Source organism: Siminovitchia terrae (assembly GCF_003605405.2).
In the GTDB taxonomy this organism is placed as follows: Bacteria; Bacillota; Bacilli; order Bacillales; family Bacillaceae_C; genus Siminovitchia; species Siminovitchia terrae.
Genome location: NZ_QYTW02000016.1, coordinates 57,672 through 112,307, shown reverse-complemented (window position 1 = coordinate 112,307; position 54,636 = coordinate 57,672). Strand labels below are relative to the sequence as shown.

The following is a 54,636-nucleotide window of genomic DNA, read 5'->3' as shown; positions in this document are numbered from 1 at the left end:
TGAAAATCTGTGGCATCCGCCGGAGGCTTTAACTTTATTCAGCCGGGGTTTGAACTCCCACTGAATGGGAATACCAATATGCATTCATCTCACCACTTACAGACGTGGGAGACTTCTGCTGAATGAAGTTAAACACACTAAAAGGCCAGTGACCCAATGGGCCTAACACAGGCGATCGGTATGGCTATGAATCGTTATTTTACAGAGATGTTCAAACTTTTGCCATAAACAGTTAAATATTGAAGACAATCCCTGAAAATAGGAGAAAGAGTGAGATAGAAGGAGAAAATGAGCCGTGACGTTCGCTTTCATTATCATTGTTTTCGTTTTCATTAAAGTATTCTGACTTTGTTTATTATAAGTGAAAAGTTGATAATAAAATTACAATGATGATGAAAGAGGGTAGGTTAAATGAAGACTTTCATTAATAGCCTAGTCAACAAGTACGAAGGTTTCGTACGCGTCAGAACAGCTCGAGTCTTAAACAAACGTAACTAAGGATTTAGCGATTAAGCACCTAGATACTACACATAGATATTCATGGAGTCAAGCCCTCTTAGGCTTGGCTTTTTTATATGGAATTAACTGTTCTCACCAGAAGCATTCTCAAATATGCTTTCTCCTTTTAAAGAATAATGTGTCTGAGCTATTACCGATGGCATGAACAAAACAATCAGTCAATAAAGTAATGTGAATGAGCAGGCTCTCCTTATTATAGCGGCTGGCATGGACATAATCGGGCTTTCAGAAGCACGAGTAATGAGCAATTAGCATGTGGTCTTCCATATTTTTCGGTATAAAAAAAGAAGGATTTATTGTCCTTCTTTTTAATCATCCTGCTAACAGTTTATCTAAGCCTTGATTGCCGCCTCGTTCAAATGCTCTGCAGATGACGCAACGCTTGAAATGGACTGTTCAATTTCATTCACCACATGAATCAACTTATTCATTTGTTCCTGAACTTTCGACACAGTTGCTCCATTCTGTTGAATGGACTGAACAATCAACTGAAAAGACTCCCGGGTATGTGTTGAGCTTGAAATACTGGACTGGACAGCATCCTTCACCTGCTGCAATGACTCCTCGACCCGTTGCTTGTATGTATTAGAAGTAGAAATTAGGTTATGGATTTGATCTATGGAGCTTTTGGTTTGTTCTGAGAGTTTTCGGACCTCCTCCGCCAAAACCGCAAATCCCCTGCCGTGTACACCGACCCGCGCAGCCTCAATCGCGGAATTCAAAGCCAATATGTTCGTCTGCTCCGCAATGTCCTGAACAAGATGGATGACGTTGGAAATCTGATTGGATGATTCACCTAATTGATGTATATTTTCTATCATTTTCTGAGAAAGTGTCTCCATAAAGTTGTTCTTTTGGAGTAGTTCATCCAATTTTTGCTGGCCTTCATTTGCATGTTTATTTGCCACTATCGCCTGTTCGTTGCTTTCCGAAGTAGTCAGACTCACTTCATGTATATTTGAGCTTAACTCTTCAACAGAGACTTCTGTCTGCTCGGACAAAACCAGCAGCTCCTCACTTACTGCAGTCATTTTACTTTTTAGAAAAGCCTTTCCTTCTTCGAACTGAGATTCCAACCTCTTCATGTCATATGCTTCAAGCACAATTTGCTGTTCAAGGCTGAAGAGTTTGTTAACTGCAGCCAATATGGGGGCGTAACTTTTTCGATCTTTAATGTTATCCAGAATGAGGGAAATCACGGACTTCTGTACATTCTGAAACGCCCCCATATACCAAGTGGACTCGAGTCCAATTCGAAAATGAGCTTCAGCAATCCGAAATCGTTTTTCCAAAAACACCTGGTCAATCTCTCCATTAAACAGCTCAATAATATAGATCTTCAATGTTTGTTTGAGCCGCTCAACAGTGCTGTGCTGCTCTATGATCTTTTTCAAGTGATCAACCCGCAAAATGGATGTATAAAAATCTTCAACCAGATGGTTAATATTTTCTTCCACCAACGGCTGGATATCCTTTACAAGTTTTAGGTCCTCTACAGTACATCCCATCATATCCATTTTTTTCTGTAAAGAAGCTTCTTTCACAAATAACCCCGTACTCATTCCTTGCGGGCCAGTCGTCCTACTCCCCTTTTTAGCCCTGGCAATTCCTAATAAACTTAACACTGTCCCTGCCTCCTTCTTTAGTCTCCTCTCTCATGGTGCAATATTATCCAGAAAATTTTCTATTGTTATAAAAAACATTATATATGACATAGTTCATTTTTACTATAAAAATATGTAAACATTCTGTATGTTTAGCATGAAAAATTTGATTTTATTCTAGTCTACTTATACACTCTTGGCTAAAAGCATCAAATGCGCCTTGGCGTATTTGCGCCTAGATTTTATCGAGCTCCGCTTGATAAATTTCCTCTAAAAATCTGTGGCATCCGCCGGAGGCTTTAACTTTATTCAGCCTGGGTTTGAGCCCCCACTGAATGGAATACCAATAGGCATTCATCTCACCACTCACAGAAGTGGGAGATTTCCGCTGAATAAAGTTAAAAAAATCTTGGGAAAAAGAGTAAATGTAAGATAGATGGAGAAAAACATCGATGACATTCGCTTTCATTGTTATTGTTTTCGTTTTCATTTAAGTATTCTGAATTTGTTTATTATAAGTGAAAAATTGATAATGAAATTACAATGATGATGAAAGAAGGTAGGTTAAATGAAGACTTTCATTAATAGCCTAGTCAACAAATACGAGGGTTTCGTACGAGTCAAAACAGAACGCGTCTTAAACAAACGTAGCTAAGGATTAAGCACCTAGATACTGCATATAGATATTCATGGAGTCAGGCCTTTTTAGGCTTGGCTTTTTTAACTGTATGCGAGGAATGGTAGAGCCAAAGAAGAGGATTGGAATATGTCCGTCCAATCCTCTTTCTGATTTTGAGATTAACTTAACAATTGTCTCCTTGTACACAATCATTGCTTGTGCAGCATTTTGGAGCTAATTTATATTGTTCTACTGTAAATATTATATTAGAATGGCACTTACGCATTTTTGGGGAATAATACCAAATTAGAACATACTATTTTAGAATAGTTACTATTGATAGAGGAATCGATTTCATAGTAACTGAAATCCAGCCCTCCCCATCATTCGTCTGATGTCTACCGTAGTATGTATTACCATCCGATTTAGATAGATCATCTCCACGATCAGAATCCACCTATCTCACTTTTTAAGGACTATACCCATAAAATGAAAAGGTGCCCCCTCCCCAAAAGTGCGTAAGAACCACTGGAATTAGTAGTTTTCCATAAATAGCATTCAATAAGTATGAACCTATCTTTTTCTTTTACCGAACCACTTTATAATAAATATTGAGAAAGAGTGTATTTTTATAGGTCACGAACCCGAGAACCTTCCAGCAAACAATATTGTATCTTTAGTCATTTTAAAAATGTTTACAACTTCAGCATTCTTTTCAAGTCTTCCCTATATTGATTTCTTTTGGGATTTTCAAAAGTTTGAATAATAGCGTCAGCAGCTCTTTTACTAGATAACCCATCTTTAAAAGCAAATAAATCACCTAATAAACTCTCAATATCAGGATTTTTTGAGGGACTTTCATTAAGTATATTTTGTACATTTTCATGAATATTGCATTCTTTTTCCCATGAAGGAACAACTTTCCTAAGCAGTTTAGCCTCGTTATTTAAATCCCTATATCGATTTGATTTATTTGTATTTAAGATAACTATCTTTTTTTCAGCTAAAAGTGCATCATAAATTAATCCGCTTGTGTCAGAAATCACAAGGTCTGAAACCTTAAATAGCTCTAATGTATTTGTTTTATCGTCCCTAACAATATTAAAATTAGATAGGATTTTGTCTTTTCTAATGGATTCTGAAGATAAATGAGCAGTACCATGATGTAGTTTAACAATTATATTATATTCCTTATTAATTTGAATCAATTGCTCCTTCCATTCATCAATTGATGAATGTACTCCATATGTAGGTGCATATAATATAGTTTTTTTGGAAGGGTCAATTTTTAATTCATCTTTTATTGATTTTACATCAAACTCATTGTTAAACCACTTATCAAATTTTGGATTTCCCACTATAACTCCAGAATTGAAGATATTGGTTCTTTCATAGTCATATTTACCATAATTTAAAATTGTGTCGTAAAATGTATTCCAATAGCTAAAATTAAAAGATTCTTTTTCTAAACCGTAGCCGGCTCCATAAACCATCCTTATATTATAAACGCTTATTGTTGAAAGCTGATCAAAATAATATGGACTAACAAGACATACATACCTAATTTTATTCATTACCAGTAATGAACACGGATATGCTTCTATATCTTCCCTATTAATGCCCTCAATAAATTCTACATTAGAATCATACATATTTTTCCATTCAGGGTCATATAATAAATAATCGTTTATGATTAAGTCACATTCGTATCCTTTTTCTAAAAGTTTATTTATTGTATTTTCATATAAATAGTAATGAAATGGGGAATTGATAAAGAAACCTATTTTGTTAATAATTTGCTCCAAGTGACACACATCCACCCAATAATATATTTTCTTCAACACTCAATATTCACTTTAATAATAAATTGTAGCCCTTTAAATTAAAGAGTGTTTAATCAAATGCGCCTTGGCGTATTTGCGCCCAGATTTTATCGAGCTCCGCTCGATAAATTTCCTCTAAAAATCTGTGGCATCCGCCGGAGGCTTTAACTTTATTCAGCCAGGGTTTGAACCCATGCTGAATGGAATATCAATATGCATTCACCTCACCAGTTACTGAAGTGGGAGACTTCTGCTGAATGAAGTTAAAAGGATTTACTCTACCAGATGTTTTGAAATATAAACATCTGAGAGAAGCGAAACAAAAAATTGCTGCCACTCTTTATTGATTTGCATAAGAGTCAGAGTAAATTCCTCCGCCAAATCATATTGATTTTGCTCCGAAAAGGTCTTAATAATAAACTTTAAAGTGTACGCATCAAATATGTCTTCTAGTTTTAATTCATTTTCCACTGCAAGAATTTCTAAGGCGACTTGAAAGGCTAAATCATACTCTCCAATATCTAAATATAAACCTGATAGTAATCCAAGAAGTTTAGGCTGATATTTTTCCGGGACTATTTGACTGTCTGCTAGCTTAATAGCTTCATATATGTTACCTGAAGCCTTTAATAAATATATTTCAAGGAAAATTTCGAAGTCCTCTTCCTTTAATAATGAATTAACATATGGCTGTAATATTTTTTTATCATTATTTTCTATATACATGTTCAATAATTTTTTACTCATGTCGATACATCCCGAGCAAAAATGTGCCAAAGCTAACTTTTCATAGTCCAAATGTTGTTGTATCTCTAAAGTTTCATCATTAAAGTCATAAAGTGAGCATGACAAGTTGTATAGACCTAAATAATTATACATACCAAGTAATTCATTCTTTATTAAAAAACTTTGTTTATAATTTTTATAGGATCGAATGGTATTTTTAATAACATTCTCGTTATTTTCAACTTGATAGCTATCCCTTTTAATCATATTATTGATTGGTTCTAGTAAATCTGGCCAATTATAGAGCTCCACTGACTTTTTTGCCATTTTGGTTTCTACGGTATATTTTTCATTATTCATAGAAATAAATTCATCTATGTACTCAACAAATTCATTATAAGTAGTTGCTGCTCTTGTTCCAGGCAACTCTAATATATCGGGCATTATCGTTGTGACAACAGGTGTTGATGAGGCTAAATATTCATAAATTTTTAGCGGGGTAACAGCAGCTGTCAAATTATTTACTTTAAATGGTATTATGCATACCTTAGAAACAGCTAAATAATGTGGAAGTTCTTCATATTTTTTGCTTCCTAAAAAATAGATATTCGATCGTTTCGGTAAATCACACCTAAGATTGCCAACAAACACAAAAGAATACTCGGGCCTTAACTCTGCTATAAATTGAATCAAATCGAGATCCACCCACTTTGCAATGGCTCCCATGAAAAATACGATAGGTTTGTTAATTGACTTTAAATCTATAGGGACTTGCGGAAGAAGCTCTTGTTGAGTAAAATCCACATTCCAAACCCCATTGGGCAAATAATAAATATTATTATTATAATAAGACATTTTTACATAAAGCCTTTTAGCGGAGGTTATAACTAAGTCGGCTATACTCGCGATTTTTCGTTCACAATTAATGATCTCTTCCGAATACCCCATATCAGGATCCTTCGTAAATTCTTCCCAATCATCTAAACAGTCATATATTAACTTTGAATTTTTAGAGAGAGCTTGAAGATGTGTTATCCACTGAGGGAAAGCCGCAATAAATATAAGGTTTTTTTCATTATAAATTCTATTAATTTTATTTATTAACAAAGTCAAAGAACTGTCATTAATATTTTCTGAGTGTATGCTGCTTTTAATTACAAAAACATCATCCGCGTTTCTCGAAAAAAAGGAATCTATAAAAGAATCCCTATCCCTGATATTTCCTAGATGGACAGGATCAATTTTATTATAATCAGTGATACAAATATAAAGTACTTCATAACCTTTTCGGGCGAAATATGTAGCAAAGTGTTGAGGCCTATGCTTTAGATATTCATAAGGGATACCAGATAGCATTACAATGGTTCTCATAGCATATTTTCCTTTCAAAATGACCTAAAGAGTAATCCTATATACGGATTACTCTTTAGGTTTAAAAAATTAACGAAGTAATTGAAGAACTCCTTGCGGCTGTTGGTTTGCTTGAGCCAGCATTGCTTGAGCAGCTTGAGAAAGAATGTTGTTCTTAGTGAACTCCATCATTTCTTTTGCCATGTCAACATCACGGATACGTGATTCAGCAGCCGTTAAGTTTTCAGAAGATGTACCAAGGTTGTTAATTGTATGTTCTAAGCGGTTTTGCATAGCACCGAGATTTGAACGTTCAGTAGCAACCGTTTTGATAGCTTCATTTAGCGTTTCAATAGCAGTATTCGCCGCATCCTGAGTGCTAACGTCGATACCAGTACCAGTTTTGCTATCTCCTGTACCTACTCCAAGTGTTTGAGAATCCAGTTTTGAGATGTTCAACGTAACGTTTTGGTCTTTATTTGCTCCAATGTGGAATGTTAATGCTGCACCGCCAGAAGCAGAAGCAAAAGTCCCATCAAGAAGAGTTTTTCCGTTGAATTCAGTCGTCTCAGAGATACGAGTAATTTCACGTGCAAGCTGATTAATTTCATCTTGGATTGCTGCGCGGTCTGTATCGCTGTCGTTTGTATCATTTGATGCTTGAACAGCTAATTCACGCATACGTTGAAGGATTGCATGTGTTTCATTTAATGCACCTTCAGCAGTTTGGATTAAAGAGATTCCATCTTGAGCGTTTTTCGCAGCCATGTCCAAACCTTTGATTTGAGCACGCATTTTTTCGGAAATCGCTAGGCCCGCAGCATCATCTCCTGCACGGTTGATACGAAGACCTGAAGATAATTTCTCCATGTTTTTTGTTGCAGCGTTTGTTCCGGCATTTAGTTGACGGTGTGTGTTAAGAGCCGCAATGTTGTGGTTGATTCTCATTTAATTTTCCTCCTTGAATATGCCGCTCACATCCTTGTGAACGGTATCGCTACATATTGTTGACAAAATATCCGGTCGGCCGCCCGGCACCTTGCCTTCAATAGTTATATCGGCAGAAGAAAAAATTGTTTAATAGGGTATTCACTCTTTTTTTGCGTTTTCCAGTAGATTAGAAAGATCAGATATTCCGTTCAATGCAGCTCTATTTTCATTTTGTATTTCCACCCATACTTCTCTCCGGTAAACTTCAACGTTTTTAGGAGCATTGATCCCGATTTTGACTTGATCTCCTTGGATTGCCGTAATGGAGATCTCGATATCAGGCCCAATTTGGATGGCTTCACCCTTTTTTCTTGATAGTATGAGCATCTCGTCACCCCTTTGCTTTCTTCCCAAACAATGGGTGTTTTGTTTTGTGATTTCCTTCATTCAAAATGACCTGTTTAGCCATATTGTTTTTCGAGTTAATGACAATTGGAGCCTGCAAGTTAGCGGTGGTTCTCTCGAATGGATCCTGTACAGTTAAGATAGTAAATACAGCAGCATCTTCCGCTTTTTCTAATTCCAACTGACCCACCACCGACTCGCTCAAGTGAAAATCGTATTCTGGAAAAAATGAAAAAGGATCTACTACAACAAAACCTATTTCGGGTGTGCTGATTGACTGCAAAACGGTCAATATACTTTCATCCAACGGCAGCAATAGAAACTCCCTTTGATCCGGAAATCCCGGGATACCACTGTCAAATTTCAAGATGTCTCCCGAACTGATTTCCTGCATGCCATGATATTTCGTCTCAATCTCCATATTCATCTTCCCGCTCCTTTCATGCTTCTATATTGATAAAGTCGATTTTCAATGAAGGCTCACGTTCCACGAAAATATCCACTTTCCCTGATTCATAATCGATGACAGGCTTCTGCGGCTGCACTTGGATTATCGGTTCATGACGTGTCCACTGAATCGCTAAAATAGCAGGTTCATAATTAAACTTCACGCTGAAAGGCGAAGGGATAAATCCAATATTGAACGAAGCTTCTGGTCTTTCTGAGTTCCGCTTAGCAATAACCGGCATCGGATTTCCGCCATTTTCAATTCGCATAAGCTCATCTCCCTCTTCCGCTCTGCGGGCGGTTCCCTTCATTGCCTTAGAGCGCCCTTCCTGGGCAAATTCTTCCATGACCTTTGGCAAGGACTTTAAATTCATGTCTTCCCACGCCTTCGTCTGGTCAATCGTTAACTTCGACGTTGTTCTCTCAATCTGCATTTCAGCCGGAGGCTGCTGAATCTCTACAACTACTTTAGGCTGTTCAATCCTCTGCTGTGCCGGAAGTGTTCTAATACCTATTTGTCCCTTTACGGATTCCGTCTGGATTTGCGGCATCAATCTCATGCTTCTTCAACTCCTCTTAAGAAACAAAAAAGCTATCCCGCAGAATAGCTTTTATCTCAGAAAATCTACCAGTGTCGGCTGGATGATCCGGGAACTGACGCTCAATGATGCACGAAGCAGACTCTCTTCCATGATTAATTCCGTGATCACTTGTTCATATTCCACATCTTCATTATCAGACATCATTTTTTTGGAAATTTCCTCCTGTTGGTCCACCCGCTGTTCCATTGCATCAATCCGGTTAGACTTTGCACCAAGTGAGGAACGTTCCTTCAACAATTCATCAACCCGTTTGTCCAGAATAGATAAATGGCTGTTGATATCTCCCTCAGACTCAATATCGTTGATCAAATTTTGAATAGATGTAAAAAACTCTTCTGAAAAAATAGTATCTGGCTTTACGTTTACAGGGATAAAAATGCCCTTACCAAGTTCAATTTTCACATCATCCGTACTTACAGGATAGATCGGAGGGTTGGCCGACAGGTCAACTGGCCGTTCATTTGTCTTTGTTCCATTAAAAATATATTTCCCGCCAACCTCCGTATTCGCAATATTCTCCAACTGCTGCATAATTTCATTGATCTCTTTGGTTATAGCATCTAACTGTCCTTCATCATATGTCCCGTTAGCCGCCTGTATCGTCAAGTCCCGTATGCGGTGCATCGCCTTTGTCGCTTGGTCTAAAGCAGCATCAGAATTATCAATCCAGTTATGAGCTTCTGCAAAATTCCTTTTGAATTGCTCCGTTTGGAGGACATTGTTCCGATAAGCGATTCCCTTCATAGCCGCAACAGGGTCATCAGATGGACGTGTAATCTTTTTCCCCGTATTCATCTGTTCCTGTAGCTGTCCAAGCCTTCCATACGTATTGCTCAAATGTCTAAGTGAATTATTCGCAATCATTGACTGCGTGACGCGCATGTCCCATCCCCCTATCTTCCGATAATGCCCATTCCATTAATGATTTTATCGAGCATTTCATCAACTACTGTAATGTTTCTTGCAGCCGCATTATAAGCATGCTGGAATTTGATCATATTCATTATTTCTTCATCCAATGAAACAGTACTCACAGACAGACGTTTATCATCAACGGATGCCAGTAGTGTTGCCGCATTGGCCTTTTGACGATTGGCATATTGTGCTTCCACCCCAAGTTTCCCGATGATTTTTTGATAATCTGTCATTACGTCTTTAAACGAATCAGCCATCGCTAGAGCTTGCTCGCTTTCACCAACAGCACCAGATTTTGAAGCAGCCAAATCATCCGTATGCGTTAGCTCCATTTTTATTCCCTTAGCACCAGCACCTTCTGTAAAAAAGACGCCTCCATCACTTCCATCTTTTGTTTTACCTTCTTTATGAACTTCGTTGATGCTCTTTGCAAATTGGTTCGCCAGATCGTCCAGTTGATTCATGATTTTTAAATAAGAATCATGCTCATCGCTGCCATAGCCATAGTTTTCAATCAAGCTCTTCAATTTGCCTTGAGGTAAAAGATCAATCGGCACTTCGTTTCCATCAAATGAAAGACCAGTGACAATTTCTGGATCCCCACCCATGGTAATATCCAGTTCTTTATAACCTGATCGGTTCACTACCTCAACGTCTCCAACCATGATTTTATAAATACCTTCCATTGCCCCTGTGGAATTTGTATAGCTGTCTTCTTTGATGACCTGGATATCCATATATTTGGAAAGCTCGTCTACGAGCAAGTCACGTTCATCATACAAATTATTTGGAATAAAGCCGAGCGGTTCCATTTCCGCAATTCTTTTATTCAAAGCATCAATATTTTTCAAAATGGAGTTAATCGCTTCTTGGTCAGTTTCAATCTGAAGTCCCAGATCTTCTCTGTATGTCTGGATGCTCTGATATATGTAGTTGAATGTGTCCGCCACCGCATGTCCACGTTGCAAAACGACTTCTCGGGCACCGTCATTTTCAGGATGAACACTTAAATCTTGAAGAGACTGCCAAAATTCGCCAAGCACCTTGGAAATGCCGACGCTGTCTTTTCCTGTTTCGTTTAAAATATCCTCGAGTCTGGATAAGGCCTCAGAGCTTGTTCCATAGTAGCCCAGCTTGGCACTCTCCTTCCGAAATTGTCCGTCTAAAAAAAATTCACGGACCCGATGTACCTCTCCCGCTGTAACTCCTGTCCCGATCTGCCCAGGAATTTGCGGCCTGTTCATCGAAGCTGGCGGATACGCCTCGGTTGCCCTCATATTGATCCGCTGGCGCGTGTATCCCGGTGTATTCGCATTCGCTACGTTATTCCCGGTCGTATAGAGTCCGGACTGCTGAGTATTCAACGCCCGCTTTGCCGTTTCAAGACCATGAAAAGTAGATGTCATGTTTGTTCCTCCGTTAATCCTGAATCATTTTATATAGAATCAAGCCTTTGAATCGAAAAAAGACTTTCCAGGTTTGGCTTGTTGTTTTTTTACATCTGGCCTGCCGTAGGCTGCCGCTTCTTTTCCAGGCTGCAATACATCAAGATTGATGTTGACGAATTGCAGCGTTTGGTAAATAATCTGTTGGTTCAGATCATTTTGCTCCTGTAGTTTGGCAATTACCGAAACCAATTGTTCCTGGAGTGCCCTCAATGTTTCTGCCGCTTCAGGAGCTGCAGCTGTTATACAGTCCGCAATCGTGATTTGGCTCTCCGCGTTTTTCTTTAAAAATGACTGAGCAGTTGTTTGTCGCTCATTTTCCATCATAGTAATAGCCGCTATCAATTTCTGCTCTTCACGCATAACCTCCTGAAGGCTGTCCACATCCCCCTTTTTCAGTACCTCCGTTTTCTTGAGCGCGTTTCTTAACAAGCTCTCATGCAGTTGATACTGCTTGGTTAGATTAGCAATCAAAGTCTCTGCAGACATGGAGCAGCCTCCTTCCGATTTATTGGTTGAAGTAGTATTTTGCTATGCTGTACGCAACCTTTTTAGGGTCGACCTTATATTCACCTTGCTGGATTTGATTTTTTAATTGCTCGATACGGGCTTTCCGTTCTGCATCATATCGGGATGATTGCTGCAGTTCTTTGGCCTGTTTGGAAATTTCTATTTGATCCGCCTCAATACGCTCCGTGCGGGGTTTCTGTTCCATATGATTGATCTGCTTTGAATACGGATTCGTTTCTGGTCTGTTGAAAGAATTGATTTTCATCAAATAACCTCCTTGCTTTCAACGTTTCGTACCTATTATATCGGTTTATCTGAATAAATGTTTAGTTCATCTTCACCTAAAAATTCAACCTCTCGCCAGTGTCAATGAAGCTACACTTTTAGCCCCGGCTTCCTTTAAAGCATATGCTGCATGATGAAGTGTCGAACCTGTTGTATATATGTCATCTATCAATAAAATGTTTTTTTCGAAAACAGGTTTATTCACTTTAAAAACTTGCTTGAAATAAATTCTGTCTTCGCGGGATTTTTTTGATTGTTTTTCACCGTGGATTCTATGAAGAGCATCAAATGTTTCAAGTCCAGCTTCTCTTGCCAAAGCTGCTGCCTGATTGAACCCCCGTTCCAGAAGACGCTCCCTGCTCAGCGGAATTGGCACAAGCAAATCGGATGATGTTTCTGAAAAAGCTTTTCGGATTTCTTGTGAAAATACCTTCGCCAACACGTAATCGCCACGATATTTATAGCGTGCCAGCAGTTCTTTTAAAAAGTCATTATATTGATATATGGAAACATTGCGTTCAAGGATACCCGCCCATTTTGAATCTTCCTCCCAACGAAAACAGTCATGGCAAATGTCGGCATGTATGTATTCGCTCACCAACCCGGCAAGCGGCCGCGAACATTTCCGGCAAATAGCTTCTTTTATTACCGCCAATTGCCCTCTACAGGTCTTGCACAGGCGTTCCTCTGGCGATCCAAACAAGAGCTTTATCCACGACATCTCCTCCTGAATGACAGTATCGCAGTACAAACAATGATTATTCATCGAACTGCCCTGCCTCCCTTGCTTCCTTGTTCATCCCGTCAATATGAAGTAAAGCCTGAATCATCGCTTTTGTTCGTCCGTAATGAAAAAAGGTCACATCACCTGCTGGGTAAACTGAGCTTCTGCCGACCCTGCCAGCGATTTGAACAAGGGCGGCCTCTGTAAAAATATCATCTTCCGCACCAAGCACTGCCACGTCTATGTTTGGAAATGTGACGCCCCTTTCTAAAATGGTTGTTGTAAGAAGAATCGGCGTCTTACCCGCTCTCATTCTTTCTACTTTCTCTCTTCTTAACGAGTCTTCCGCATGGACTGCTTCAATCGCTGGGTGCAGCTTTTTAAAAATAGGAAGTGATCTTTTCATGAATTCGATATGCGGCAGAAAGATAAGTGCCTGTTTTCCTTGCTTTACCCGCTTTTCCGCCCAATGCAAAACATTGTAAGGAAGCCGGCTCTTTTCTATACGCTTTTGCCAATTTCCGCACCAAACAAACTTTGGAAGAGGGAGCGGCTTCCGATGGAAGCGGACAGGAATCTTTATAAACTCTCGCTTTCCGAACCGGCACTCATTCTGCCATTTCTTACTGGGTGTTGCAGTCAAATAGATTCGTGCCGCTTTTGGTTTTGCCGCTTTTTTTACTGCCCATTGAAGGCTTTCATCAAAAGTATATGGAAAAGCATCGACTTCATCGACAATGATCGTGTCAAATGCATGTTGAAAACGAAGGAGTTGATGGGTAGTGGAAATTGTTAAGGGAGAAGGTTGATGGCGATCATCACTGCCTCCGTAAAGCGCCGTAACTAGAATTGAGGGAAATACTTTTTTTATTCGGGGCACAAGCTCCAACACAACATCCGTCCGTGGAGTCGCAATACAGATCCGCTGGCCAAGTTTCAATGCCTCACTAATTCCTGAAAATAATACCTCAGTCTTTCCGGCGCCGCAAACAGCCCAAACGAGAAGTTCTTTCTTGTCCCGGACAGCGGCAACTACCGCTTCTGAAGCCACTTCCTGTCCCGCGGACAACTGGCCTTCCCACTGCAAGCAGCTGTCAGTATTCCATTTCAAAGGAGGGCCGATCCACCGATAAAAACTCGTGCATTCAGACACTCTTCCCATCATGAGGCATTTTCTGCAATAGACACAGTTCCGCCCGCATGAAACACATGGAAATCTTTTATAAAACCGACTGATCCGATTATCGCAGCGATGGCACAGCCATCCTCCGCTACCACGACTCAATCCAGGTGTTTCTTCAATCCATTCATTTTTGATATGTAAGTCAATTTCTTCTTTGGAAAACGGGATTTCATTCAAGAGGAGCATTCTTCCGAGTAAAAACTGCTGGAGTTCTGGAGAGAAATTTCGTTGAGGACTAGATGCCTGAGGAAATGTTGTTTTCAATTGATCACCTCTAGAAAATAGTGATTAAAAACCATTCGCACAAATCAAATGCGCCTTGGCGTATTTGCGCCCAGATTTTATCGAGCTTCGCTCGATAAATTTCCTCCGAAAATCTGTGGCATCCGCTGGAGGCTTTAACTTTATTCAGCTGGGGTTTGAAGCCCCACTGAATGGAATACTATATGCATTCATCCCACCACTTACAGAAGTGGGAGATTTCTGCTGGATGAAGTTAAACGCTGTTTTCGCATGATAAATTCAAATCTCGCACGATTTTTCAGGATATTGCACCATCAGGTCTATTCGGGCCACGTCGAAACACTTGCAGTCATCCGCGCTAAGTCCCAAATGACAGACCGCACAAGGCCGAAATGCCTCACAGCATTCCGGCCTTCAACATTATCGCACTTCGACCCATCCATTCTTTATAGCAGTGATCACTGCCTGAGTACGATCGTTGACATTCATTTTTTGTAAAATGTTACTCACATGGTTTTTGACTGTTTTTTCACTAATATAAAGGGCTTCGCCGATAGCGCGGTTGCTTTTTCCATCAGCAAGAAGCTGTAGGACTTCACATTCACGGCTTGTCAACAAATGAAGCGGCACTCTCACTTCCGGCTGTTGGTAGCCCGTTCCTTTATTTTGCTGGTTAGCTAGGCGTCTGTATTCTCTCACCAGTTTATGAGTGACCTTCGGATGAATATATGAACCCCCTTCAGCCACAACTTTGATTGCACCTATCAGCTCGTCTGAATCCATTTCTTTTAACATGTAGCCCGCTGCACCGGTTTTCATGGCATGTGTGACATATGCTTCTTCGTCATGTATGGAGAGAATAATCGCTTTTGAATCTGGGTACGTCTCCAGTAGCTGCCTTGTTGCCTCTATTCCGTTTGTATTCTTCATATTGATATCAAGCAAGACTACATCCGGGGAATACTCCTCAACAATCCCAACTGCATCACAGCCGTCTGCGCCCTCTGCCACGACAGAGAATGTCTTTTCGAATTCCAGGATTCTCTTTACACCTTCGCGAAACAATTCGTGATCATCAATAATGGCTATTTTTGTTTGCATTCGTTATTCCCCCTTAATTGTTTTTTTAAATACTGCTCAGACTAGGTAGAGCGACGGGTATCTTTATTGAAATAACCGTTCCTGCTCCCTGCTTGGAATGAATGGAGAGTAGGCCGTCCAATATTTCGACGCGCTCCCTCATTCCCATCATGCCGTAGCTTCCGCTCTTCTTCACGTTTACATCAAAACCGATACCGTCATCTTTCACAATAACATAAACATGCTCAGACTGTATTTCCACCTTTACCTGGATAGTTCTTGACTGAGCATGCTTCAACGCATTATGTACAGCTTCTTGGATGAGACGAAAAAGAGCCACTTCATATTTTTGGGGGAGCCTCGTGTCCTTCCCAAAGTAAACAAACTCGATGTTCGTCGTTTTATGATACTCTTCGACTGTTGCCAAATATTTTGTCAAGGTCGGAATCAAACCGAGATCATCAAGAGCCATAGGCCGCAAATCATAAATGATACGCCTAACCTCATACAGAGTGGTTCGAATCATTTCCTTCAGGCTGCGAATCTCTTCAAGGGATCGCTCCGGCCCTTCTTCTTTATGCATCTTTTCCGCCAAGTCGGAACGGATCAGAACGCTCGCAAGTAATTGTGCTGGCCCATCATGGATCTCTCGGGACAGTCGCTTTCTTTCCTCTTCCTGTGCCTCGATAATGCGCAAACCGAAGTCCTGCTTCATTTTTGCATCTTCAAGGGCCTCGCCCATTTCTTTAATATCACTGACCAAATAATTGGACACAATTGAAATTTGCGACACAAGCGTTTCCGCACGTTCAATCGTTTGCTGCAGAATAAGCAGGCGTCTCTCCAGATCATCTCTTCGTTCTCTAAGCTGTTTTTCCAGTTGGCGGCATATCATTAATTTCGATTGGAGATCGTGGGCTTGTTCGTATGCGGTTCGTACCTGCTCTTCGCTGTATTCTTTAAAATGCAGACTTATGGTAGACAGGCGCTGCCTGGAAATCCTGGATTGCACTTCCAGTAGATCACCTTCATCAATGACTTTATTGACTTCAGCCTTGATTTTTTCCAGTTCTTTTAATATATTGTCATGGTCATGGCGGCATTGTTCGCCAATCTGGAAAATCTCGTGCTTGCTTCGATCCACAGTATTGATCATCTGTTCCACAATATTATCCAGTGCTTTTATATTCACTTTCTTAAGTGCCATTTTCCTCGAGGGAGCCCCCTTCCGGATCGGTATACTGGAAATAGGCGTTAAGACATACCTACCATTCTACTAAAGTATTATATCATGTATAATTTTATTAAAACACACTATTTTAGTTGGGAAAATAATAGAGCATTTTGAAAGGAGTAGAGTCGTGCTTCCACAATATTTGACTGTAAAAGCAGATGGGACCCATGAAATCAACATTCAAAAATCAAGATTCATTGCACATATAAAAAGGGCCGAAACTGAGGAAGAAGCGCAGGCTTTTATACAAGAAATCAAAAAGGAACACTGGAATGCCACCCACAATTGTTCGGCCTACATGATTGGTGAAAACGACCAGATTCAAAAAGCGAATGATGACGGCGAGCCTAGCGGGACTGCTGGAGTTCCTATGCTTGAAGTGCTGAAGAAAAGAAAGTTGAAAGATACAGTTGTTGTCGTAACAAGGTATTTCGGGGGCATTAAGTTAGGGGCCGGAGGGCTCATCCGGGCCTACGGCAGAGCAGTTTCTGAAGGGATTGATGCCGTTGGTACCGTAGAACGGACTCTCATGACTGTCATGCATGTGAAAGCCGATTACACATGGCTCGGAAAACTTGAAAATGAAATCCGTTCATCTGATTATCAACTGAAAGACATCCATTATTCAGAGCTTGTTGAGATTGAGGTTTATGTAAAAAAAGACAAAATGAACGAGTTTCAAGAGTGGATAACAGAGCTGACAAATGGGCAGTCAGACATGTCAGAGGGAGAGCAGTTATATATGGAAACAGACGTAAAATAACCGCCTTTTTTGTAAAGATAGGAGTATCGACTCCTATCTTCTCTATTAGGGAAAATTTCTTTTTCCAATCAGTTAGTCAGATTTCCAACATTAATTTCTTTCGCCAACATCAGGGCACCCAATATCCCTGAATCGTCGCCAAGTCCTGGTGCTACAATATAGATTTCCGACGGCGGCAATGTGAGAAAGCCCTTGGATAAACGCTTCACTTCACTATGGATGCTTGGAAATAAATGCGATTGCTTCATCACTCCGCCGCCCATAATGATTTTCTCGGGAGAAAGAATCAAAATATATTGCAGGAGAGCTTGAGCCAAATAATGGATTTCCAATTCCCAAGCTGGATGATCTTCCAGCAAGTCTTCCCCCTTTATGCCCCAACGTTTTTTGATTGAGGGTCCTGAAGCCAAGCCTTCTAGACAATCCTTGTGATAGGGGCAAAACCCTTCAAATTTGTCTTTGGGGTGGCGACGTAAAAAAATATGCCCCATTTCTGGATGGGAAAGACCGTGAAGACGCTTACCGCCAATAACAGCTCCGGCGCCAATTCCTGTTCCTACGGTAATATACAGACAGTTAAACCCTTTTCCTGCACCAAACAGAAACTCACCCCAAACAGCCGCATTGACATCCGTATCGAATGCGACTGGCACATTTAAAGCCTTTTTCATCGTTTCAACAAACGGGAAGTTTCCCCACCCTGGCTTCGGCGTTGATGTGATGTATCCATATGTATCGCTTTTTTCATTCAAATCCAGCGGACCGAAGGATCCTATTCCAAGAGCCCTGACTTTATAGTTTTTAAAAAATTCAATTACCATCGGGATCGTCTTTTCAGGAATCTCAGTCGGAATCTGTATGCGTTCCAGCATTTGTCCATCTTCGTTCCCAACAGCGCAGACAAACTTTGTCCCTCCGGCTTCAATCGCTCCAAGCATGAAAATTTCACTTCTTTCCTGGCAGTCATTCATCTTTCATTCTATCATCATATTTCCTTGATAAATACATAAATCTAGATATAAGAAAAGCAAAAGGAGCGCTGCCTTAGACGACAAGCACAAGACGTATTGCAAGAAGGCAGCTTTTCAACCACCACCATGAGAAAATGATTTAATCCTTGCAGAGCTTGGCGCTAGCTGCCTCAAAACACCGTCTCCTGTGGCTTCGATAGGCGCAGGACACGACATCAATGTCGCTTTACCTGCACTAGTACTTCCTTTTACATCGGTGGCATCAGCATATTTTGTGTGTCTAGCTGGACAGGATAAAGTCTATATGGAGGGACGTCTTCTATGGAAATCCAAGTACGGTCAGGTGATACACTTTGGCATTACAGCCAGTTATTTCATATTCCGTTCGTTTTAATCCTCGATTCCAACGCGAACCTTGCCAATCCAAACGCCCTTCAAGTCGGGCAGGTCATTCAAATTCCCGGATTCCTAAAGGGCGTCTATACGATTAAAGCTGGCGACACCTTTTGGAAAATTGCCCAAAGCCGAAATATGAACGTTGATGCCCTTCTGATTTTAAATCAGAATATCAATTCGAATCAATTGACCATCGGGCAGCAAATCAATATTCCGGAAAGAGTCGTGTCAAGAATAATCAACGGTAATGAACCGTATGATTTTCAAAAGATGAACCGCGATATGAACAAGCTACTCTCGATTTATCCATTTATAAAAAGGCGGGAAGCTGGAAAAAGCGTGCTCGAAAATCCTCTGCATGAGCTCCAGATCGGAACATCGGGAAGAAAAGTACAGATCAATGCCTCCTTTCATGCAAATGAATGGATCACCACACCGATTTTCATGCGCTTTCTAAATGATTACATGCTTGCCCTCACCAATAGCTTGATGATTAAAGGCATATCAGCATTAACGATCTATACAGGGAGCAGGCTGTTTGGCATACCGATGGTGAATCCGGACGGCGTCAATCTCGTCCTGAACGGCCCCCCTCCCGAAAGAGAAACCGAGCTTATCCGGCTGAATAGGGGCAGCCGTGACTTCTCAGGCTGGAAAGCGAATATTCGCGGAGTGGATTTAAATAAGCAATTCCCGGCCAATTGGGAGTTCGAAAAAGAAAGGAAGCCCAAAGAGCCGGGGCCCCGTGACTTTCCAGGCTACTCACCGCTTTCTGAACCGGAAACTAAAACGATGGCGGAGCTGGCCAGAATGGAAAACTATGACCGGCTGCTTGCCCTTCATACGCAAGGGCAGGAAATCTATTGGGGGTATGAAGGACTGGAGCCGCCAGAATCCCAGGTACTTGCAAGGGATTCTGCCATCCTTAGTGGGTACGAAGCCATCCGCTATGTCGATAGTTATGCCGGCTATAAGGACTGGTTCATCCAGGATTTCAGAAACCCAGGTTTCACCATTGAATTGGGCAAAGGTCAAAATCCACTGCCGCTCTCTCAATTTGAAGAAATCTACGCCCATATGCTAGGACTGTTTGTAAGATCGTTGATTTAACATTTTGATCAAACCAAGAGCAATTAGTGCACCCAATGAATCCAATCCTACATCCCAGATGGAAGCAGTTCTGTCCGGAACGAATGATTGATGCAACTCATCCGTTGCCGCATACAAGGTTGTAATCATCCATGCCAATAGAAACTTTCTTTTCTCAAAGCTGTTGAAAAGGAGGACTGCCAGAAGTCCAAATGCTCCCAAGTGTACGAGCTTGCGGAAGACAACATTTATAAGAGCTGCTTCCTCTGAAGAGAGCCCCAGCAGCTTCTTTATTAAAAATTGTGTGTTTCCGCCTGTCGAAGAAGGTGAATGCGTGGCGATAAAAATGGCCACAGCCCACGCAATGGCTGCAACCAGCCAGATTTGACGCTTTTTCATGATTGAATACCTCTTTTTGACAAATAGTAAAGGCGGGACACCTTATATGCATTCCCGCCTTTTTTATGTTTATATATTTAAATGCTCTTTCAACACACCCTGGACCCTTTCCCTTTCCTCTTGGGGAACAAGGTAATACCAAATACCGTCTATCTTGGACCCCTGACCTTCAATCTGGTACTGATCAATTTTATGGCGCGCCTCTTTATAATTCTTTTGAATATCCTTCATTTCGCTGAAAGAGAGGTTTGTTTCAACATTTTTTCCTAATGCATCAAGAACATCATCATACTTCCAGATTGCCGAGATGTTAGCCCCTTTGTTGATTACCCCTTGGATAACTTGGCGTTGGCGCATCTGGCGTCCGAAATCTCCCCGAGGATCATCATAACGCATCCGGGCGTATGCCAAAGCTTCGTCACCGTTGAGAGAGATCTGCCCTTTAGAAAATTGTTTTTTACCGACAGAAAAATCGATATCGTTGTTTACATCGACACCGCCGACAGCATCTACAATTTCTTTAAACCCCTCCATATTCATCTTAATATAGTAATCAATCGGAATATCAAGGAATTTTTCAACCGTATTCATTGACATTTCAACGCCGCCAAAAGCATACGCATGGTTAATTTTGTCATCCACGCCTTTGCCCACTATTTCAACTCTCGTATCCCTAGGAATGCTGAGCATATCTATCGATTCCGTCTTCGGGTTGACCGTCATTACGATAATGGAATCGGAACGGCCTCGGTCGCCTGGGCGTTCATCCACCCCTAGCATCAGCACTGAAAAAGGCTCTTTTTTATTAAGTGACAAGTTTGCCTCTCTGGCCACTTCTGGAGTACGATCAAGCGGATTGTGCATATTTTTGGCAGTTTTATTAATATTATGATAGATTGAGAAACCAAATCCAACTACAGCAATGACCAACAGCAACATAACAATCAGCACGATTTTTAAAGCTTTTGATTTCTTTTTCGGTTTATGTCTCGACATGAATTTTCCCCTTCTAATTTTGGTTTTTATCGGTCCTTTATTCCACTCTTAATTATAAATGACAATTCCCACAAATCAATAATACTTCAAGCAGGTTGATTCACTTTGTCATCTCTATATGCTACTATAGCATGTACATTAGAAGCAATAGGGAGACGTACGTATGGTTAAAGTATTATTTGTCTGCTTGGGGAATATTTGCCGCTCACCAATGGCTGAAGCCATTATGAGGGATTTGGTTGAAAAGGAAGGTTTGAGCAGAAACATTTCAGTCGATTCCGCAGGAACAGGCTCATGGCATATTGGTGAGCCACCGCATAAAGGCACTTTGAAAAAGTTGGCAGAATACGATGTCAGCACCAAAGGGCTTGTCGCTAGGCAATTTTCCCCAAAAGACTTCGATGAATATGATTACATAGTGGGGATGGACGAATCGAACATCCGAAATATTTCCAGGATAACAGGGCAATCGAATGATCCTAAAATCATCCGCCTCCTTGATTTGACGGATGTAAAAAAGGATGTCCCTGACCCGTATTACACTGGGGACTTTCAGGAAACTTATGATTTGGTTAGTGAAGGATGCCGAGTTCTTTTGGAAAAAATTAAAGAAGAAATTTAGTATGGGAGAATTTCCGGTTCACCTTCGAAATCGATTGTATTGTGTGAACTTCCGTTTTTATCATGTGAACTGCTTTTCAAGTATTTGAGGAGAGGAGAGAGCGGATATGAGATCCGCTTTCTTTCTTTGAAATCTTGACATTTATTGTTCACCCAGTACCGTCTGATGATCTGCTTTCATCTTGCTGTTAGCATTCAGCAAACATTTCATCCATATAATCAGTGGAAATATTGTAAACGAAACCGTGATCCTTATTTCCTTAACCTTCCAGCAGGGTTCTTTTTAATGAAAAATTGTATTTCTCTGCTTTTGAAAATAGAGTCAGCGAAATTGTTGGGAGTAGGAAAAAGACCTCGGATACCCGAGGCCTTGTCTAGGATGTTTTGATAATGAGGCTTTTGTGTGAGGAATTATGTGAAAAGTTGAACTATTGGGGTATGCTGCTATGAATTCATTTTGAATAAAGTATTCAGCTTCATATCATGAATACCTACTTTCCCACCCAAGTAGCTTATATCAGCCTTCATCGTTTTCATTTCATCTGAAACAACATTGAAAATAGATTGATGTTCATCAAGTCTGTCTTCAACTTGTATCAAATGCGCCTTGGCGTATTTGCCTTACTGAAGTGGGAGATTTCTGCTGAATGAAGTTAAAATGACTTCGCATTTCATTCGAAAGGTTATCAATTTTTTCGCCATTGCTGCGAAGTTCTGTTTTTACTTCCTGAAGTTCGGCATACATCGATTGCTGATTTGACTTCACTTCTTGAAGCTCCGTATGCATCGATTTCTGGTCTGATTTCACTTCTTGAAGTTCCACCCGCATCTCTTGAAACCCATTATCCAAATCGCCAAGCTTAGTTAAAATTTCCTTTAATATTGCTTCCAATTCTTTTTCACCTCCTTATTGCGAACAATTATAGCATATTTGTCATAGTTATCTACTTTCTTTCAAAGAAAACAAAAGACTATTACATTTCCTTTCCTGACTTTGAAAACTTACAAACAAAATTGGGCTAGGGTAGATATTGAGTTCTTATGCAGGAAGATACATAGATTGAAACCGAAGGAGTCTTTGAACCAGTCGTCCATCCCAAAATGATTGTAAGTAAAAATTGGGAGCTGAATACCACCCCACTATTAGTTCACAAAAAGATGTTGGTGAAAGCTAGTTGAACAGTCTTCGCTCAGCTCCCTGTCGGCAAAGTTATTCCTTTTACCTGCAGTAGGATCCTCTTCAAAACATTAAAAGGCGGGTTTAGACCTCTTTCGAAGTACACCCGCCTTTTTTTCATCCTAGTGTCATTTCCTTTCTTGCGCGCCCGGATCGAATGAGCCATATATGAACGAAAAATTCCACTAGCGTGAGGAATAAAGCAGTAACGACAGCTCCTACAAATGTTACCTGAGCTGTAAAAAAGAAGTAACTTAAAATATAAATGATTATTGTAGATCCTACAAAGTCCATGATTGTGCTAAGCCAAAAAGTACTCTCTGACAACAATGCCCATTCAAGCAAATGACCTGCGACGGCCAATGTAACTCCGATGACAATCGGCTGGTAGGCACCGGAGAAATTCACATTCGTCAGCAGACTTCCTGAAAGAGCAATTATGATGGGACAGATAATCAGTTTCATTATGAAATTCAACATAGAAAAGGCCTCCTTTATTGAAAAGGATGCCTTGACCTTAACTTTTTTATTCCTTTCACTGCCTCATTCTTTCTTCAGTGTCACTACAACTATTTCGGGACGGTTAAACATCCGGTACGGAACAACACTGTTGCCGAGTCCCCGGCTCACTACCATTGTCGTTATACCTTTTGTATGGACTCCCGCCGTATATTTCGGAAACCAGCCCTGTCCCGGTGCAACGAGTCCGCCAATTCCAGGAATCTGCACCTGACCTCCATGGGCATGTCCGGTAAAAATCAAATCAACCTGCCTATTGACGTAGACATCAAATACTTCAGGCCGGTGAGAAAGAAGAAGTCGGTAATATTGATCGGGTATGTCAGCCAATGTGCGATCCATATACTTGGCAATCGTTTTTTCAGAGGCCTCGATCGACTCCATCAACGGGTCATCGAGCCCCGCAATTACCAATTTCTCCCCGTTCCGCTCAAGAATTTTCGCTTCATTGCTCAACACAACGACGCCTAAGGCTTGAAGGGCGCTTGTGATTTTTTCTACTCGATTAACCGCAACTTCATGATTGCCGATCACATAATATACATCTGCAATTCCAACTAATTTCCTGACAAGATGAAGACTTCTTTCAAGATCGTACCGGTTGCTGTCAATAAGATCTCCCGTTAGAAAAATGAAATCTGGATTTAGTTTTTTTACTTTTTCCGTTAATTTCACTTGATTCTTACCAAATTCCGCATCTTGCAAATCCGACAGCTGCACGATGACAAGTCCATCAAAGGCTGTTGGAATCCGATCAGATGAAATGTCATGGGAAGACACCTGGAGCCAATGATTATTTACATATAAAAACACCCAGACAAGTGCAATAACAAGAATGAACTTGAATAATTTATTTTTCATCGTTGTCAATTTTTGGGGTTACTAATTTCATCTATTCCATTCCTTTCTTTCCACAGCACATTATCATTTTTTATAGGAAAAATCGGTTATACATGAATTTTATGCGAACATCTTTGGGCATTATTACAAAAAATAGCCAGCCAATCGTGTTGTCCACAAGATTGACTGACAAGTTCCATTAAGACTGTTGAACTTTTTTATTGTAATAATTGATGCTGTACTGCGCGCCTTCTTCAACCATTTTAGCATCTTCAAAGTCATAAGGATCAGGGCGTCCAGCTTTTTTCAACCATTCTGATTCCTCTTGGCTCCCCCAAAGATCCATAGCCTTTTTCTTCACTTTTCCAACTAATCCCAGCACTTTTTCACGGTTTTCTTTCGAGGATAAGAGAGCTCCTGCCATACCAAACCCTAACAATACATAAGGCATTTTTCCAGCTTTACCCATAGAAGGTTTCCTCCTTTATTCCCTTTTCCTCTGTTTACCCGTTATACGAAAGATAAAGCATGTTTATCAAATGCGCTTTGGCGTTTTTGCGCCCAGATTTTATCGAGCTCCGCTCGATAAATTTCCTCTGAAAGTCTGTAGCATCCGCCGGAGGCTTTGACTTTATCCAGTTGGGGTTTGCCCCCCCCCTGAAGAATACCAATAGGCATTCATCTCACCACTTATAGAAGTGGGGGATTTCTGCTGAATGAAGTTAAACCGGATTAATGAAAGCTTGTTTTGAAGCATTAATCAGTTCTAGGATTTCCTCCTCCTTGCCCTTTGAAAGAGCCTGGACGATCTTGCTCCCAACAATAACTCCATCGCAATGCTGGCCAAGATCCTTTACCTGCTCCGGCGATGAAACGCCAAACCCTGCCAATACTGGAACGGAAGACAATGATTTCAGTTCTTCCAAATACTCCGCGACTCCTTCCTCGTATTCAGACCTGGCCCCAGTTGTTCCTTTCACTGTCACCGCATAAAGGAATCCTTCCGTCCGCTTTACGATTTCTTCCAGTCTGCTTTTCGGACTTGTCGGAGAAGCAAGACGGATCAAAGCAATTTCATGCTTGGAAAGTGCAGGAACCGCCGAATCTTCTTCTTCCAGTGGAAGATCGGGAATGATAACGCCGTCTACACCTGCGGCTTCACATTCTTCTGCAAATCTCTCAATACCATAGACAAAAATCAGATTAAAGTAAGTCATCAGAACGATTGGAATCGAGCGCGATTTTTTGGATTCCTTCAATGTTTCCAGCACAGCTTTCAATGTTGTTCCATTCTCCAATGCCCTGATTCCCGCTTCCTGTATCGTTGGGCCGTCTGCAACGGGATCTGAAAACGGAATTCCTAGCTCAATGACTGTCGCTCCGCTTTTTTCTAAAAATGAAATCTGGTCTGCTAATTTTTCAAGTCCTCCATCCCCTGCCATAATATAAGGAACAAAAGCTTTGTTTCCCCGTTCCAAAACGCCCTGAATCGCTTCATTAATGTGTTCTTTACCCATTCAGTCCGCCTCCCAATTCTGCTCTGATCGTTTCGACATCCTTGTCCCCTCTTCCAGACAAACAGATAACCAATGTTTCTTCTCTGCTCATCTCTTTAGCCAATTTGATAGCATAAGCGACGGCATGCGAGCTTTCTAAAGCTGGAATGATCCCTTCCGTTTTCGATAAAAGCTGGAAAGCTTCCAGTGCTTCTGTGTCCGTAGCGGATGTATAAGTCACTCGTCTAGCATCTTTTAAATAGGCATGCTCCGGACCTACCCCAGGATAGTCCAGACCGGCTGAAATAGAATGGGCACTTTGAATCTGTCCCGATTCATCCTGTAGCAAGTACGTCAAGGTTCCGTGTAAAATTCCTGCTTTTCCATCCGTTAATGTCGCCGAATGCTTTCTCGTTTCAATGCCTAATCCAGCCGCTTCAACCCCATAAATCTTCACTTCCTGATCGTTCACAAACGGATAAAACATTCCCATCGCATTGCTTCCACCGCCAACACAAGCGACAACGGCATCAGGGAGTTTCCCTTCCTGCTCCATCAGCTGCTTTTTCGTTTCTTTCCCGATTACGCTTTGAAAATCGCGAACAATTTGCGGGAATGGATGTGGTCCTACGACTGACCCCAAAATGTAGTGAGTATCTTCCACATTTGCAACCCAGTAGCGCAGTGCTTCGTTTACCGCATCTTTCAATGTACCGCTCCCTTGAGACACACTCCTTACTTCAGCTCCAAGCAGCTCCATCCGAAACACATTCAACTGCTGGCGCCTGATGTCTTCCTCCCCCATGAATACGATGCACTCTAATCCGAGCAGGGCGCAGACTGTTGCCGTCGCAACTCCATGCTGGCCTGCACCTGTTTCAGCAACGACTTTCTTTTTGCCCATCCGAAGCGTCAATAACGCTTGCCCAATCGTATTGTTGATTTTATGGGCACCGGTGTGATTCAAATCCTCACGCTTTAAGTAAATTTTCGCTCCGCCGATTTTCTCGGTTAAATTTTCTGCAAAGTATAGCGGCGTTTCCCTGCCAATATACTGTTTTAAATAGTAATCCATCTGCTCTGCGAATTCAGGTTCGCCAACGGCCTTTTTATATTCCTCTTCCAGTTCCAGCAAAGCGGTCATTAATGTTTCTGGAACAAAACGTCCTCCAAACTGTCCATACCGGCCTTTTTCATCAGGTAACACATTGATAGCCATAGCCTTTTCTCTCCCTTGTTAAGATTGTTTTGCCTCTTGGATAAAATCGATTATTTTTTGATGATCTTTCTTTCCATTCGTTTCCACTCCGCTTGATACATCTACCGCAGCAGGCTGGGCCAATCTAATCGCTTCTTTGACGTTAGCTTGATTAAGGCCGCCTGCCAAGATCATTTTTTCCCTTGGAAGCTTTTGTTCCTGTAAAAGTCTCCAATCAAATGGCTTCCCGCTACCTCCGCGGTAGCGAATCCCTGGACTGTCCACCAGGTAAAAGTCACATTCATATCCTGATAATTTTTTGGCGTCATTCTCTTCCTTGATAGTAAAAGCCTTGATAACCGGAAGTAAAAGCTCTTTGCAAAATTCCGGCGTTTCATCTCCATGAAGTTGAATATAATCAAGTCCAGCTTCTTCTGCGATACGATGAATTTGTTCAATTGTCTCGTTGACAAAAACTCCAACCGCCGCCACGTGTTCAGGAAGCTGGGATATGATATCCTGCGCATCTGAAGGCTCTATCCTTCTCGAACTATCAGCGAAAACGAATCCAAGCATGTCAGCCCCCGCTTGGCACGCCGTTTCCGCCGCTTCCATAGTGGTGATCCCGCATATTTTTACTTTCAATCAACGCACCGCCTTGGGCAAAGGAATCCGGATTTCATTCATCGTTGCAGCGATATCCACCGAACGCATAAGTGTTTCCCCGACAAGCACCGCTTTGGCTCCCGCAGCTTCTGCGAATGCCACATCCTTCCGCGTTCGGATTCCACTTTCGCTGACAACCACAATATTTTCATTTTTTATTAAAGCTGCTACACGCTCCGTTACCTTCAGGTCAACATTAAATGTCTTCAGATCACGGTTATTAATCCCGATAATGTCCGCTCCAATCTTAAGGGCAGTCTCTGCTTCCTCCTCATTGTGAACTTCAAATAACACGTCCAAGCCTAGTGATTTCGCGTAACCATACAAATTTCTAAGCTGCTCTTCTTTCAAAGCTGCTGCAATGAGCAAGATGATGCTTGCCCCATGATGGACAGCTGTGTCAATTTGCACACGGTCAATTATGAAGTCCTTGCAAAGCAAGGGGAGCTCGGGAACAGCCGAAGCAACTTCGGACAAATCAGCCATTGCCCCATTAAAAAACTGTCGATCCGTCAATACTGAAATCGCCGTTGCCCCCGCTTCCTCATATTGTTTTGCCTGTGCAACTGGGTCTACTTTTTGATTAATGTCTCCTTTGGATGGAGAAGCGCGCTTCACTTCTGCTATCACACTCATCGTGTTAGATTTTTGAATACTTTCATATAGTGATTTTCTTTTTACTGGCTTCGGTTGTCTTACACCGTAAATAGCTTTCAGTTCTTTTACCTCTAAGATTTTTTGTGCAATGATGCGATCCAATATTGTCATGTTATACCACTCCCCGCTCTAATCGCTCGCTTTTTCTAATTAAATACTCTAGCTTTGACAGGGCTGCCCCTGAATTAATGCTCGTTTTTGCCAATTGAATCCCTTCCTGTATCGTGTCTGTCTTGCCACTTGCAAAAATTCCCACACCGGCATTGAGCAGAACTGTATCGCGGAAAGGACCATCATCTCCACGCAAAATGCTCATCATGATGCTGGCATTCCTTTCTGCATCTCCGCCCGCAATTTCTTCCAGTGAATAAGTTGGAAGACCAACTGCCTCAGGAGTCAGGGTAATGGACTGTAGCTTTCCTTCCTTCAAAATCACTAGATGATTTTCACCCGCCAATGACAGCTCATCCATATGGCCTGCACCATTTACGATGACCGCGCGTTTTCTTCCAAGCCTTTCCAAAACACTTCCCATCAATTCCAATTTATCGCGTCGGTAAATGCCCATCAGTTGAGTGTCGAGTTCAATCGGATTTGTCAAAGGGCCAATTAGATTGAAAATCGTCGGAACCCGTAAATCCCTTCTTACTTTCATGACCTGCTTCATTCCTGGATGGACGTACGGTGCAAATAAAAATGCGATATTATTTTCTTCCAACAATTCCTGTGTCTGCTCCGGCGTGCATTCAAGAGACACACCTAAGTGCTCCAATACATCTGCGCTGCCTGTTTGACTTGAAACGCTCCTGTTCCCATGCTTGGCAACTTTGATTCCAGCTCCGGCAATGACAAACGCTGATGTTGTGCTGATATTGAAGCTTCTGGATCCATCACCACCTGTACCGCAATTATCCATGACGCTTCCCCCGACAGATTGAATCGGAACCGATCTTTCGCGGATGGCCTGAACCAGTCCAGCAATTTCATCCGCCGTTTCCCCTTTTAAAGCAAGCAGCCCAAGCAGTGCCCCCGCTTCACTTTCCGAAGCTTCTCCTGTAAAAAGAAACCCCGCTGCTTCCTTCATCTCTTGTATGCTTAAATCTTTACCTTTCATCAGTTTTTGCAATTGCGATTTCATGAGAAAAACCTCCCGATTTTCTTTTATTGTACGTATTCAAAAAGTTGCCATTATACTTAAAACATGCCGCCAAAGGGTTTTGCTGTTTATCATTTGATACTTTTTTAAAGGATTCAGTTTTAAAACAAAAAGCCCCCTATAAACACACGAAAAGTGTATTTATAGAGGGCGATATAGTCGCGGTGCCACCTCTTATTGAAGATCTTCAAGCATCTCCATCTCATTCAGGTACAGCGATTTCTTACACGCGATACCCTATCCCTGTAACGGGGGAATCCGTCTTTCCCTACTTGATTCGGGAAATCTCTCATAAGTCCATTCCACCAAACGGTACGCGCCGGATTCCCACCATCACCAGCTCTCTATTTCGTCCACAGCTCAGTGTACTCATCTTATTCATCGATTTTCATATATTCGTTTGTAATACAAAAAGGGCCCCTCATCCAAAGGACGAGGGAACCCGTGGTACCACCTTTATTAGCCGAAAAACCGACTCACTTTGCCAACAACAAGCAGCAATGCTTATTGTCCGTCTCTTTTAACGTCGAGATTCACGTCGAAGCCTACTACTTGCCCATCGGCAAAGTTCAGCTTGAAGGCTCAGAAGTCCATTCACCATTTCCACACACCAGTTCACACCTGCCACTGGCTCTCTTGAGTGTTAAAAAACAGCTACTTCTCTTCATCATTGCCAAAAGATATCCGTTAAAGTTTTAATTAGTTAAGATGATAACTTCTAGATAAATGGAAGTCAAGACTTTTTTAAAATTAGACTTCTGAGGCCTCAATGTCATCCTGCCCTGGAAAAATGACTCGCCCAATAATTCCTGTTCCAATAAGCACAACAAGGACAGGTATCAACCAACCAAGGCCTTCGGCATACATCGGCAGATTATCTTTATAAAAGTCAATAATTGGAGACAACCATTCAAAGTATGGAATTTTTAATGAATCGCAGAGCGTCTTGAGCCCGTCCACAATACTAATTAAGAATGTGACCGCAATTGTTGAAACATATACCAGTCGCGAATGTTTAAATAACGGTGACATAAATGTGAGGAGCATCAACACAATCGCCAAAGGATACAGGAACATTAATACTGGGATTGAATAATTGATAATGTTCGCCAACCCGAAATTTGCAATGGTGAAGGACAGCAGAGAAAAGAATAGAACAAATACTTTATAGCTGATTTTTGGAAAAAGGGTATTGAAATATTCGCCACATGCTGTTATCAGTCCAATGCTCGTTGTCAAGCACGCAAGAATGATGATTGCTGCTAGCATAATTGCTCCAAATGTTCCGAAATAATAAGACGATGCATTACTCAAAACGGGCCCACCTGTATCAAAAAGACCGATCTTTCCAGTGCTGGTTGCACCCAAATAGGCAATCCCCACATAAATAATTCCTAGAAAAATAGTCGCAACTGTACCTGATTTTATCGTCGCAGACAAAATTTCCTTTTTAGACGTAACGCCGAGTCCCCTGATCGCGTTGATGACAATGATGCCGAAAACAAGCGATGCGAGGGCGTCCATCGTATTATACCCTTCGGTGAAACCTTTCATGAACGCACCGCTGCTATAGGCTTCCTGAGGAGCTTCAAATGATCCCATCGGTTTGACAATAACTGTAATAAGTAAAACAGCAAGAAGAATAATGATGCCCGGTGACAATATTTTTCCGACACGATCAACAATTTTCGTTGGATTCAAAGAAAGCCAGACGGTGATGCCAAAAAACACAAGGGTGAAAATAAAAAGCCCTGTTTTAGCAAAATCGTCGCTCACAAAAGGAGCTATCCCAATATCATAAGCAACTGCACCAGTACGAGGAGTAGCAAAAAAAGGTCCAATTGTCAGATAAAGCAGAGAAGTAAAAATGACCGCGTAAACCGGATGAACCCGGCTCGCCAAGTCCTGAAGATTGCGACTGCCCGAAAATCCCATAGCCAAAATTCCAAGAAACGGTAAGCCTGTTCCTGTAATTAAGAATCCGATAATCGCAGGCCAAAGATTGGTTCCTGCATTTTGCCCAAGTGAAGCTGGAAAAATGAGGTTCCCCGCTCCGAAGAACAAAGCAAATAACATCACACCAATGACAAAGTATGATGAAAACGAAAGTTTTTCCTTCATAATAATTTGTTCCCCTCCAAAATGTAAGAAAAGTAAGAAATTATGTTGAATAGTATTTATTTTAATAGACTTTACTATAGTACCTTTTTTATGGCATGTATGCAACGAACTAAAAATATTCCAAAATTCATTATTTGAGAATAAGTTTAATCCGAGTTGAAATTATTTCTAATTCAAAATAAATGAATCAAAAATATTGTTCGGCATGGTGGTTCAATTATCATTTTGTTGTCCGGGTGAAAGCATTCAAGCCTATACAGGATGAAATCAAAAAAGATCTGGCTCATTTTTTCAGAATTCACTGTATTAGAGGCACAGTCTTAACAGTTCTGCAAAAGTACTGAACGCCAGCGGGACTGCCAATCAAATGCGCCTTGGCGTATTTGCGCCCAGATTTTATCGAGCTCCGCTCGATAAATTTCCTCTGAAAATCTGTGGCATCCGCCGGAGGCTTTGACTTTATTCAGCCGGGGTTTGAACCCCCACTGAATGGAATATTTATATGCATTCATCTCACCACTTACAGAAGTGGGAGACTTCTGCTGAATGAAGTTAAAATTTCACGTTCGATTTCTTTCTCGTTTTAAGGGACTGAACTGGTAGAAATCAGCGGTGTTTTCATAAAGGATGCCATAGACCTCTTCCTTCCTACAATCTTTAATCGAAGCTATGGAAACAACCGATTTATGTATCATGTTCGGATGTGTCATTTTTCCGGAGAACGGTCCTTCAAAACGCCACGGCCCATCCGTTTCCACCATTATTTGATCAAGCGGGTATACTTTGGCCAGCTCCTGAATTTCCTGTTCATAAACCACATCAGGCGTAACGGAAATGAACCAGCCATTCTCGATCATCCGCTCGACTGTCTTTGAATCTCCTTTAAACCAGTGGAAATGCGCCTTTTCCATCCCATGCTTTTCCAGCAAATCACAGACAATTGACGCATCATCGTATACAGCATGTAAAATAACAGGCTTGTCCCATTGCCTGGCCTTCAAAATGAATTGTTCGAGCAATTCGATATGTCCATCGTTGGAAAAATCCCCCTTACTTTCCGAACGCAGATAATAAGGAAGTCCGATTTCTCCGACAGCGACCATTTGCTCCTGGTGTTTCTCCATCCACAAAAACAAATCCTGGAGTTCCTCATCAGAAGGCAATTCCTGCTCCGGATGGAACCCGAATGCTGTGTGCACTTGGGAATATGTTTTAGCCAAACGCAAATTATGAAGACACGATTCGAGATGAAAGGAAACTGAAATTAAATCCGTGCACCCTGCAGAAGCCAATTCTTTCATGATTTCTCTCATTTCATTCTCTTTGTATAAGTCCAAATGGATATGGGAATCAATGATTTTTCTCATTAGCGCTCCACACCCCCACTGCCGTTTAAAATCCAACTACTGATCTCTTGCTTCAAATCAAAAAACTCACGTGCAAAAAATAACTCCTTGTCCCGCGGTCTGTCAAAAGGCAGCTTGAATTCCTTTATTACGGCTGCCGGCTTTGTTGAAAGGATGGCAATCCGGTCAGAAAGAAAAAGCGCTTCTTCAATATTATGCGTCACGAACAGAATCGTCTTTTTATACTCCATCCAAGTAGATTGAAGCCACTGCTGCATATCTTGTCTCGTAAAATCGTCGAGAGCTGAAAATGGTTCATCCAATAAAATGAGGGATTGTGGACTTAATAATGCTCTGATAAAAGCGGCCCGTTGCTTCATTCCGCCAGACAAAGCATCCGGCAACTCATTTTCATATCCAGCCAGTCCCGCTTTTTCAATCATATCTACAGCCCGCTCTTTATCCGCTTTTCCAGTCAGTTCCTGCCCCAAAAGTACATTCTGCAAAATGGTCCGCCACGGAAAAAGCGAGTGTTGTTGCGGCATATAGCTAATATGTCCTCGTTCACCTGTAATTTCCTGCCCATACAAAAAAACGCTGCCTTGTTCTGGAGTTAGAAGCCCTCCGATGATATGAAAAAGTGTACTTTTGCCGCTTCCGGAAGGTCCCAGGATCGTAACAAATTCTCCTTCCTCAACTGAAAGCTGTAAACCCTTCAATATTTCTTTTCCAGCAAAGTTTTTAGACAAATGTCCGATTTCCAAGTGACTCATCTATTCAACCTTCTTTCTTCGCCATTTGACCAGCTTTGCTTCAGCAATTGTAATGACAGTAAAAAACAGTAGACTTAAGATCATGATGATAAAAATCGCCACAAATACACGGTCCGTCCTGAAAGCTGAAGAAGCCAGCGTCATATAGACTCCGATCCCATTTTTTGCCCCAAGCCACTCGGAAATCACAGCCCCCATCACACTGTAGGTTGCTGAAATTTTTAATCCGGAAAAAACGGAGGAAAGAGCGTACGGCCATTCCAATTTTAAAAACAACTGGATTTTCGAAGCCCCCGCCATTAGCATGTAATGCTTCATATCGTGCGGAACATTCCGGAAACCATCCATCGCTGCAACGGTTACAGGAAAGAAACAGACAAGTGTAATGACGATGATTTTAGGAAGCAGCCCAAAACCGAACCAAATGACTAAAAGCGGCGCCAAGACAATGATTGGAACATTTTGCGATAAAATCAAAAGAGGATAAATTGACTCCTGTACCCTTGGAAGCAAATGCAGAATAACTGCAGTCAACAGGCCTACACTACATCCGATCACAAAACCACCGGCTGCCAACACCAAGGTCGACTGAAGATGCGGCAAAAGCCCCTCGAAGCCTCCCACTGCTTCAGCAATGATGGAAGAAGGCGGCGGGAGGAGCCAGCCTGGAATATCCAGCATTTTTACAGCCAATTCCCATATACATAATAAAAGGAGGAGGACCGCTGCCGGCCTCCATCCTTTTTTTGCAACCCAGTTCATTATTGGTACTTCTCCGTTAACTGGTCCATTGTTATTCCTTCCGGCTGATATAAAATTTTCACCTGGGAAATGACGTTTTTGCTTCCCATTTCGATCATCCGTTCATTCATTCTCCTGATGACTTCCATCAATTCGGAGAATTCACCTTCCATTGTTGTTTCCAATGGGTGTACCTCATGTTTAATGCCTGCTTCCTGGATCACTTTGATGGCTTCGTCTACATAAGGAATGACATCTTCGCCGTTTTTGGTTTTGGGGATAATTTGTATACTAATCAATGAGTTGGCCATTTTCAGCCCTCCTATTTTGGTAAAAATTCGTTCGTGAATGCTTTATCAACATCTATCTCTTTTTCCAGCAATCCTTTACTGAGCATCCAGTCCATGTAATTTTTCCACACTTCGGCTTTTTGTTCTCCCCAGCGGGAAGCATCATCCTGATAGCGCGGCGCCAACCATTCTTGGCTTTTCTTTACGAGCTCTTCGTCCAAATCAGGAACAGATGTAATTAAAATATCAGCAGCTTCTGCCGGCTGGTTGATCGCAAATTCATAGCCTTTTGTCACTGCAGCCATGAACGCTTTGACAGTTTCCGGATCTTTTTCAATCAATTTTTCGCTTGTTGAAATGACAGGAGTATAATAATCAAGCTTGTCCGAGTAATCCGTTAGGTAGATCATGTTGACTTTTTCTCCGCGAAGCTCCGCCTCCACTCCGGTCCACGCATAATAGATCCAAGCGAAGTCAATATCCCTTTTTACAGCCGTAAAAAAGTCGGAATCTCCCATGTTCACGATGTCCACCTTCTTAATGTCCGCGCCTTCCGTTTCCATCAGAGATGCCAAAACGGCTTTTTCAAGCGGTGCCCCCCATCCTCCATATGCTTTTCCTACAAAATCCTTTGGCGACTTGATATTTTTTTCAACAGGGGATGCAAAACCTGACGTATTGTGCTGAATTACCGCACCAATCGAAACAATCGGCACGTCTTGAACTCGTGCCTCCGTAATGCTTTCCTGATAGCTGACACCAAATTCGGATTTCCCGGAAGCCACAAGCTGATCCGCTCCTGCTTCCCCTGGCAAAATAATCTCCACATCCAATCCTTCGTCTTTAAAAAAACCTTTTTTCTGTGCAACATACAATCCGGTATGGTTCGTATTCGGCGACCAATCCAGGACAACGGATACTTTTTTTAGTCCTTCCTCTTTCCCTGCCGAATCGCCCTTTTCTTTATCTTGTCCACCGCAACCGGCCAACAATAGTAACATGCAAGAGATGCTTGCCAACCATTTTTTCATTGAAATTCCTCCTGATGAAGTTGTCAAAACAAAAACAAAAGCGCAAGCGACTGTCCATCGACGTACAGACTGAGCCGAAATGCGGAAACGCCTTGGTCAGCCCCGACAAGCATAAGACGATTCCCGAGGAGGCAGTATTTCAGCCACCACAGGGAATTGGCTTATGACCTCGAGGGGCTAGGCGTTGGAGCTAGACAAGAGTGACTCCAACGAGATAAAGCAAACACGGCGACGAAGGCCGCCTCAGACCCCCCACATCCTGTGGCTTCGGTGGCACTAGGACGTTCTGTCCGTCGGCAGGCTCAAAACGCGACGTCCTGTCGCTTCGCTTGCACTAGGACGTCCTGTCCGTCGGCAGGCTCAATCGCGACGTCCTGTCGCTTCGCTTGCACTAGGACGTCCTGTCCGTCGGAGCCGATGTTGACTTATCGTAGGAGGAGGCGCGAAGTCAGCTAGTCGATAGACGCTGGAGCTGGACGCAGCACATCTGATAAACAAGTTATACATAAGCATAGAATTTTATAATTTCTTATACAATAAGAAAAGACGCCGAGGGAAAAATGAACCCTAGGCGCCAAGGTATGTAAATTTGACGTTCCCTTCGCTGGTTTTAGCCAGATCAGGTTCAAAGGGTCAGCATTTTCTCCGAATGCTTTCTCAACCGGCATCACCAGTTCCCCCACTTAACAATCTTTAATTCTCCATCATTATAGCAGAAAAATTGAACCTCTCGCCACTTAACAACCTTACTGTCTGTTTGAAGTGGGAGACGAATGTCAGAAAATGATAAAAAGCTGCTCCAATAAAGAGCAGCTTTTCCCTTGCCTTACATATTAAATTGGCGGGAAAATAGGCGGTGACTGCGGAGTGATTCCGCCTCCGATGATCGGAGCAATGTAAAATACCCATGCAATGCTTGCAGTTACAATCAGCTTTTTCATTTTCCATCACCTTTCTGCTATTTTTTTATAATAATAGAGTGCCTTATCCGTATCTTTTGTTGAAAAATACTTTGCAAGAGATAAAGCAAACTTATTATAATCCTCAATAAAAAAGAATTTTTCTAAATAAGGCAGGACTTCTTCCTCCAGGTAGCTCATTGCTTTTTCTTCTTGATCCTTCAATAAGTATTGGTAGTGCCGAAAAATGAGCTGTTGCTTCCTCAGTGCACTTGTTTTCGTCTCGCGTAATATTTTTGATATATTCCTAAGCGCTTCTTCCTTTTTCCCTTGGGTAATGAGTAATTCCGTATAACTGCAAAGACTCATTAAATGCTCTATATCATTTTTTGCATGCTCCATGGAATATAGATAGAACTTAAATGCTTCTTCCATCTTTCCTGTCTTTTCTAGGAGCAAAGCATAGTTGTTGTACATAGCGGAAGATAGTTCTTTCGCATTGAGAAGATTCATATTTTTAAAAATATAGCGATATTGTTCTTCGGCATTATCATACAGTCCCAAATCCGTATAAGCAATACCAAGAAGGAATTGCGTATGCAAAATCCTTAAATAGTTGAATGATTTAGAATACTCCTCCAAAGCTTTGAGTCCATATGCAACACAACTGCTGCTGTCTTTCAAGGAGCCAAAATCGAAAGCGATGAAATAATATAGCTCTGCTTTCCAAGGTGAAGGAAGCAAATCATTGGCTTCAACCTTCAACAATATATCCAAGGACGGCTTATACTCACCCTTGATGATTAGAAAGATGGCATGTAGATACTCGTAAAGTTCTTTTTCCTGTGCTGCAAATGAATTGGCAATTTGCCTGATGGTTTCCTGTTCCTTTTCAGCATTTGAAAAATCATTGATAAGAAGAAAATATCGATATAAGTATAAATGATATCGTGCTATGTAATTGGAGAAAGTAATGTATTCACGCTGCTCTTGCACACGTTGATAGCACTCTTCCGCACGTATCTTATCATATGAAAGGACAGCATCTAACAAATCAGAGAGGTCGGCAGCAATAGATTCTGATGCTTTTTGAATCGAGTCTAACGATATACCTAAACGGTCGAGCAGGAGCATGATCGTTTCCTGATTCACTTCTTTGTTGTAGTTCTCAAACTTGCTTAAATGTGTTACGGAACATATGCCATTGCACAGTTCAGATTGCGTCATATTTCGTAATTGGCGATGGTACTTGATCATTGCGCCGATATTCATTTTCTCCAAATTCATTTCTTCATCCTCTGGACATGCTACTTATATAGATAAATAGTAGCACAATTTGGATAATAAATCTATTTTTTCATGAACTTGTAATCTTTGACAATAATAAAATGGCTTTTAATCCCTCTTTTATATCCGGATACAGATAATCATAATGCTGGGCCATGGCTTTTTCTGGAATCACACGCTGGCCGTTTACAAGCATACTGCTCATTTCACCTAACATTAATTTTAAAACTATTTTAGGAACAGGGAGCCAATGCGGTTTTCTTAGAACAGAGCCAATCGTTTTTCCAAACTCCTCCATCCGCACAGGATTTGGAGTGGTGACATTGATTGGACCTTCGATAGCCGGGGTGCCGATGATGAACTTGATCATATGAGCGGCATCTTCAACATGAATCCATGACACCCATTGCCTTCCAGAGCCTATGTTGCCGCCAATGCCAAATTTATAAGGGAGCGTAATGAGCGGAAGCGCTCCTCCCTTGCCAAGTATAATCCCGAATCGTGCAAAGACAGTCCTGACGCCAAGCTGGTTGGCTTCGGCCGCTTTTTCCTCCCACTTCTGTACAGTGTTGGCAAGAAAGTCATTGGCATTGCTTTTGCTCTTTTCGGTAAAAGTGTCTGTATCGGACATACCGTAATATCCCACAGCTGAAGCGTTGATAAGGACTTGGGGCTTGTTTTCCAATTTTTCAATCAGTCGAATGATTTCCCCTGTGGTTTCCATACGGCTTTTTATAATCCGGTCTTTCTTTTGCTTTGTCCAGCGAAGACCACTGATTGATTCTCCAGCCAAATTAACGATGGCATCTACATGCTTTAATTTCTCTTCCGGACGGGTGCCTTCCTTTAGCCACTCGACAGCTTGTAGCTGGTCTGTCTTCTGGTTTTTCCCAGCGCTTCTTGTTAAAATCGTTACTTGATCTCCATCAGCCAATAGTTTTTCCCGTAAAATCTGTCCAAGAAACCCACTTCCACCAGCAATAACAATATGCACGTAAGTCACGCTCCCTTATGATGGAAATACTTCTTTCACTTTTTCATTGCGGTACGCAAACATTTCCTTCATTTTGCTATTCACAATCGGGTGAATAGCAAAACCGATCAAGCCAAACGGCAAAGCATACTGCAAGTGATCCCGGATTTCCGCCCCTTCCTCTTTTCGAAAAAATAGATGCTCATGCCGCCAATAAGTAAACGGTCCTTTTCGCTGCTCATCTATGAAACGTTCAAGTTCTGCGACTTCTATTATTTCCCCTTCCCACCTGAGACGTAAGCCTGGGAAGAGTGATATGCAATAGAAAACCCTCTGGCCTTTGAACATGGAAGAAGGCGGCTCCTGCATGAATTGGAGTTTAAGTTTAGGAGGTGTAAGTATAGACAAGTTTTTCGGATCAGAAAAAAACTCCCACACATCTTCTATTGGCGTTTTTACCGTCAGGCTGTTCTCCATTGTATATATCTTCAAGCCAGCCCCCTTTCTCCCCTTTTTGATAGGAGTGAAATGAAATGATAAAAAACCAGGTTACAGTAACGGCTACAGCTTCATAAAATATGTGCGGCAGACCTGCTCAGAAGTGTGCTCAAGAAGCTTGGAGGCTGACCTCATTGCTTCATCGAGTGCCATTGGTCTCGTCATAATACTGTGTACACTGACCACCCCATATCGATAAAGACTTTCGATATCTTTTCCAACAGAACCTGCGATGATGATGGTCGGAATCCCCATATTCTTTGCTGCCAGCGCTGCCCTCATTGGCGTTTTACCAAAGGCTGTCTGAAAGTCTACCTGCCCTTCGCCAGTAATTAATAGATCAGCTCCTGCCAACCGTTCCCTCAGCTTTGTATAATCCATTACGACCTCGGCACCTTTTTCCGTTACGGATGGAAAAAACGCCTGAAAAGCCCCTCCGATTCCCCCGGCTGCTCCGGCTCCCGGCATATTGTGGAGTTTTACACTTGTCATTTCTTCTACCTTGTCCGCCCAATGCGTCAGGCTTTGATCCAATATTTGAGCTATGTCTTCCGTTGCCCCTTTTTGTGGCCCGAAAACAAAAGAAGCTCCGTTTCTACCAACAAGCGGATTTTCAACATCCGATGCTATGATAAAGTCACTTTCGTTTATTCGCGGATCAAAATTTTCTAAAGAGATTTTGTCAACTCGGCTTAGTTCCCCACCGCCGAAACCGATTCTTTGTCTCTTCTTATCTAAAATGTTCATTCCTAGCGCCTGCAGCATTCCTGCTCCTCCGTCATTTGTTGCAGAGCCTCCAAGGGCTAAAATGAAACTCCTGAACCCTTTATCAAGAGCATGTCGAATTAATTCCCCTGTTCCATATGTAGTTGTTACAAGTGGATTCCGCTCCTGTTCAGGAACCAAGTTCAAGCCTGAAGCACTTGCCATTTCAATGACGCATGTTTTCCTATCTCCAAGAATGCCATAAAAAGCTTCAACTGGATTCCCAAGCGGCCCCGTCACCGTAACAGCAGTCTTCACTCCGTTTGTAGCGGTCATAAGAGTATCCATTGTTCCTTCTCCCCCGTCGGCTAAAGGGACAATGATTGTTTCAGCAGCGGGAAAGGATCTTTTTATTCCTTTTTCAATAGCCAATGAAGCTTCAACGGCGGAAATACTTCCTTTGAACGAATCAGGCGCAATCACTATTTTTATGTCAGCCACCTCCTTCAATATTTGTTTATTCTTCTGTTCAGCTTAGCATAACCTTTAGGCTTACACCTAACCGGCATCCATCTTCCGCCTGCTCATTTGCTTGCGTTCAGATAGGCGTTTTCTGTCGGAAAATGATAAAACTAAAACCCTCGCTGGTCGAGGGTTTTAGAAATACCTTTTACTATTTAGATTTTTCCACCTTGACTTTTGCAGCTTTGCTTGTATTTCCAGCTGCATCCTTTGCTGTCACGGACAACATAGTACCAGCTTTTTGCTTCTTGATCTTTACCTTGAATTTACCTTTTGCATCGGCCTTTTTCTTTCCAAGTGATTTATTTTTATGTTTTACATCAACAACTGCATTCGCTTCTGTTTTACCGGAAACAAATTTGTCTCGGTCAGTCACCTTATTGACTTTTGGTACTGCCGGAGGTGTTGTGTCCTTAACTGTCACCTTAACTGCCTTGCTTTCATTTCCTGCAGCATCTTTTGCTGTCACGTAAAGAACTGTACCAGCTTTTTGCTTCTTAATTGCGACTTTAAAATTACCCTTTCCATCAGCTTTTTTCTTTCCTATTGTCTTCCCTTTATGCTTCACAAAAACCGTAGCACCGGATTCCGTTTTTCCTTTAACTGCCTGATCCGAATCGCCTACTGAATTCACCTTCGGCTTTGCCGGCGGGGTTTTATCAATGACAACAATCTTAGCTGCTTTGCTCACTTTTTTGGAAGCACTCTCAGCAGTAATCGAAAGCTTCGTCCCAGCCTTTTGTTTCTTAATATTTACCTTGAAGCCGCCTTTGTTATCGACTTTGGCCTTCCCTAGCGATTGTTTATTTGTTTTAACAAAAACAGTCGTTCCTTTTTCCGCCTTGCCTGTCACAACTGTATCCCGGTCACTTACTGGATTTACTTTAGGAGTGTTAGGAATCGGTGTTTCCTTGACAACTACCCTGACAGAAGCCGCACCATCATTTGCCACCAATTGCAGAATTTTATTTCCTTGCTGCGGGCGGATTGGGATGGCAAACGTCCCGTTTTTCTCCGCTTTTCCTTCTGCTATTAGAGTTTCTCCGTCTTTTAATTGGAGCTTCGTTCCGCTTATTGCTTTCCCCGAAATCTTTGTATCATTGTCTGTCAGCGCATTGACTTCAAGTCCCAAGGCATTGGCATTAAAAGCGCTCCAGATATTCAGCCTGCCCCAGCCGGACACTTCGTCATACCCCGGCTCCAAGACTCTGATCGGAAAATCATCGTCATCATCATAATCCGGTTCAAACTCAGGCTCTTCTACCGCAATATCAACTGCAGTTACCGTCAAAATCCTTCTGATTTCTTCCCGATTTATGTTCCCATTTTTTGAAAGCAATAATCCTGCTGCTGCCGAAACGTGGGGAGCAGCCATTGATGTGCCGCTGAGATAAGTGACATTTCCGTTCGGAAGCAAGCTTGGAATATCTGCACCGGGAGCCACGAGATCAAGCCCTTCTCCATAACTCGAAAAGTCGGAAACGATATCGAGCTTGTTTGATGCTCCTACAGCTATGGAATACTTTGACGCAGCCGGATAATCCACCATATCCGCACCATCATTCCCGCTGGCAGCAACGATAGTCACATTTTTAGATGCCGCGTACTTCAGCATTTCCTCTATTACCCTACTATAAGGACCTCCCAGACTGAGATTGATAACATCAGCGCCATTATCTACAGCGTATTTAATACCAAGAGCAATTTTATCAGTATCTCCGCTGCCACTGGCATCAAGTACCTTGACTGGCAAAATCTTTGCTTTCGGATGGATGCCCGCCATAGAATAATGATTATCCATTCCAGCTGCAATGATACCTGAAACATGGGTTCCATGTCCTTCATCATCGTATGCGTCGTTATCCCGGTTCGCAAAATCATACCCTGGAATAACTTTTCCTTCCAAGTCTGCTAGAGTATGATCAACTCCTGTATCCACGACTGCAATGACAACTTCACCAAGTTGCTCATCCTTGTATCTTTCATAGAGTTTTGAAAATTGGATATCAGCATTTGCCTTTCCATGGTCTTGTCCTGTATTTTTCAACCCCCATTGAGAGTTGAATTGAATATCTGAAGTATTTTTATGATATTTATAAACCGGTTCCGCATATTGTACTTCCGGTAATTTTGCTAATGCCCCGGCAACTGACTTTGTATTTCCCCCAGCATCGAGAACGTACATATTATTCAAAGTCGTAGTATTTCCTTTAATCGTTTTGATTGATGCAGATTTAGTTATCCCTTTAGCCTTCTTTTGGAATTCAGAAGCTGCTTTTCCACTCTTCAGTTTTACGATGACCCTGTTTGGATTGGACCCCGTAACAGCTAATCCATTTTCTTTTAAAATGGTAGAAATTTCTTTTCCTATTAGATTATCAATGCCAATTTCCTTTGCCATTTTTTCAATTTCCACCTTAAGCCAACCAGGGACATTTTGGATGATGATTTCATACAGTTCTTTGATGGCAATTTGATCTTCTTTAGTCAGACGATAATTACTGCTATCGCCTTTTTCCACCAGTTCACTAAAAATTGGCTTCAATTTGACCAAGTCATTATAAACTTGGTCTTTTATCTTTTTGTCTACCGCCATTTTCGTGACAAGAAAAGGAGCCATCTTATAATATAAAGACGTTAATTGTTGACCTTTTTCTGTCTTTGACAACAATTCGTCTCTCACCGTCCGGAGTTCTTTTAAAATTTCCATGCCCGATGCCCGTTTATTCACGCTTAACTCAACTGGGCAGGCTTCCTCTGGCATATCAGCCGGGGAAATCGTTTCTCCTTCATAACCAATTTGATAGTCGGCACCCTGCGGCTCTTCAAACTCACCTTCATTTTCTTCTATCTCTTCAAAGGTTCCGTAATATTCCACTTTAATATAGTAAGGGCCTTTCCAAGCATGCGGCATATAAATGACTGCTGGTGCCCCTTCAGCGATTTCGGATCTATAATCATCAAATGTAAAATCCCTTTGAGCTCTATCCCCATCCGGATAAACCGAAATGTTTCCTTCAAAAGTTCCAGAGATTTCTATTTTCATATGTGTATCTTGTTGAATTTCTTTGTCCGCCGGTTCTAGCTTATACCAATGAACCTCCCCTGGCTCATTGAATCTCCCTTCCAACGGCTGACCTTTTCCTAACTGAACTGCCTCATCGGCAGTTACTGGGCTGGCTTGCGGAGCAAGCGGCTGCACTATGCTCAGAAACAGCATCATAGCCAGCAAAAAGGCCGTATACTTGATTTTCCCCTTTTTCATACAATTCCCTCCTTCTATTTAATATAGTTGGATTATACGTTAATATAAAATTAATAATAGGTACTTTAGAAACAATTCTGTATTTGTTCACAGAAAGTTCAAATTTTTACAACAAGTGCTTTATCAAGTTTCTGACNATAAAATTAATAATAGGTACTTTAGAAACAATTCTGTATTTGTTCACAGAAAGTTCAAATTTTTACAACAAGTGCTTTATCAAGTTTCTGACCCTAATCAAATGCGCCTTGGCGTATTTGCGCCCAGATTTTATCGAGCTCCGCTCGATACATTTCCTCTGAAAATTTGTGGCATCCGTCGGAGGCTTTGACTTTATTCAACCAGGGTTTGAACCCCCACTGAATGGAATACCAATATGCTTTCATCTCACCACTTACAGAGTTGGGAGACTTCTGCTGAATGAAGTTAAATAACTGCTATCCCCTTTCTTTTTTACTCCACTACAAAAGACACACTTTTCAAACGACTACGTATCAATATAACAGCCTCGCTCATTATCCGGAGCCGGGAGATTAAGGACATACAGGCTCCGGGCTGCCCTTCTGCTCTCACAGTAAGCTAGGAAATTTCAATTCACTTTTATACATTCTCTAGCCCAGAATAAACCCGACATCACGGATGCCGGGTTTTAGTTATATCTCATTTCTGCTATTGAATATCACAGGCTTCTGCCAGAACTTCCACAATATGAAGAGCCCGGGCATGTTCAAGACCGTTCCTATCCACTCCCAGCTTCATTTGCAGCAAACAGCCTGGATTGGTTGTGACAATTGTTTGGGCATTCGTTGCCTTTACGTTCACCATTTTTTCATCCAATATTTTCATAGATTCTTCAAAATGGATGAGATTATAGATTCCCCCTGACGCACAGCATCGATCGCTTCCTTCCATTTCAACAACCTTTGCACCCGGAACCGAACGAAGGAGCTCTCTCGGCTGCTCCGATACTCCCTGGACATTTCTTAAATGACAGGAATCCTGATAAGTAATGATCCCACCCCACTCCTTTTTAAAAGGCAGCGGACCCAGTTCAACAAGGACTTCAGTTATATCCCGTGTTTTTTCCACAAAGGATTTCGCACGCGCTTGCCATTCGGCATCGTCCTTGAACAAGTGGTCATACTCACGAAGCATCGCTCCGCACCCGCCAGCATTATTGATAAAATAGTCAGCGGTAGAGGATTCGAATGCCTTGATATTCGCTTTTGCCAGATTCTTAGCTTCTTCCATGCTCCCTTGATGGGAGTGAAGAGCTCCGCAACAATTTTGCCCCTTCGGAATGTGCACTTCACATCCAACGCTTTGGAGCAACTCGATTGTCAATCGGTTAATCTTGGACATCACAGCATCCATGATACACCCGGAAAAAAATGCAATAGTCATTTTTTTAGGACCGCGGGAAGGAAAAGCATCTCCGAATTTATATCGTTTCGAAGGGGACTCCACAGAAGGGAGGATTTTTTCAAATTGCCCCATCGGTTCCGAAACTTTATTGACGAGTTTAAGTTTTTGAGCCACCTTGTTGACGCCTGTTTTTTGGTAAAGCCAAGTCGCATTGCCCAAAAAACGAAGGCGGTTTTGATGCGGAAAAAGCTTGTTTAATACTTGGTCCCGAACTTTTACTCCAGCGGAGAGCTTTTTCTGTTCCTCTTTTTGCTGCAGGGCAATAACTTCCCTTGCTGATTCGTAGATGTGACCGTATGGAACATTAACCGGGCACGCAACTTCACATGCGCGGCAGCCGAGGCATAAATCGATTGGCTCCGCAAGATCCTGCTGCAAATCTATTTTTCCTTCAGCCGCCATCTTTACAAGATTAATCCGCCCGCGCGGAGACTGCGCTTCATTGCCCATTGATTCGTAAGTTGGGCATGCGGGTAAACAATACCCACATTGGACACACATATTAGCAGCTTCATATGATAGGTCATGGAGTAAAGAAACGTATTTATCTTCTTGATGACAGACGGATTTGCTCATAGTAATGCCACCTTTGTCTGGCCTGGCTGAGGAAAAATTTTACCTGGATTCAAAATTCCATTCGGATCCCATGCCTCTTTAATCTTTTTCATCATCATAAGACCGTCTGGGCCTAATTCCATTTCCATATAAGGTGCTTTTAACGTGCCAATTCCATGCTCCCCGGAAAGGGTACCGCCAAGCTCGACAGCCGCTTCAAAAATTTCACTGACAGCCTCTTCTACCCGCTTCATTTCTTCAAAATTTCGTTTGTCCGTAATAATATTCGGATGAAGATTTCCATCTCCAGCATGACCGAATACAACAAGGTTCAACTGATATTTATCGCGAATGGCATGAAGCCGTTCCATCATTTTCGGTATTTCACTTCTTGGAACAGTGGCATCCTCGGAAATTTTTGTCGGCCCCATTTGAGTGATGGCAGGAGAAACCATTTTTCTTGCTTTCCAGATGCTCGCCCTTGAAGCTTCATCCTGGGCCACTTTCACTTCTGTAGCATGTTGTTTGAAGCATATTTCTTCACACCTCTTAATCTCCTCTTCAATCGCTGCCTCATGTCCGTCGATTTCAACGATGATAATCGCCTCCGCATCGACAGGCAGTCGACTCGGGGTATAATTTTCAACTGCACGAATGCAGGCATTATCCATTAGTTCCATCGCGCTCGGTAAAATTCCTGCAGACAAAATATTCGTGATGGCATGCCCTGAATCTATCAACCTGTCAAAAGAAGCAAGTAATGTTTTCCTTGCTTGCGGCTTTGGAATCAGTCTCAAAGTCGCTTCTGTCACAATTCCAAGCGTGCCTTCAGACCCGACGATCAGGCGCGTCAGATCATATCCGGTTACATTTTTGACCGTCTTGCCGCCAGTTCGGATTATTTCTCCAGTCGGCGTAACTACTTCCAAACCGATCACATACTCTTTTGTCGTACCATATTTCAATCCCTTAGGACCACTGGAGTTTTCAAGGAGATTACCTCCGATCGTAGATACATGGGAACTACTTGGATCAGGTGGGTAAAACAACCCTGCAGCTTCTGCCTGTTTATGGATATCACCAGTAATCACACTTGGCGAAACAATAGCCAGCAAATTTTCACGGTCGATGACGAGATGCTTTTTAAATTGCGACATATCCAAAACGATGCCGCCTTTAACAGCCAATGAACCCCCGCTTAAAGACGTGGCTGCTCCCCTCGGATAAACGGGAATTTTATATTCATTGGCCACTTTGATTAGCGAAGCGATCTCTTCTTTATTTTCGGGCTGGACAACCAAGTCCGGCAGATATTCCCCGAATGAAGCATCAAAGCTGTACGAATAGCGATCAGCCAGATTTGTTAAAATACGTTTTTGGGGAAAAATAGATTCGACTAACTTACACAATTTTTCTGTTTCCATATGGGGTCACTCCATCTATAGAAAAGTGAATTCTTCTTCACTATTTATTCATGCAATTATTATTCCAATGTAAAAACGGGCTTTCTTGCGTATATGTCATTACTCATTGAAACAATATGAATTGTTATGTTCCTTTTCGTTTCAAAATGTTTCGATGTTCCATTTTTTCAACTTCCTCCAAAACGTCGTTCGACTCATCCCCAATTCAGATGCGGCTTTCCCTTTGTGAAAATGATGTTTTTCAAGAGCCTTAAGAATTCGCTCCTTTTCCGAAACGTACGTCCGGTCTGTTTCAGCCCTTTTTGGAAGGTGTTTTTCCACGTCCAACACATTAATTTCTTGATCCTTACAAAGGACCATCAGCCGCTCACAAAAGTTTTGAAGCTGTCGTACATTTCCTTCCCACTCCTCTTCCTTTAACCTTTCCTTCGCTTCATCAGTTATCTGGATTTTTTTCATAAATGCTTCAGCCAAAACAGGAATGTCTTTGCGATGTTCACGAAGGGGAGGCAATTGAAGATCCAGTACACTCAAACGGTAAAAGAGATCCGCCCTGAATTCATTGTTTTTAACCATATCCATCAAATTTTTATTGGTGGCAGCAATAATTCTTACATCGACAGGAATGATCTTATCGTCTCCAATCCGCATAATCTCTCGTTCCTGCAGCACACGGAGCAGGCGGCTTTGAAGGTTAGGAGAGATTTCTCCAATTTCATCCAAAAAAAGCGTCCCTCTGTGAGCCAATTCAAAAAAACCCTGCTTTCCGCCTTTCATAGCCCCTGTGAAAGCACCTTCCGCATATCCGAACAACTCGCTCTCAAGCAAGCTTTCAGGGAGGGCCGCACAGTTGATTGCAACAAAGGGATTATTCCTGCGATTGCTGTTATTATGAATACTTTGGGCGAACATTTCCTTTCCCGTTCCGGTCTCTCCGACAATCAAAATATTCGAATCCGCCTTGCTGTACAGCTTCGCTGTTTCAATCGTCTGCCCGATCAATTCGCTTTTAAAAACGATATCGTTGAAGCTATATTTCGCTACATGTCCTCTCGAATAAATCTTTTTACGGATTTTCCCTTCCATCTCCTGAATCCCAGTGACATCCTGAAAGGCAACCATATCGCCCGTTTTTTTACCTTTTAAAAAGATACCTGCTTTTTTTACAGATAATTGTATGGTGCCATAACTCACAATTTCTTCCTGAAAATCATTTCGACTGATTAGAAGATCCAGAAACTTACCCTTGTTTAAAATGCCAATCACAGGAACACCGATCAAATTCTTGTCGTAGATGGATAAAATTTTTTGCGCAGAAGAATTAAATACGGAAACCCTCTTTTTTAAATCAACAGCAATCACCCCTTCATACGCATGATCAAGAATCGTCTGATAGCGTTTGGCCTTCTCTTGTTCTATTCTGCTGACAATTGCCAGACGTTTCGCTTCAACCAGCGCCTGTCGAAAGGATTCTTTCCCTGTTTCAATCAGCATCGTTTGCATACCAATTCGTTCGGCGTATTTATTCGTATTTAGACCGCTCATCACAATCTCGCAACCATCGCTTACCGCTTGATCTACGGTCCGGTCTGATACGGTGATATCGTTCAAAATATATTTTTGTATCGGCAAGTCTATGATGGATTCTAGATTCTCAACACCATAAATCATATTGGCAGCTCCAATGACAGCAACCTTTTTTCTCCCAAAACGCTCCTTGCATTCAACAAGACTGCGGATTAAATCAATTCCTTGGACCGGTATATCCACGATGGGGATGGATTCATTGTGCTCTTTTAAAAGCTTGGTCACCAGCCCTCTTGAAATGATAACGTCCGCATCGACCTTGACCTTATGAATTTTATCAGTCGGAATAACGACTTCCTCCAACTGAAACCCTATGTTTTCCTCCGGTGCATCCCTTGCTTCCTGGAGGATGAATTCCTCGAACCTTTCCATGGCGTCTTTTATATAACCTTTGCGAGGTACAACAAGTTTAATGTTTATCAAAGGAATCTCCCCACTTTCAGTTACCCTAAGTTTAAACTTTAGGAGCACTGGCTTCCAGTCCAATAAATTCCCTCTCTAAACTAATAAAAACGTTTGTCCCACCTTGGGATGGGTGGAACAAACGTTTCATTTAGTGTTCTATTAAAATACTTTACTCAAAAATTCCCGAGTGCGCTCTTCTTTGGCGTTTCCGAAAATTTCTTCAGGTGCCCCTTCCTCTACGATTACACCTTTATCCAAGTAAACTACCTTGTCCGCCACTTCCCGGGCAAAACCCATTTCGTGCGTTACAACAACCATCGTCATTCCTTCCTCGGCCAGGCTTTTCATGACACCCAGAACTTCTCCTACAAGTTCAGGGTCCAATGCCGATGTAGGCTCATCAAAAAGCATGACTTTCGGTTTCATGGTAAGCGCCCGTGCAATGGCAACTCTTTGTTTCTGACCGCCGGATAAGGTTCCAGGATAATTGTTCGCTTTATCCAGCAATCCGACCTTCTTCAAATACTCCTCCGCTATTTCAGTAGCTTCCCTTTTGCTCATGCCCTTTACATGAACTGGTGCTTCAATGGTATTTTCCAAAACAGTCATATGAGGAAAAAGATTAAAATGTTGGAAAACCATCCCTACCTGTTCACGCACCTTATTTAAATTATCTTTCTTTGTATCAATGAGATTACTTTCTAGATAAATTTCCCCACTGTCCTTCATTTCCAAAAAGTTGAGGCAGCGTAAAAAAGTACTTTTACCAGAGCCGCTTGCTCCAATCAACACCACAACCTCGCGCTCTTTGACTTCAAGCTCAACACCGCGCAATACTTGTAAAGAACCGAAGCTTTTATAAAGTTGATTCACACTTATAATAGCATCTGTTTCACTCATGAAATAGCCCCCCTTTCACTTTTCGACAGCCTATGTTCCAGCCTGTTAACGAGGAAAGTTAAAATTAAAACCAATACCAAGTAATAAATTCCTACAATAATATAGTTTTCCATAGCCATTCCTGTAGACGAGGTTAACCGCTGTGCCCGATTAAACAAATCCTGGAATCCAATCAATGCAACCAAAGAGGAGTCCTTAAGTGCGATAATTAATTGGTTTCCAAGAGGTGGAATAGCTCTTCTAAAAGCCTGTGGCAAAACAACACGCCTCATTGCCAGCCAAGACGGCATGCCCAAACTTCGAGCAGCTTCGGTCTGCCCTTTATCAATAGATTGAATGGATCCTCGAAAAATTTCTGCTATGTATGCTCCATTGTGAACACCAAGTGCAATCCCACCTGCCCATAATCTACCAAGGTCTACTACTTCTACCAAGCCAAAATACAGGATAAAGATTTGTACAATTAAAGGAGTACCGCGAATAATGTATATGTATATATCAGCAATAATGCTTAATATTTTTATATTGGACACCTTTAAAAAGGCGAAAAACAAACCAATTAAGAGACCTATAATTAAGCCTACTAATGTAATTTGAACTGTTGCTTTGACGGCATCCATATAACCGGGAATTGTCTGAATTAATAAGTCCCAAAAACTCAATAGCTATCCCTCCCCAGTATTTTAAAGCCAGTGTGCGGCGTAATACAACGCACACCAGCATCTTCTATTTCATTTATTCTAAAATATTTTCTCCAAACCACTTATTACTAATTTCATCGTATGTGCCATTTTCAATAACTGCTGCTAATGCCCGATTAATTTCATCTAACAATTGTTTATTTCCTTTTTTAACCCCTGCACCTATATTTTCATCAAACAATCTATCACCCACAGGTTTGATTTTCATACCGTCTTCAATTTGCAAATGACCAACAAATTTATCAACAATAGCGGCATCCAACCGGCCTGTGCCCGCCGCTAAATCCTGCAATGCAATGATGTCACTGCTATACGTTGCAAGTGTGTCCTCTGAAATATACTTCAATGCTGTTTCTTCATGTGTGCTGGATGCAATTACTCCTACGTTTTTACCTTTCAAGTCATCTGTTGATTTGATACCATTATTACTTTTGTGGACATAAATAACTCCACCGGAGCGATAGTACGGATCCGAGAAATCAACTGCTTCAGAACGCTCTTCGGTAATAGTCATGCTGCCCATTATCGCGTCCAAACGCCCACTGTTTACTTCCTCGATCAATGCTCCGAAATCCTGTGTAGCAACTGGGTTAGGTTCCAATCCCATCTCTTTTGCCAGCGCCTCTCCCAACTCGACTTCAAAACCAGATAATTTACCGTCAATATCTTCAAAGTTAAACGGCTTATATGTCCCACTGAAGCCAAATGTAAATTTTCCATCTTTTATTGTTTCGACAGTCGCTTCCTTATTGTTTGCTTCTTTTGCACCTGCCTCTTCTGATTTTTCACCAGAACTGCAAGCGGCCAACATGAACAATAGGCACATTCCCATAATTAACATCAATTTTGTTTTCATGTAAATCATTCCCCTTTCTAATCTCTTTGTTTAGATCCCCCTTGACATGCTTCCATATAACCTGTATCAAATGCGCCTTGGCGTATTTGCGCCTAGATTTTATCGAGCTCCGCTCGATAAATTTCCTCTGAAAATCTGTGGCATCCCCCGGAGGCTTTAACTTTATTCAGCCGGGGTTTGACCCCCACTGAATGGAATGCCAATATACTTTCATCTCACCATTTACAGAAGTAGGAGATTTCTTCTAAATGAAGTTAAAACGCTTTCAAAATTAATACGTAATTAACCTTAAGCTATGTAGTCCATATATTTCTTAATAAATCGTTCAATTCGGTTAGATCCTTCTACCAGTTGATCCATTGAGCAAGCATACGAAATTCTGATATAACCTTCCCCAAATTCGGAAAAGGCATCGCCTGGTACGACTGCCACTTTTTCCTCTTCCAGCAGTTTTAAGGCAAACTCCATAGATGTCATTCCGGTATTTTTGATAGAAGGGAATAGATAAAACGCTCCCTCGGGTTCATATACACTCAAACCACCGTCTACCAATCTGCTGTATATATAATCTCTTCTTTTCTTATACTCTGTTACCATTTTCCGAACATCGCCGGTCTCTTTCGTTAAAGCTTCCAATGCCGCATACTGACTGATGGAACTGGCACAGGTCGTATTATAAAGATGCACTTTCGACATTTCTAAAATGATATCCGAGGGGCCCATAGCAATTCCCACCCTCCAACCGGTCATGGCATGAGATTTGGAAAGTCCATTAATAACAATTGTTTTATCTCTAATTTTTGGAACGGATGCAATAGAGTAATGTTTATTCTCATATAACAATTCACTGTAGATTTCATCGGACAAAATGAAAATATTCTTTTCCTTTAACAGCTCGGCAATTTCCATGATTTCTTCTGCGTTCAAGGTGCGTCCTGTTGGGTTTGACGGATAGGACAGAATAATGCATCGTGTTCTTTCAGTTATTTTTTCTTTAATCATGTCAGCATTAACTTTAAATCCGTTTTTAGTTGTATCTATGTATACCGGCACTGCTCCCAGCAGCTTTACAATAGGTTCATAGCCAGGAAAGATGGGCATTGGAATGATGACTTCCGAACCTTCTTCCAAAATGGTTCGTAAAGCTGTATCTATTGCCTGGCTTGCCCCAGCAGTGATTAAAATCTCGTCTTCGGGCTGGTAGTTAAGGCCATATTTACGGTTCATATATATATTGACTGCTGTTCTTAATTCAAACATGCCAGCCGTATGTGTATATGCAGTTTTATTATCATCAATAGCTCTTTTTCCGGCCTCTTTAATATGTTCGGGCGTCGGAAAATCCGGCTGTCCCAATGTCATATTGATTACATCGGGATCCTTTTCGGCAAGGCTCGCAATCTTTCTTATGCCGGAAATATGGATAGAATCTAAACGTGGATTCATAAAGTCTATCAAGCCTATTCCTCTCCTCCCCGTTATTTATTTGATAAAAATGTTTTTTATACTTTTATATGGTTGTAGATTAGGTGGCAATTCATTATGCCTCACCACTTTCCTATTTTGCCGCCTGCGCAGCAGACATAATGCTTGGATCTGTTTGCACCTCTATTACAAAAGGTTTGTCACTTTGAAGCGCCCGTTTGAAAGCCGGTAGAAATTCTTCATTTTTACGGACAGTTTCCCCTTCGCATCCAAACTGGCTAGCGACTTTCGCAAAGTCAGGATTTGTGAGAGGTGTTGCTATCACGCGACTTGGGAAGTGCTTTTCCTGATGAGCACGAATCGTTCCATACATATTATTATTGATGACAATTGCTATCACCGGAAGATTTGCCCTTACAGCTGTTTCCAGCTCGACCATTGTCATCATGAACCCGCCATCCCCCGAAAAAGAAATGACTGTTTTATCAGGGCAGGCCGCTTTGGCCCCAATCGCTGCGGGCAATCCGTACCCCATCGCTCCGGACGTTGGGCCGATATATTCTTTTTCATTCGTAAAACGGAAATATTTCGCAATCCAGCCGTAAAAGTTTCCTGCGTCGCTTGTCAAAATGCTATTTTTCGGCACCACGGCTACGATATCCGCCATAACCGCGTTTAAATCCGCAAACTCTGTCGATTCAGATGGAGCAGGCGGCGTTGAATAAGCCAAATAGGCTTCGTGGCAGGCTTGGACCACTTGTTCACGGTATTCGTCTGGGGCAGACTCAGTTTGTACCAGACACTTCTGTAAAAATTTCTTTGCGTCGGAGACAACGCCAAGTGCTGCTGAATAAACTTTTCCAATCGAATCCGGGGAAATATCCACTTGGATCAATTCAGTCTGGTCGCTGATTAAAGTGTAGTCCTGTGTCGTCACTTGAGAGAAACGGGTTCCTACCGAAAGGATGATGTCAGAACCCTTTATGTAATCGATCAATTTAGGATCTGAGCCGAATCCCAACCAGCCGGCATAATTCGGGTGGTCATTGGAAAGGACGTTAAAGCGTCTGAAAGCTGAAGCAACAGGTACTTTCACCTTCCCAGCAAACTTTGCAAGCTCTTCCTCAGCGTTTGCAGCGATCACACCCCCGCCCGCAATGATGATTGGCTGTTTTGCCCGAACTAATTTTTCAAGTACTTTTTCAACAGTCTCGTCACTAACTTCTGGACTGCTATAATCTGAAACAACCCCTTCCTTGTATTCGACTATATCTTCGAGCATATCGTGCGGCAAAGAAACAGCGACAGGTCCCGGCCTTCCA

The 54,636-nt window shown here is 41.8% G+C and carries 53 protein-coding genes, 1 riboswitch and 2 other annotated features (1 of these 56 cut by a window edge); of the genes, 3 read left to right on the top strand and 50 right to left on the bottom strand.

What is annotated here, in order from left to right:
* Window positions 1-851: 851 nt before the first annotated feature.
* The 16 genes from D5F11_RS15680 to D5F11_RS15610 form a co-directional block, all read right to left on the bottom strand.
* Entirely contained in the window at window positions 852-2,144 is a 1,293-nt protein-coding gene (locus D5F11_RS15680) for a globin-coupled sensor protein (protein ID WP_245998228.1), read from the bottom strand.
* Between the two features lie 214 nt (window positions 2,145-2,358).
* Window positions 2,359-2,481 (bottom strand): hypothetical protein, encoded by a 123-nt coding sequence (locus tag D5F11_RS27810; protein ID WP_281277093.1) that lies wholly within the window; start codon window positions 2,479-2,481, stop codon window positions 2,359-2,361.
* A gap of 956 nt (window positions 2,482-3,437) precedes the next feature.
* Window positions 3,438-4,547 carry a CDP-glycerol glycerophosphotransferase family protein gene (locus D5F11_RS15675; RefSeq protein WP_120116982.1) on the bottom strand — a complete coding sequence of 370 codons (1,110 nt, stop codon included), beginning with the start codon at window positions 4,545-4,547 and terminating at the stop codon, window positions 3,438-3,440.
* A 291-nt stretch (window positions 4,548-4,838) separates the two neighbouring features.
* Window positions 4,839-6,662: a glycosyltransferase gene (locus D5F11_RS15670; RefSeq protein ID WP_120116983.1), complete on the bottom strand. Its 1,824-nt coding sequence runs from the start codon at window positions 6,660-6,662 to the stop codon at window positions 4,839-4,841.
* Between the two features lie 69 nt (window positions 6,663-6,731).
* Window positions 6,732-7,589 carry a flagellin Hag gene (gene hag / locus D5F11_RS15665; protein ID WP_120116984.1) on the bottom strand — a complete coding sequence of 286 codons (858 nt, stop codon included), beginning with the start codon at window positions 7,587-7,589 and terminating at the stop codon, window positions 6,732-6,734.
* Between the two features lie 141 nt (window positions 7,590-7,730).
* Complete coding sequence (gene csrA / locus D5F11_RS15660; protein WP_120116985.1) at window positions 7,731-7,958, bottom strand: carbon storage regulator CsrA; 228 nt, start codon at window positions 7,956-7,958, stop codon at window positions 7,731-7,733.
* 4 nt (window positions 7,959-7,962) lie between these two features.
* Window positions 7,963-8,397 (bottom strand): flagellar assembly protein FliW, encoded by a 435-nt coding sequence (gene fliW, locus D5F11_RS15655; RefSeq protein ID WP_120117065.1) that lies wholly within the window; start codon window positions 8,395-8,397, stop codon window positions 7,963-7,965.
* Between the two features lie 19 nt (window positions 8,398-8,416).
* Window positions 8,417-8,983 carry a DUF6470 family protein gene (locus D5F11_RS15650; protein WP_120116986.1) on the bottom strand — a complete coding sequence of 189 codons (567 nt, stop codon included), beginning with the start codon at window positions 8,981-8,983 and terminating at the stop codon, window positions 8,417-8,419.
* Between the two features lie 51 nt (window positions 8,984-9,034).
* Entirely contained in the window at window positions 9,035-9,907 is an 873-nt protein-coding gene (gene flgL / locus D5F11_RS15645) for a flagellar hook-associated protein FlgL (protein WP_120116987.1), read from the bottom strand.
* An 11-nt stretch (window positions 9,908-9,918) separates the two neighbouring features.
* Complete coding sequence (gene flgK, locus D5F11_RS15640; protein WP_120116988.1) at window positions 9,919-11,346, bottom strand: flagellar hook-associated protein FlgK; 1,428 nt, start codon at window positions 11,344-11,346, stop codon at window positions 9,919-9,921.
* Between the two features lie 39 nt (window positions 11,347-11,385).
* Window positions 11,386-11,874, bottom strand: coding sequence for a flagellar protein FlgN (locus D5F11_RS15635; protein ID WP_120116989.1), 489 nt, complete (start codon window positions 11,872-11,874; stop codon window positions 11,386-11,388).
* 19 nt (window positions 11,875-11,893) lie between these two features.
* Complete coding sequence (flgM, locus tag D5F11_RS15630) at window positions 11,894-12,160, bottom strand: flagellar biosynthesis anti-sigma factor FlgM (protein ID WP_120116990.1); 267 nt, start codon at window positions 12,158-12,160, stop codon at window positions 11,894-11,896.
* A gap of 84 nt (window positions 12,161-12,244) precedes the next feature.
* Complete coding sequence (locus D5F11_RS15625) at window positions 12,245-12,946, bottom strand: ComFC family protein (protein ID WP_120116991.1); 702 nt, start codon at window positions 12,944-12,946, stop codon at window positions 12,245-12,247.
* Window positions 12,939-14,351 (bottom strand): ATP-dependent helicase ComFA, encoded by a 1,413-nt coding sequence (locus D5F11_RS15620; RefSeq protein ID WP_342776039.1) that lies wholly within the window; start codon window positions 14,349-14,351, stop codon window positions 12,939-12,941. Before D5F11_RS15620 ends, D5F11_RS15625 begins: the two co-directional genes overlap by 8 nt.
* A gap of 399 nt (window positions 14,352-14,750) precedes the next feature.
* The gene (locus D5F11_RS15615; protein WP_120116992.1) at window positions 14,751-15,431 is read right to left on the bottom strand and encodes a response regulator; all 681 of its coding nucleotides are present in this window, start codon (window positions 15,429-15,431) and stop codon (window positions 14,751-14,753) included.
* Between the two features lie 25 nt (window positions 15,432-15,456).
* On the bottom strand, window positions 15,457-16,617 hold the full coding sequence (locus tag D5F11_RS15610) for a sensor histidine kinase (protein WP_120116993.1): 1,161 nt from the start codon (window positions 16,615-16,617) through the stop codon (window positions 15,457-15,459).
* A 154-nt stretch (window positions 16,618-16,771) separates the two neighbouring features.
* Between D5F11_RS15610 and D5F11_RS15605 the strand changes: the two genes are divergently transcribed.
* Entirely contained in the window at window positions 16,772-17,407 is a 636-nt protein-coding gene (locus D5F11_RS15605; protein WP_120116994.1) for a YigZ family protein, read from the top strand.
* Between the two features lie 68 nt (window positions 17,408-17,475).
* Here the strand turns inward: D5F11_RS15605 and D5F11_RS15600 are convergent, their stop codons facing one another.
* Window positions 17,476-18,378, bottom strand: a complete 903-nt coding sequence (locus D5F11_RS15600) for an ROK family protein (protein WP_280519758.1) — start codon at window positions 18,376-18,378, stop codon at window positions 17,476-17,478.
* Between the two features lie 321 nt (window positions 18,379-18,699).
* Here D5F11_RS15600 and D5F11_RS15595 point away from each other — a divergent pair, with 321 nt between their 5' ends.
* On the top strand, window positions 18,700-19,884 hold the full coding sequence (locus D5F11_RS15595; RefSeq protein WP_120116996.1) for a M14 family metallopeptidase: 1,185 nt from the start codon (window positions 18,700-18,702) through the stop codon (window positions 19,882-19,884).
* Here D5F11_RS15595 and D5F11_RS15590 read toward each other — a convergent pair.
* Window positions 19,855-20,262, bottom strand: coding sequence for a VanZ family protein (locus D5F11_RS15590; RefSeq protein ID WP_120116997.1), 408 nt, complete (start codon window positions 20,260-20,262; stop codon window positions 19,855-19,857). The two genes, D5F11_RS15595 and D5F11_RS15590, sit on opposite strands and share 30 nt — an antisense overlap.
* A gap of 69 nt (window positions 20,263-20,331) precedes the next feature.
* Window positions 20,332-21,258: a polyisoprenyl-teichoic acid--peptidoglycan teichoic acid transferase TagU gene (gene tagU / locus D5F11_RS15585; RefSeq protein ID WP_120116998.1), complete on the bottom strand. Its 927-nt coding sequence runs from the start codon at window positions 21,256-21,258 to the stop codon at window positions 20,332-20,334.
* Window positions 21,259-21,421: 163 nt separating this feature from the next.
* Between tagU and D5F11_RS15580 the strand changes: the two genes are divergently transcribed.
* Window positions 21,422-21,880, top strand: coding sequence for a low molecular weight protein-tyrosine-phosphatase (locus D5F11_RS15580; RefSeq protein WP_120116999.1), 459 nt, complete (start codon window positions 21,422-21,424; stop codon window positions 21,878-21,880).
* 585 nt (window positions 21,881-22,465) lie between these two features.
* Here the strand turns inward: D5F11_RS15580 and D5F11_RS15575 are convergent.
* The 31 genes from D5F11_RS15575 to D5F11_RS15435 form a co-directional block, all read right to left on the bottom strand.
* Window positions 22,466-22,771 (bottom strand): hypothetical protein, encoded by a 306-nt coding sequence (locus tag D5F11_RS15575; protein ID WP_120117000.1) that lies wholly within the window; start codon window positions 22,769-22,771, stop codon window positions 22,466-22,468.
* A gap of 402 nt (window positions 22,772-23,173) precedes the next feature.
* Window positions 23,174-23,536 carry a DUF2512 family protein gene (locus D5F11_RS15570; protein WP_120117001.1) on the bottom strand — a complete coding sequence of 121 codons (363 nt, stop codon included), beginning with the start codon at window positions 23,534-23,536 and terminating at the stop codon, window positions 23,174-23,176.
* Window positions 23,537-23,599: 63 nt separating this feature from the next.
* Window positions 23,600-24,436, bottom strand: coding sequence for a metallophosphoesterase (locus D5F11_RS15565; protein WP_120117067.1), 837 nt, complete (start codon window positions 24,434-24,436; stop codon window positions 23,600-23,602).
* 178 nt (window positions 24,437-24,614) lie between these two features.
* A complete protein-coding gene (locus D5F11_RS15560; protein ID WP_120117002.1) occupies window positions 24,615-24,884 on the bottom strand; it encodes a hypothetical protein in 270 nt (89 codons plus the stop codon).
* A 41-nt stretch (window positions 24,885-24,925) separates the two neighbouring features.
* Window positions 24,926-25,093: a hypothetical protein gene (locus D5F11_RS26600; protein WP_185830734.1), complete on the bottom strand. Its 168-nt coding sequence runs from the start codon at window positions 25,091-25,093 to the stop codon at window positions 24,926-24,928.
* Between the two features lie 44 nt (window positions 25,094-25,137).
* The gene (gene trpA / locus D5F11_RS15555) at window positions 25,138-25,932 is read right to left on the bottom strand and encodes a tryptophan synthase subunit alpha (protein ID WP_120117003.1); all 795 of its coding nucleotides are present in this window, start codon (window positions 25,930-25,932) and stop codon (window positions 25,138-25,140) included.
* Entirely contained in the window at window positions 25,925-27,130 is a 1,206-nt protein-coding gene (trpB, locus tag D5F11_RS15550) for a tryptophan synthase subunit beta (RefSeq protein WP_120117004.1), read from the bottom strand. Before trpB ends, trpA begins: the two co-directional genes overlap by 8 nt.
* Window positions 27,131-27,148: 18 nt before the next feature.
* Window positions 27,149-27,754 carry a phosphoribosylanthranilate isomerase gene (locus tag D5F11_RS15545; protein ID WP_126646612.1) on the bottom strand — a complete coding sequence of 202 codons (606 nt, stop codon included), beginning with the start codon at window positions 27,752-27,754 and terminating at the stop codon, window positions 27,149-27,151.
* Entirely contained in the window at window positions 27,755-28,543 is a 789-nt protein-coding gene (trpC, locus tag D5F11_RS15540; protein WP_126646611.1) for an indole-3-glycerol phosphate synthase TrpC, read from the bottom strand.
* 1 nt (window position 28,544) lies between these two features.
* Window positions 28,545-29,570 carry an anthranilate phosphoribosyltransferase gene (gene trpD, locus D5F11_RS15535; RefSeq protein WP_120117005.1) on the bottom strand — a complete coding sequence of 342 codons (1,026 nt, stop codon included), beginning with the start codon at window positions 29,568-29,570 and terminating at the stop codon, window positions 28,545-28,547.
* Between the two features lie 161 nt (window positions 29,571-29,731).
* Window positions 29,732-29,979, bottom strand: a binding site (T-box leader).
* A gap of 34 nt (window positions 29,980-30,013) precedes the next feature.
* Window positions 30,014-30,268: a binding site (T-box leader), on the bottom strand.
* A gap of 70 nt (window positions 30,269-30,338) precedes the next feature.
* Window positions 30,339-31,709, bottom strand: coding sequence for a branched-chain amino acid transport system II carrier protein (brnQ, locus tag D5F11_RS15530; RefSeq protein ID WP_120117006.1), 1,371 nt, complete (start codon window positions 31,707-31,709; stop codon window positions 30,339-30,341).
* A gap of 320 nt (window positions 31,710-32,029) precedes the next feature.
* On the bottom strand, window positions 32,030-32,221 hold the full coding sequence (locus D5F11_RS15525) for a hypothetical protein (RefSeq protein ID WP_126646610.1): 192 nt from the start codon (window positions 32,219-32,221) through the stop codon (window positions 32,030-32,032).
* 48 nt (window positions 32,222-32,269) lie between these two features.
* A complete protein-coding gene (locus D5F11_RS15520; protein WP_120117007.1) occupies window positions 32,270-33,076 on the bottom strand; it encodes a TatD family hydrolase in 807 nt (268 codons plus the stop codon).
* The gene (locus D5F11_RS15515; RefSeq protein WP_120117008.1) at window positions 33,076-33,828 is read right to left on the bottom strand and encodes an ABC transporter ATP-binding protein; all 753 of its coding nucleotides are present in this window, start codon (window positions 33,826-33,828) and stop codon (window positions 33,076-33,078) included. Before D5F11_RS15515 ends, D5F11_RS15520 begins: the two co-directional genes overlap by 1 nt.
* Window positions 33,829-34,590 carry an ABC transporter permease gene (locus tag D5F11_RS15510; RefSeq protein WP_120117009.1) on the bottom strand — a complete coding sequence of 254 codons (762 nt, stop codon included), beginning with the start codon at window positions 34,588-34,590 and terminating at the stop codon, window positions 33,829-33,831.
* Window positions 34,590-34,880 (bottom strand): MTH1187 family thiamine-binding protein, encoded by a 291-nt coding sequence (locus D5F11_RS15505; protein ID WP_120117010.1) that lies wholly within the window; start codon window positions 34,878-34,880, stop codon window positions 34,590-34,592. Before D5F11_RS15505 ends, D5F11_RS15510 begins: the two co-directional genes overlap by 1 nt.
* An 11-nt stretch (window positions 34,881-34,891) precedes the next feature.
* Window positions 34,892-35,890 (bottom strand): ABC transporter substrate-binding protein, encoded by a 999-nt coding sequence (locus D5F11_RS15500; RefSeq protein WP_120117011.1) that lies wholly within the window; start codon window positions 35,888-35,890, stop codon window positions 34,892-34,894.
* 579 nt (window positions 35,891-36,469) lie between these two features.
* Window positions 36,470-36,581: riboswitch (TPP riboswitch) on the bottom strand.
* A gap of 256 nt (window positions 36,582-36,837) precedes the next feature.
* Complete coding sequence (locus tag D5F11_RS15495) at window positions 36,838-38,076, bottom strand: helix-turn-helix domain-containing protein (RefSeq protein ID WP_120117012.1); 1,239 nt, start codon at window positions 38,074-38,076, stop codon at window positions 36,838-36,840.
* Window positions 38,077-38,146: 70 nt separating this feature from the next.
* The gene (locus D5F11_RS15490) at window positions 38,147-39,070 is read right to left on the bottom strand and encodes a TIGR01777 family oxidoreductase (protein ID WP_120117013.1); all 924 of its coding nucleotides are present in this window, start codon (window positions 39,068-39,070) and stop codon (window positions 38,147-38,149) included.
* 15 nt (window positions 39,071-39,085) lie between these two features.
* Window positions 39,086-39,541 carry an SRPBCC family protein gene (locus D5F11_RS15485; RefSeq protein WP_120117014.1) on the bottom strand — a complete coding sequence of 152 codons (456 nt, stop codon included), beginning with the start codon at window positions 39,539-39,541 and terminating at the stop codon, window positions 39,086-39,088.
* 69 nt (window positions 39,542-39,610) lie between these two features.
* On the bottom strand, window positions 39,611-40,744 hold the full coding sequence (locus D5F11_RS15480) for a glycerate kinase family protein (RefSeq protein WP_120117068.1): 1,134 nt from the start codon (window positions 40,742-40,744) through the stop codon (window positions 39,611-39,613).
* A gap of 181 nt (window positions 40,745-40,925) precedes the next feature.
* Window positions 40,926-44,039: a S8 family peptidase gene (locus D5F11_RS15475; protein WP_120117015.1), complete on the bottom strand. Its 3,114-nt coding sequence runs from the start codon at window positions 44,037-44,039 to the stop codon at window positions 40,926-40,928.
* A 230-nt stretch (window positions 44,040-44,269) separates the two neighbouring features.
* On the bottom strand, window positions 44,270-44,422 hold the full coding sequence (locus D5F11_RS26595) for a hypothetical protein (RefSeq protein WP_185830733.1): 153 nt from the start codon (window positions 44,420-44,422) through the stop codon (window positions 44,270-44,272).
* Window positions 44,423-44,705: 283 nt separating this feature from the next.
* Complete coding sequence (locus D5F11_RS15470) at window positions 44,706-46,037, bottom strand: (Fe-S)-binding protein (protein WP_120117016.1); 1,332 nt, start codon at window positions 46,035-46,037, stop codon at window positions 44,706-44,708.
* Window positions 46,034-47,440, bottom strand: a complete 1,407-nt coding sequence (locus D5F11_RS15465; RefSeq protein ID WP_120117017.1) for an FAD-binding oxidoreductase — start codon at window positions 47,438-47,440, stop codon at window positions 46,034-46,036. Before D5F11_RS15465 ends, D5F11_RS15470 begins: the two co-directional genes overlap by 4 nt.
* A 141-nt stretch (window positions 47,441-47,581) precedes the next feature.
* Window positions 47,582-49,450, bottom strand: coding sequence for a sigma 54-interacting transcriptional regulator (locus D5F11_RS15460; RefSeq protein WP_126646609.1), 1,869 nt, complete (start codon window positions 49,448-49,450; stop codon window positions 47,582-47,584).
* Window positions 49,451-49,591: 141 nt separating this feature from the next.
* Window positions 49,592-50,314, bottom strand: a complete 723-nt coding sequence (locus tag D5F11_RS15455) for an amino acid ABC transporter ATP-binding protein (RefSeq protein ID WP_120117069.1) — start codon at window positions 50,312-50,314, stop codon at window positions 49,592-49,594.
* A 14-nt stretch (window positions 50,315-50,328) separates the two neighbouring features.
* Window positions 50,329-50,952 carry an amino acid ABC transporter permease gene (locus tag D5F11_RS15450; protein WP_185830735.1) on the bottom strand — a complete coding sequence of 208 codons (624 nt, stop codon included), beginning with the start codon at window positions 50,950-50,952 and terminating at the stop codon, window positions 50,329-50,331.
* 115 nt (window positions 50,953-51,067) lie between these two features.
* A complete protein-coding gene (locus tag D5F11_RS15445; protein ID WP_185830732.1) occupies window positions 51,068-51,889 on the bottom strand; it encodes a transporter substrate-binding domain-containing protein in 822 nt (273 codons plus the stop codon).
* Between the two features lie 288 nt (window positions 51,890-52,177).
* Window positions 52,178-53,347 carry an aminotransferase A gene (locus D5F11_RS15440; protein ID WP_120117021.1) on the bottom strand — a complete coding sequence of 390 codons (1,170 nt, stop codon included), beginning with the start codon at window positions 53,345-53,347 and terminating at the stop codon, window positions 52,178-52,180.
* A gap of 100 nt (window positions 53,348-53,447) precedes the next feature.
* Window positions 53,448-54,636 carry the 3' portion of a thiamine pyrophosphate-dependent enzyme gene (locus tag D5F11_RS15435; protein ID WP_120117022.1) on the bottom strand. Its footprint extends 452 nt past the window's final position, so the window shows 1,189 of its 1,641 coding nt (coding positions 453-1,641); the start codon falls outside the window, past its right edge; it ends in the stop codon at window positions 53,448-53,450.

Bases quoted from the DNA above. Each gene is read 5' to 3' on its own strand.
- trpA (WP_120117003.1), bottom strand. From the start codon at position 25,932: ATGGGTAAAGAACACATTAATGAAGCGATTCAGGGCGTTTTGGAACGG.
- D5F11_RS26595 (WP_185830733.1), bottom strand. From the start codon at position 44,422: ATGAAAGCATATTGGTATTCCATTCAGTGGGGGTTCAAACCCTGGTTG.
- tagU (WP_120116998.1), bottom strand. From the start codon at position 21,258: ATGTCGAGACATAAACCGAAAAAGAAATCAAAAGCTTTAAAAATCGTG.
- trpB (WP_120117004.1), bottom strand. From the start codon at position 27,130: ATGGCTATCAATGTGTTACCTGATGAAAAAGGCCGGTATGGACAGTTT.
- D5F11_RS15570 (WP_120117001.1), bottom strand. From the start codon at position 23,536: ATGTTGAATTTCATAATGAAACTGATTATCTGTCCCATCATAATTGCT.
- D5F11_RS15560 (WP_120117002.1), bottom strand. From the start codon at position 24,884: ATGGGTAAAGCTGGAAAAATGCCTTATGTATTGTTAGGGTTTGGTATG.
- D5F11_RS15590 (WP_120116997.1), bottom strand. From the start codon at position 20,262: ATGAAAAAGCGTCAAATCTGGCTGGTTGCAGCCATTGCGTGGGCTGTG.
- csrA (WP_120116985.1), bottom strand. From the start codon at position 7,958: ATGCTCATACTATCAAGAAAAAAGGGTGAAGCCATCCAAATTGGGCCT.
- D5F11_RS15565 (WP_120117067.1), bottom strand. From the start codon at position 24,436: ATGAAAAATAAATTATTCAAGTTCATTCTTGTTATTGCACTTGTCTGG.
- trpD (WP_120117005.1), bottom strand. From the start codon at position 29,570: ATGAAATCGCAATTGCAAAAACTGATGAAAGGTAAAGATTTAAGCATA.
- D5F11_RS15495 (WP_120117012.1), bottom strand. From the start codon at position 38,076: ATGAATTTGGAGAAAATGAATATCGGCGCAATGATCAAGTACCATCGC.
- D5F11_RS27810 (WP_281277093.1), bottom strand. From the start codon at position 2,481: ATGAATGCCTATTGGTATTCCATTCAGTGGGGGCTCAAACCCAGGCTG.
- D5F11_RS15465 (WP_120117017.1), bottom strand. From the start codon at position 47,440: ATGGAAACAGAAAAATTGTGTAAGTTAGTCGAATCTATTTTTCCCCAA.
- D5F11_RS15635 (WP_120116989.1), bottom strand. From the start codon at position 11,874: ATGTCTGCAGAGACTTTGATTGCTAATCTAACCAAGCAGTATCAACTG.
- trpC (WP_126646611.1), bottom strand. From the start codon at position 28,543: ATGACAATATTGGATCGCATCATTGCACAAAAAATCTTAGAGGTAAAA.
- D5F11_RS15615 (WP_120116992.1), bottom strand. From the start codon at position 15,431: ATGCAAACAAAAATAGCCATTATTGATGATCACGAATTGTTTCGCGAA.
- D5F11_RS15625 (WP_120116991.1), bottom strand. From the start codon at position 12,946: ATGAATAATCATTGTTTGTACTGCGATACTGTCATTCAGGAGGAGATG.
- D5F11_RS15670 (WP_120116983.1), bottom strand. From the start codon at position 6,662: ATGAGAACCATTGTAATGCTATCTGGTATCCCTTATGAATATCTAAAG.
- D5F11_RS15470 (WP_120117016.1), bottom strand. From the start codon at position 46,037: ATGAGCAAATCCGTCTGTCATCAAGAAGATAAATACGTTTCTTTACTC.
- D5F11_RS15445 (WP_185830732.1), bottom strand. From the start codon at position 51,889: ATGAAAACAAAATTGATGTTAATTATGGGAATGTGCCTATTGTTCATG.
- D5F11_RS15500 (WP_120117011.1), bottom strand. From the start codon at position 35,890: ATGAAAAAATGGTTGGCAAGCATCTCTTGCATGTTACTATTGTTGGCC.
- brnQ (WP_120117006.1), bottom strand. From the start codon at position 31,709: ATGAAGGAAAAACTTTCGTTTTCATCATACTTTGTCATTGGTGTGATG.
- flgM (WP_120116990.1), bottom strand. From the start codon at position 12,160: ATGAAAATCAATTCTTTCAACAGACCAGAAACGAATCCGTATTCAAAG.
- fliW (WP_120117065.1), bottom strand. From the start codon at position 8,397: ATGGAGATTGAGACGAAATATCATGGCATGCAGGAAATCAGTTCGGGA.
- D5F11_RS15525 (WP_126646610.1), bottom strand. From the start codon at position 32,221: ATGAATGCATATAAATATTCCATTCAGTGGGGGTTCAAACCCCGGCTG.
- D5F11_RS15520 (WP_120117007.1), bottom strand. From the start codon at position 33,076: ATGAGAAAAATCATTGATTCCCATATCCATTTGGACTTATACAAAGAG.
- D5F11_RS15450 (WP_185830735.1), bottom strand. From the start codon at position 50,952: ATGGATGCCGTCAAAGCAACAGTTCAAATTACATTAGTAGGCTTAATT.
- flgL (WP_120116987.1), bottom strand. From the start codon at position 9,907: ATGCGCGTCACGCAGTCAATGATTGCGAATAATTCACTTAGACATTTG.
- D5F11_RS15600 (WP_280519758.1), bottom strand. From the start codon at position 18,378: ATGAATGACTGCCAGGAAAGAAGTGAAATTTTCATGCTTGGAGCGATT.
- D5F11_RS15515 (WP_120117008.1), bottom strand. From the start codon at position 33,828: ATGAGTCACTTGGAAATCGGACATTTGTCTAAAAACTTTGCTGGAAAA.
- hag (WP_120116984.1), bottom strand. From the start codon at position 7,589: ATGAGAATCAACCACAACATTGCGGCTCTTAACACACACCGTCAACTA.
- flgK (WP_120116988.1), bottom strand. From the start codon at position 11,346: ATGACATCTACTTTTCATGGTCTTGAAACGGCAAAGCGGGCGTTGAAT.
- D5F11_RS15475 (WP_120117015.1), bottom strand. From the start codon at position 44,039: ATGAAAAAGGGGAAAATCAAGTATACGGCCTTTTTGCTGGCTATGATG.
- D5F11_RS15510 (WP_120117009.1), bottom strand. From the start codon at position 34,590: ATGAACTGGGTTGCAAAAAAAGGATGGAGGCCGGCAGCGGTCCTCCTC.
- D5F11_RS15505 (WP_120117010.1), bottom strand. From the start codon at position 34,880: ATGGCCAACTCATTGATTAGTATACAAATTATCCCCAAAACCAAAAAC.
- D5F11_RS15580 (WP_120116999.1), top strand. From the start codon at position 21,422: ATGGTTAAAGTATTATTTGTCTGCTTGGGGAATATTTGCCGCTCACCA.
- D5F11_RS15595 (WP_120116996.1), top strand. From the start codon at position 18,700: ATGGAAATCCAAGTACGGTCAGGTGATACACTTTGGCATTACAGCCAG.
- D5F11_RS15650 (WP_120116986.1), bottom strand. From the start codon at position 8,983: ATGAGATTGATGCCGCAAATCCAGACGGAATCCGTAAAGGGACAAATA.
- D5F11_RS15610 (WP_120116993.1), bottom strand. From the start codon at position 16,617: ATGGCACTTAAGAAAGTGAATATAAAAGCACTGGATAATATTGTGGAA.
- D5F11_RS26600 (WP_185830734.1), bottom strand. From the start codon at position 25,093: ATGCCTATTGGTATTCTTCAGGGGGGGGGCAAACCCCAACTGGATAAA.